The sequence below is a fragment of the Psychrobacter sp. DD43 genome, assembly GCF_904846555.1.
Taxonomy (GTDB): Bacteria; Pseudomonadota; Gammaproteobacteria; order Pseudomonadales; family Moraxellaceae; genus Psychrobacter; species Psychrobacter cryohalolentis.
In genome coordinates this window covers 1-57,671 of record NZ_CAJHBE010000010.1, presented here as the reverse complement: position 1 = coordinate 57,671, position 57,671 = coordinate 1, and the positions used below count along the sequence as shown (strand labels likewise).

Sequence of the window (57,671 nt, the reverse complement as noted above, 5' to 3'; positions counted from 1 at the left end):
TAGGTAAGACCAATATAAAACTTAAAACATAGTGATCTTAAAAGTGAATCAGAAATCGGCTTACTTAAGATATGAGAAAGAGTTCAGAATTTCTACTAAACCTAATAAGGGGTTACTGTGTATTCCACGTTCTGTAGAGGTTTGCTGATAAAAAACATAAAAACCATCATCAGAGTTTATTTCCTCACGATCTTTAAAACAGTAATTTATATAACGTTTTAAATCATCAATAGTATTTTGCAAGTCACGACTTTCAATTGTCTTAATATCATTGATTTCCGCTAATTTATCATGAGTCATTCTTCCTGAGTAGATATCTTCAATGATATTTGGTCGAATAGTCACTAAATAAGAAACGAAAGCTATTAACAGTAAGTTGATATAATATATATTATCCTGTCTGAAGCTTGATACTAAAATTTTTATATTCAGCATAACTCTTTCAGATTGTCTATAAGAAATTTTATTTTTAGATAGAAGACACGCCACAAGATGGAAGAAGCTCATATGATTATTGACGTATTGTAATGATTCTACAATTCCGTATGATTTAAACAAATTTCTTTGGTACTGGCTTATTGAGTCACTGTTTTCAATAATATTAAAACGAGGTAGTGTCGCCTTAATATCTACAAATTTCTGTAAATAAGTATTTGCATCAATTCCTACTCCATATTCAGCTTTAATAGAGTGCTCTAACTGCTCTTGATTGACAGACAGTACGAAGACAACGTTTTCTACAGAAAAGAAATGCTTTATTTTTTCTAAAATTTGAACTGCAAATTTTGGTCGGCAGCGATCTAATTCATCAATTATAATAATCAAAGGCTTTTCAGTTTTACCCACTATTGCTGCTATTTCAGATAATGTATCTCGATAGCTTTCGAATAAGCCTTTAGTATTTTGATGTGCATGAAACTTCTCTTCTGCAAATTTATTAAACTGTTCTGAAACATCCTCAGCAATATCGTCTGTTACTTTAGATAGAGAGTCAATTTCAGCTTCACCTATTGCATTTAAAGTCAAAGCTTTGAGGCCTACTTTTCCAGTCCATAACAATAAACGTTTACTAACCTCAACAGTTTTTTCAAAAAGCTCTTCACGTCTTTTATCTTCTTTGCCTAGTTTCTTCTTAATAAAATCATCTATTTCAAAGGCAATAGGGAAAAAAGCATCATCAGTGTAATCAATCTTAAATGCATCAATATAAATACATGGAAAACCTTCAGATACAAGTTTTGCTTGCCACATATTTATAAAAGTCGTTTTACCTTCTCCCCATTGTCCGTCTAACGCAATAACTAGCTCATCCTTATTAGCAACTACGATGTTAGTAAGCTTATCAGCGAAGTTCTCACGGTTAAGTAAATCATTAGCAAATGGATTAGCTTCATCTATAACAAATTTTGTTGGTTTTACTTTCATTATTTTCATTCCTTTAAAAATCGCATTTGGAAAATCAGTTTTTATTCCTGATTAAAAAAATAATTGGTAGTGCAATCACATACATTAGTACGCCATATAAGGCAGCAGGTAGGGCAATAACTGGCAATGTACTCACGCCCATAATAATAGGGGCTAAGGTAATCGCGGTCGTACTGTTTTGAATACTGGTTTCTATAGCGATGGTTTTGGTATCAAACCAGCTTAGCTGTAACGCCTTTGCTGTCAAAATACTGATGATGAATAAGGTGACAATAATCAGCACAAGCTCAAGTCCAATAGAAGCCAATTGCTCCTGTAGTAATTGCCAATTAGTAGCAATAGCAGCAAGGACGATTAAGACAAAAAAGACACTGGCTAAGCCATTTAAGATGCCGCTTCTACGCACCATAAAATCAGTGAATTTATAACGGGCGAGCATACCTATCGTCACTGGCAAGGTGGTCAATAAAAACATGACAACGCCGATTTTGACCGCACTGATAGAGCCTGCTTGGTCTTTCATAAAGTGATTGAAAGCCAAGGTGATTAAGATAGGCAGGGTCACCACTGATAATAGACTGACTACGCCCGTGAGCGCGACCGACAGTGCTACGTTACCCTTGGCGTAGTAGGTGAGCATATTACTGGTCACGCCGCCGGGACAAAAGCTAATCAGCATTATACCAAAGGCGATGGCAGGTGGTGGCGACATCAGTAAGACGACCGCTAAAGCCACGAGTGGTACAAATACAACTTGGTTAATCAACCCTATAAAGAATGCTTTGGGGTGACTTGCGATAACCTTAAAGTCACTGGGCTTAAGCCCTGTTCCTAAGGTAAACATAATATAAGCAAGGGCTAATGGCAGCAGAGCTAATGCGGTATTACTCATGGAACATTCCTTGTAAAGTTAACGGTTATACTTGCATTATATTTATAACGCCCACTCCTTGTGGCGATATATTGCTTTACAGCATCTAAAATATAGTCTTAAATATTATAAAAGCCCATATATTTATATGGGCTTCTTGGTTTATTGCTTTAAATTATTGATTATGATATCAGTCGTCTAGCAAATCCATACGCTTAGCCGCTTCATAGATGCCAGTTGAGCGATTGCCCGTACGGCAGAATATCAGCATTGGTTGCTCAGCTTGATTAAAAAAGTCAGCAAACTCTTCAACATGGTTTTGATTTAGCTCACTACCAGCAAAGGACACTTCTTTATAAGCAAGTCCTGCTTTTTCGGCGGCAGCAGCAATCTCAGCACTGGTTGGCTGGTTCGGCTCTTCACCATCCGGACGATTGTTAATAATGGTTTTAAAACCATTTTCTGCAATCATTGGAATTTGGTCAGGGGTGATTTGTCCGGTGATACTTACTTGATGGCTCATAAGAGCTCCTTTTATTTTTTATATTAAAATTAAATATATAGTACGAGAATACAAAGCCTAAGCGCAATGGATAATTTTCTAAAGATAAAGTGTGTAAGCTTTATTGCCTTTTTATATCAACGCTTATAGCAGCCCTTGCATCAATGCGCTTTGGTACAACAGCTTGGCACGTGCGCCTGTACCACAAAACATCAATATGGGTTTTGGCATCGTACGATAAAAAGCAGCAAACTGCTCCACAGTCGCCATACTCAAGCGCTCATCATCAAAGGGTAAATGCTGATAATTCAAATTGGCTTTCGCCGTTGCACTACTAAAATCACAGCTATTAGGCTGCGAATCAACCTCAGCGTCAGGACGAATATTGAGCACAGAGCGGTAGCCAAGCTCTGCAATTTTGATACATTGGCTTGGGTAAATTTGCTTATAAATAGTTAAGTCATCGGTCATAAGTAATATCAATAAAGGTTATAAAAAAAGTAGAGGATATAATGAGTTCAAAAAAAGCGCTACAGGCTAGTAGTTTTTTTAGTAATCCTAATAATTTAGCATAACACAGCTTTTATCATATCTATATGTTATAGATAGCCATTAATTATTCTTAGTCTAATAAACAGTACAAATGACATTAATGAGTGTCTTTTAAACCATTAACTGCATCCATAGTGCTTAAATAAACGTGTCCTGATAAATCAGTAATCACCGGTGTGTGCTCAATGATGTCCATGACAGGTCCTTTAATAAAGCTAAAGCTCAAATGCTTATTTTGATTTAATAGCTCTTGATTTAAGCTGATCAGCATCTCTTGTCCGGTCAAATCGATATGATTAACGGCCGACATAATAAGAATAATCTCGCTTGCCTCTGGATATTGACGCGTGGCTTGTACCACGTGACGATGCACTGATTCGCTATTACCAAAAAACAAGCTCTCATCAATACGCAGCATCAATATATTGTGAAAGGTCACTACATCATGACGATTAATATTGCGAAAATGACCTGTCCCTGCGAGCTGCCCAACGATAGCGACATGCGGTTTGCTTGACTGCCAAATTAAGCTAGCAAATGACACCATAAGTCCAATCACGAGCCCTGTATTTAACCCAAATATCAATACGCCGACAAACGCGGCGATAAAACTTGCTGCATCTAAGCGGTCGCGGTGCCATGCCGACTTTAGCGTCGCTATGTCAATAAGACCGATGATAGCTGCCATGATGGTTGCGCCCAAAATTGCATAAGGCAGCGGGGCAAGCAGATACCCGAATGCTATCAAGGCAGCTATCATAACTAACACTGTGACCAAGCTCGCTAAAGGCGTTTTGGCACCTGAATCGACATTGATAGCCGTACGCGAAAATCCGCCAGCGATAGGAAAGCTTTGAAAAAAGCTACCAGCAACATTAGCCAGTCCAAGCCCTGTCAGCTCGCGATTGGCATCAAATAGCTCACCGCGCAAACGTGCATAAGTGCTAGCAACAGAGCTGCTCGATACAAACGCAATCAGCGCCATCAGTCCTGCGGTCGGTAATAAATTGAGCGCTTCATGAAAGTCTGGCAGATATGGCGCTGTAAAGCTTGGCAGTCCTTGCGGTACATTACCAATCGTTGCCACACCGCTTGTCGTCCAATGTAAAACGATACTGAGAGCGATTGCAGCGGTCAGCAATATAAGAGGAAACAGGCGCTCTGCCCATTTTGCATAAGAGGCGGATAACCAAGACTGCCAAACCCATTTTTTACCATAGCGATTAAGAAGCATGAGTGCAAAGGCGCTGATACCAATTACTAGCGTCAACGGATGCAGCTGATTGGCATACATCTGCATGCTCGATAAATAACCGATTAAGCCATCGCCTGAAATGGGTATGCCAGTTAGATATTTAAGCTGGCTTATAAAGATAAGCACAGCGGCACCACTGATAAATCCAGCAGAGACGCCGCGGCTGATAAACTGCATAATCCAGCCCAATTTCAGCTGTCCTGCCAGCCACAAAATCGCACCCATCATGAGTGCTAGTAGGGCTGCCATCAATATATACTGCTCAGCGCCCTTATCCGCATAAGGATGCAGCGCGCTTGCAGTCATAATGGCGGTCACAGCAGCAGGTCCGACGGCTTGTACATTACTAGAGCCGAGCCACGCATATACCGCCACAGGCACGATAGCCGCGTATAAGCCATAGACTGGAGGCAAGCCTGCCAAGACCGCATAGCCCAAGCTTTGCGGAATAACGAGCACGCCAACGACGATCCCTGCAATGATATCGGTTGGCAAGGCAGACAGCTGATATTGACGTAGCCAAACAGGTATCAGTCGAGTGGCAATAGAGGGCATGGCAGTACGTCCTCACAATAAAAAATGTTCATGAACATCAGAATTTAATCAATGAGATTTAGCCAATCATCTATGCCTCAGCAGGGGCACAAAAACGCTGATATAACAGCTCTAGTATGGCTAATGCATCATCACTAGCGATACTATAGTAAATCTGCTTGCCTTCACGGCGTGTCGTCACTAGCTCATCTTTACGCAAAATACCAAGCTGCTGCGATAAGCTTGGCTGCCCAACACCGACTAAGCTTTCAAGCTCGCTGACGCAGTACTCTCCTTGAGTTAGCTGACAGAGGAGGAGCAAGCGATCAGGGTGCGAGAGTGACTTAAGCAGTTGGCTGGCTTGCATTGATGCTTGCTGCATTTTTTCAGCAAGGTCTTTTGGCGCAAAGCCTTCATTGCTGTCACCATTGGTATCAAATGTGCTCAGTACTGAAGTAGAAGTGATCAGAGCGAGCTCCTTAGATAAGAGATAAGAGATAAAAATATAAATGGGAAGATTGTATATAACTGTATAGGGTTAATTATCAATCATATCGCCATCTATAGCAAGTTATCATTATTTACATTATATAAATTGATATATCATAAAATAATTGCTATATTGAGGCTCATAGCCAATTGATAGACTTATTTTAAATACGATAGATATCGTCCTATTATACGTAACAATTCATCGAAAATTAAAACATTCATATAAAAATGGAGAGTAGCCATGCAAGTTCATTCATTCTTACATAGCGATACAGAAACCTATACCCATGTGCTCGCCGACATTGAGCAGCAAGTGTGTGCGATTATTGATCCCGTATTGGATTTTGATGCCAAGTCAGGACGTACGCGTACAACGAGCGTCGATGAAGTGGTTGAATTTGTCAAAGAGCATGGTTGGGAGCTGATCTATATTATCGAAACTCACGCCCATGCTGATCATGTATCGGCAGCTATTCATGTCAAAGAGACACTTGGCGGGCAGTTAGTAATCGGTCAGCACATTACTGAAGTTCAAAAAATATTTAAGCAGATTTTTAACTTTGATAGCAGTTTTCGCACCGATGCCGGTCAGTTTGATGTTTTGACCGATGATGGCGACACTTTAGCGCTAGGCGGCATTACTATTACTGCTATGTATGTCCCCGGTCATACACGTGCTGACATGGCTTATCTGGCCACTGACGACGAAAAAACCGTGGTGTTTGTCGGTGATACTTTATTTGCCCCTGATGTGGGTACGGCGCGCTGTGACTTCCCAGGTGGGGATGCCAAAACTCTATACCAATCGATTACAAAACTGCTCGAATTGCCCGAAGATACGATGATGTATCTTTGCCATGACTATCCCAGTAAGGGTCGTAAACATTGTCCAACTACGACGGTCGCTGCGCAAAAATTAGGCAATATTCATGTAAAAGAGGGTATCAACGAAGCTGAGTTCGTAGAGATGCGTGAGCGCCGTGATGCCAATCTTGAGATGCCAACACTCATTATTCCAGCAGTACAAGTCAATATCGATGCTGGTCATTTTCCAAAACCTGAGAATAATGGTACACGTTATCTAAAAGTACCTATCAATGTCCTTGGGGAATAAACACCGTGTTAGTACAGTGTTATCTAATTCTGCATTTTTATGATAATTCCATATTTATGATAATTTAACGGAGTCTTATTATGAGTGAAAAAAATGCTCATGTAGTATGCCCACATTGCCAAGCAACGAATCGTGTACCAGATTCCAAACTCAGTGCTGCACCAAACTGCGGTAAATGTGCGAAGCCTTTACTGACTGCAACGCCGCATGAGTTAAATGCCCAAACGGTGAGTAAAGTTATTCAAAAAAATGAAGTGCTGACCATCGTGGACTTCTGGGCCAGTTGGTGTCAACCTTGTCTTATGATGGCACCGGAGTTCAAGATAGCTGCCAGCCAGTTGCCACAAATCGTGTTTGCTAAAATACAAACCGATAAATATGAGCAAGCAGCGGCGCCTTATACTATTCGCAGTTTACCAACGATGGTAGCGTTTAAAAATGGGAAAGAGATAGCACGGCAGTCGGGAGCGTTACCAAGCCATCAAATCGTGCAATGGGTACAAAGCTTAAAGTAGTTGTTATTGCCATAAATGCTGTCTCATAACTCTGACTTTATTGAATTCAACAAAAAGCCAATACGTGTATTGCGTATTGGCTTTTTTATTATGCTGGATGAATTAGAGCAGTTTTAGCCTACTCACCATAAATCTTGATGCCATTAGCAAAGCTACAGCGTTGAATACGTGCTGACTGGATAATCGCATCACGTTCGCCGTATAGACGCGATAACTTGGCATCACGCGCTTTATTATTGTTGCTTTGACCAACCCCAAAGCTGATATTAGGGGAGATGCCCCAGCGCCCTGCAGATATCCCAACACCCACACCTGTCGATGCTAAGGTTGATTGCTCGTTACGGGCAGCATTCACATAACTATTGACACGGATATACTCTTGATTTAATGCTTGGCAATCATAGCTCTGATAGGTGCTTGGCGGGATGTATTGCGGCGTAATATTACCCGTAGAAGCACAGCCTGAGAGACCAAAAATGCCAGCGGTTGCTAGTAATGCTGTTACAGTAAGAGTTTTCATAGCGGCTCCAGTAAGCTAATATTGCGTTTTTATTTATTTAAGATAGCAAAAATATTCTCATTAAGATATTGAAAATACATAGAATATTTCGTCATTTTCATTGCAGGAGTATTTGTGCTTATCTAAGTGCTTATCAGAATAAGTTACCCGGTTTGGTAAAGGCAAGTATCACAATACCCACATATGCTGCCCCAGCAATGAGAATACCGGTTTTTCTTTGGCTCGGTGTTGCAGTATTATTAAAGGCTTTTATACTGGCGCTGATAGCAGCCACAAGCAAGATGATTTTGGCAAATACCCATTGTACAGGTGCATTGGCGCTCATCAATTGCATCAGCATACCAACGCCTGAAAGAATCATAACAGCGTAGAGGATGTGCGACGATATCTTGACCACACGCGGTGCTTGCTTATTTGCGCTTAATACCAGATAGCTTTGATATAAAAACAGCACAATCAACAGCACGGCCATGAGCATATGTAAATGTTTCATTAAATATGGTTCCCTTTAAAATTATATTTTTCATCGATAGCATTTGATTATTTATTGCAAAAAATAAATATCATTTAGCCTTTATTTTGTCCAGCACATAACGGGCTGTCAGGGTTTTGACCTTGCCACTCTGTCGGTGTATAGGCATGAATCGCTAAGGCATGGATTTGACCACCTTTTGAGGTTAACAATGCATCTGCCAAATGATAAACCATTTGGTGACGGGCAACCAAGCGCTTGCCTGTAAACGCTTCGCTGACCATAATAAGTTTAAAATGACTTTCTTTACCGTCAAAGTAACCGGCATGATTCATTGATTCGTTAACGAGTTGCATATGCAGCGGTTGTAATTCTTGCAACTGCTGACTAAGTGCGTCGGCAGTAGGGGTGCTACTGGTGGTAGAGGTAATGGTAGTCATAACAATCCTTTATTCTATTAAGCTTCATTGTCGTTAGACAATATATCGTCACCATTATAGCAGACGCTGATATCGAGTCTGCATGGTATTGATGGAATGCATTCTATGAGTAACAGGTATAAAAAAGCAGAGCGCCACATGATGATATGGGCTCTGCTTGTCATGACTTATGAGTGTCTACTTTAAAAATTCTGCTTAAAAAGTACTATTAACGACGTGCTCTTTGATAGAGCGGCATTACTTTTGGCATCAGTGACTGCAACTCAGCGATACGATTGCTACTAGTTGGGTGAGTGCTTAAGAATTGTGGTGGCTCGCCTTGGCTGGCGCGCTGCATTTTTTGCCACAAGGTAATAGCGGCTTGTGGGTTGTAGCCTGCACGTGCCATTAGCTCAAGACCGATTTGATCCGCCTCAGCTTCTTGGGTGCGACTATGCGGACGGCTCAAACCTAGGTCACCAGCGACGTTTGCAAGCTGAGCTTGACCTTGTGATAGACCAAAAATACTGGCTGCGACACCGATACCGGTCTGAGTTGCATATTGACGCGATAGGCGCTCACGTGAATGCTCACGTAAGGCATGAGACATCTCATGACCCATAATAGCAGCGATTTCATCATCACTTAAGTTCAGACGATCGATAATGCCTGTGTAGAACATGATTTTACCACCCGGCAGCACAAAAGCATTCAAGTCGTTAGATTTAATCGTATGCACTTCCCATGGCCATTTTGCCGCATCAGGGCGATAGACGCCAACTTGATTGACCAAACGATTAGAGATATTCTTCAAGCGATTTAGCTGGGCAGTGTTGGTATCAAGCAAACGTTTCGATCGTGCTTCTTGTATCGTTTTATTATAACTCTGAGCGGATAGTTGCAATACTTGCTCACTTGATACGAGTAGCAACTGCTGACGATCAACGCCAACGGCACCCGTACTGGTCGTGCTAGTACAACCTGTTAATGCCAGTGCTGACAATGAAGCTGCCATAACTGTCGTGGTAAGTAGTTTTTTCATAGTAAATGTCCTCGCTATAAATAAGAAAATTAAAGTAAATAACAGCAATGTTGATGCAGTAGAGGTAAGGGAAGCTTATTATTGACGTTCTACTACCTTCTCTCAATCTACTAAAGTTGATGCAGTAGAGGTAAGGGAAGCTTATTATTGACGTTCTACTACCTTCTCTCAATCTACTAAAACAGTAAAATTCTACCTGAACCGTCCTTGTGCATAAGTATAATTATGTTAACTATTAAAAACCAATAGAGCAAAAGTAACAATACAAGGTAGGATTGTAAGTGGCATTCATGTATAACTTGCGGATAAATCTGCTTGAATAATCAAAAAATATGTTAAAGAGAACATTTGAGCAATTATTTATAAAAATAATTGGATATCGATGGTTAGAAAAATAAACCATAAAATCAATTGTATATGAGAATTATCGTCGTAATAAACACCTAAAAGTTGTGATATCTATAAGAAAGTTAAAAAAACCTGTTGACACGCTCAGAATATTTGCTAAAATAGCCAGCCTATCGAGACGTAGCTGTTAGCAATAACGCTATAGATTGATATTAAGCGGGAATAGCTCAGTGGTAGAGCATAACCTTGCCAAGGTTGGGGTCGAGAGTTCGAATCTCTTTTCCCGCTCCAAATATGGCTTGTAAAAGCACTAAAGCCTCACTTCTTATAAGAAGTGAGGCTTTTTTTATGCCTGAAATTTGAGTTAGCCATCAGTTAGCAGCATCCACAGCCAATGGCAATGCCTATAGTGGCATGATACTCAGTCAAATATAAATCATTACAAAAACTGCATGAACTTAGCACATTAGTACAAACTATCCCACGCATAATCATTTCTAGTCAGCGCTTCGATTACAATCGCGTTGAAATAGTCGTACTGGCAACTGCTTACTCTTAAGATTGATGCAGGTATTAGCCGTACGCTTTCAATAGCTATGCATTTAATAGTGCTGTAAACGAGCTGAGCACATTTATATTTGAGCACATCTATATTGAGAAATCATTATGCAAGAATTTCAACATAAAGCCTTTAATGAACTATTCGATTTGTCAGGTAAAGTTGCCATTGTGACGGGCGGCGCAAATGGTATTGGTAAAGCCACAGCGCTACGCTTAGCAGAAGCGGGTGCTAACATTGCTATTGCTGATTTAAAACTTGAAGATGCACAGGCAGCAGTAAAAGATATTGAGGTGCTTGGGGTAAAAGCACTTGCCGTAGAATGTAATATTCTAAAAGATGATGATTTGGTCACTATGGTCGATACAGTAGTCGCTGAGTTTGGGACTGTTAATGTCTTAATCAACAATGCGGGCGGCGGTGGTGGCGGTCGTGAAAACCCAACCACAGCATCGATCGATGCCATTCGCCGTGATTTTGAGTTAAACGTCTTTAGTGGCTGGCGCTTAAGTCAACTGTGCATGCCGCTTATGAAAAAATCAGGATATGGCTCGATTGTATTTACCACCTCGATGTCAAGTGTTAATAAAAGCCCGAATATGAGCGGCTATGCAGGCTCAAAAGCGGCTGTCAATCACATGGTAGCAAACTTGGCGCATGATTTCGGTCCTGAAGTACGCGTCAATGCGGTAGGTCCAGGGGCTACGCGTACCGATGCTTTGAAGACGGTACTAACGCCAGAGATTGAGAAGAAAATGCTAGCAAATACGCCTATTAAGCGTTTGGGTGAGGCGGATGATATCGCTGGTGCTATGTTGTATTTTGCTGCGCCAATATCGACTTGGGTCAGTGGTCAAACCATATTTGTGAATGGCGGTGGTGTACAGACTTTGGATTAATAGACAGTAGCTTTTATGATATAGGTAATCTACTTTTAAAAGAGTACAAAACTACTGGGTTTAATTATTCGCAGCCTCTGTCTGCGTAGGCACAGCAAGCAAGAAAAATTAACCCTAGTAGTGCTTTATAAAATTTGTATTTCTTTTATTTAGGACTGACTATAGGAACGGCACTTAATAAGAGATTGGGTGCCGTTTCTTTATTGTATAGTCGTTTCCATTTAAAAATAATATCGACTCATTATCTGATTTAGCTATGATTTACTAGCTCGCTTACGTCCCATTAAGCTATTTGCAACCCATGCCGGACCAATCAACAAGAATTGTAAATCTTCAAAAAAGGAGGGCTTTTTGCCTTCGATCTTATGACCGATAAACTGCCCAATCCATGCTACCACAAAGATGGCGGCCCACACTTTAAAGCCCCAAGGTAACAAGGCCATCACTGAAAGGCAAATAAGAATAAACATTCCCATTGCCATAAATAGTGGCGTCGATAAGCGCATGTAAAATAACAAGACTAGGGCGCTCATGATTAAGGTAAACCAAACGGATAGCGACATCCCCATACCAAGCAGACTGACAAAAATCGTTGGCACACAAAGCCAATGTATCTTCTTATTGATAAGATTTTGATGACTGACAGAGTACTCACTGAGCCACTGCTCAAGCGTACGTTTGGACATTCGCTTTTGCTGAGTAATAGACATACCAACCTCCTTGTTAGTAAATAAACGACTGATAGCAGACAAAAAAGTAATCTACTGTTAATGACCAGTTGTAGCACTAATTTGCGCAATCCGCCATTTTATCTGTTAGACCGTAGAGTCAAATACTCTAAGCCTTTGATCTACTAATGCTGAAATGCCGCCCTGTTTTCCATATAAAACTGGCTTATCATTCGCTATTTTTTGTGTGTTACTGGTGTCTCTACCGATTCTTGCTCACTGCGATACCACTCATAGAGCCCAACAAACGAGTTTACTTGATAGACCATGGTCTGAATGGCAAAAATGTAATTACCTGACATAAGGTTTACGGTCAACCATACGAAGTTGGATAGAATCCATAACCACCAATTAAACGAGTAGCGCAGAATCATTGCTGCTTGCGCGGTGATAGACAGTATAAAAGCGATGACGTTAATCCAAAAGAAAGAAATAAGGCCTAAAAATTTACTATTATCATCTTCAACGACCGCATAACCATAGCTTGCTAGTAAATTATTTACCGTTGGGAATAAGGCAAGTCCAATCACCATAAAGCTAATGGTCAGTAGCCAAATCCATTTGCTCGCAGATTTGGGCACCATATCACCATCAGCATCAGTATGCTTTGACCAATAAAAAATACCATAGACGTGGGTAAAGAAGTTGAACAAAGGCGCAAGCATCAGACCAACAGCGCCAGAGGTCGCTTGTACGACCACTTCACCGGCTGTCGCGCCCATACCAAAGCCATTGCCTAAGATGTTTTTACGAAAGGATAATGAAACCACGCATACCAGTCCGATAAAAGACACACCTAAGTAAAACCAATCGAGCATGGTATGTTCGGTGGTCAGCCAAAACCCTGTAGATAAGGAAAGCACACCGCAAATGAACCAGATGACAATCCATTGTATGGCCCATTTCCCAGTGATATTGTCTAGTAGCTGAATACGCATGGCGTTATATTCCTAAAATAAATAATAGTGTCAGTGATGCTTTTTTAATTTGGGTTATCTTTTACGGCTTTTGACCATAAACATACTGGTCGATAAATAACAATGCTTGCTGGTAGCGCGCCTCATAATCTGGTTGATCAATCATGTGCGGCTTAATATCATGACGGGCGAAAATATCCAATAGACGCGCCTCAAAACGACCACGTGCCTCAGGCGTACCCAAAGAGCGCATACCATCATCAATCCAAGGCACATTGTTATCGAGCATAATCGTATGGTCTAAGCGAAACTCATCAATGCAAGCGGCCACAAAAGGATGGGTGCGACCCTCGTACTCTTCACAAAAAGCTTGGGTCGTGACAAAATCGGTATCAATTATCGTCACTGGCGCCGTGGCTATGCTTGTTGCATCACGAATCGCTTGTGCATGGTGCAAGGCAATCGGTCCATAATCGCTATATTGTAGTCCAATTTCGGTGCCGCCCAAATCTGTACCGACATAAACCCGTCCCATCTCAAGCGCAAAGCTAGCACCATAATAATTGGCAAGCTTATGCACCAATGTGGTCTTACCTGAGCTTTCGCCGCCGACAATAGCAACCGTCTTAGTATAGTTACTGCGTGCTTGCGGATGTAGCGCTGACCAATATGCGACTGGATTTCGTGCAATGGCATAAGAGTCAAAGTCAGGCTGTAACGGTGTTGTGACCACCTGCATGATCAGTTGCTTACAAATATCAGACTGTGCTAAAGGGTGATTCTCTGCGACAAATAATACAGTTTCAGTAGGCAAGTTTAACGCATCTATCAAATGTTGCAGCTTAGCGTTACTGGTAGTGATATCAATCGTCACATCTGCAAAGCTTTCATGTACTGGCAGCTCAATCTCATCAGTGGTATGAATATGGATAAAAGCTAAATCAGCACAAGCCATTTGTAACCAACGCGCTTTATCTTGCAACGTGATGTTAAAATCTGGATGCGGCGATGGATGCGTCATAATGACAAGATGTAAGTTTTTTGCTTGTCCTGCTGCGTCCAATATACTGCGCATTTGCCCCAAATGTAGCGGCTCAAAATGTCCAATCATCAATCCTGACTCGTACATAGCTGTCCTTATTCACACTTACTGAGTGCAATTTATTTTTAGTTGTCTAAAGTTTTTAGTATTTATAAGCATGGTATAAAGGTTCGTGAATACTTACCCGTAGATTATTGTAAATAGTCCCTATTTTATGGTGTATTTATCAATAAAATAATGATTTATCTACTTATTACGTTTTCGTTTTACTAGATTGTAATTCTAATAAATAAGCTATTATTTTTAGGATAGAATAATAAGGTCTAAGCATTTGGTTTCATTAAAGAATATAGCACATGTAACAAAAGGTGTAATATGCGAGAAACAAAGCTACCTCTGAAACAATTTGAAATAACTATTTAAAATCAGAGGTTTACGGGTGCTAATGAGAGGTTAGAGTAAGCTTAAGTAGCATAAATTCACAAAGCACGTCTACACAGCCAACAGATAGAAGAGAAATAATTGTTATACTTATTCATAAGTTTAAAGACAAACGTAAAGCGTTTTTACTGTATTCAAAATAAAATCATAAAGCAGTTCATAAGAGTAATATTAAAATAAATAATAAAAAGAGGTATTTGATTTGGCTAAGCTAGCAAAATTACATCGTTCACAGAATAATCGCATGATAGCGGGCGTGATGGGTGGCATTGCAGAATATGTCGGTTGGTCACCAACTTGGGTGAGATTGTTGTTTTTTATCGTCTCAACTTTGAGTGCCGCAGTACCTGGTATTTTGATTTATATCATATTATGGATCATCATGCCGAAGGCAAATGGCCAGTCTTATCAGTAAAGCATTGATTTATAAGAGCAGTGATAAAGTAAAATAGTTCAACAAGAAATTGCAATACCCCAAAAAACAAAAAGCCTGAACAATCAGGATGCCCAAGACATACCTTTCCTCCTGCCCAAATGCTCACGCATTTGGGTATTTTTTTATCCATACCATTGATTGCTTTTAAAATTAGAATTCACTCATAAATCTACTTATTGATGATCTATACACTGAATATTTCGGCATAGGGTGTAAATTTAGTTCAGGTAAATATAGATAAAATAGTCAATTTTTAGTAAGGTGAGCAGTCAAATAGACTCGTTGCTATATAGGCGATACGAGCGCTATCAATATTTTATTTCATAATACTAATTCCACAGTGGCTTTATTACGATGCCCCAAACTATGACAATCCAAACTATGACATCACAAGCGACAACCTCGATGACACAAGAAAAAGACTCTCAACCGATGACATTTCAAGATTTAATCATGACCTTGCAGAATTATTGGGCGGATAAGGGCTGCGTGATCTTACAGCCTTATGATATGGAAGTCGGCGCAGGTACGTTTCATACCGCAACATTTTTGCGCTCATTAGGTCCTGAGCGCTGGAACGCGGCCTATGTGCAGCCATCACGTCGTCCAACCGATGGTCGCTACGGTGACAACCCAAATCGTTTACAACATTATTATCAGTTTCAAGTGGTGCTTAAGCCCAATCCGCCTAATATACAAGAGCTGTATTTAGGCTCACTTGAGGCAATTGGTATTGATCCATTGGTGCATGATGTGCGTTTTGTGGAAGACAACTGGGAATCGCCAACGCTAGGTGCATGGGGACTTGGCTGGGAGATTTGGCTAAACGGTATGGAAGTCACACAGTTTACTTATTTCCAGCAGGTGGGCGGTATTGAGTGTTTCCCTGTGACCGGCGAGATTACCTATGGTCTTGAGCGTCTAGCAATGTACGTACAAGGCGTCGATAGCGTATATGACTTGGTGTGGGCAGATGGTGAGTTTGGTCGCGTTACTTATGGTGATGTTTTCCATCAAAACGAAGTTGAGCAATCTACCTATAACTTTGAACACGCCGATGTGCCAATGATGGGTCAGATGTTCGACTTTTATGAGCAGCAAGCGGATAAATTGGTGGCTGAAGGTTTGCCACTACCAGCCTATGAGATGGTACTAAAAGCGTCACATGCCTTTAACTTGCTCGATGCTCGTGGGGCGATTTCAGTGACCGAACGTCAGCGCTTTATCCTACGAGTACGTACGCTTGCTCGTAAGGTTGCTATTGGTTATGTCGAAGCACGCGCTAAGCTGGGCTTTCCGTTGGCGGATGAGGCGCATCGTCAAGCGGCACTGGATAAGTATTTGCCAAAAGAAGATGTGGCAACTGAAAACACAGATAACAACCAAACTACTAATAACAATAAATAGGAGCATCCCATGAGTACTATTCTATTTGAACTGGGGTGTGAAGAGCTGCCTCCAAAAAGTCTAAAACCTTTACGTGACGCATTACAAGAAAGTGTTACCGAGCAATTAGCAGACGCTAATATCAGCTTCGATAGTATCAAAGCCTTTGCGGCACCGCGTCGTTTAGCAATACAGATTCAAGGCATTAGCGATAAACAGCCGGATCGTACTGAGGAAAAACGTGGACCTGCGATTAAAGCTGCCTTTGATGCTGATGGTAATCCTACCCGTGCGGCGATGGGCTTTGCAAAAGGCTTGGGTATTGAAGCCATCGAGTTGACCACTATTAATACCGATAAAGGTGATTACGTCGGTTATGTGCAAACGATTCAGGGTCAAGCGACCACTGAGCTGCTACCTGCTATTTTTCAAACCGCACTTGATAATTTGCCGATTGCTAAACGTATGCGTTCAGGCGCGAGCCGCAATGAGTTCGTGCGTCCCGTACAGTGGGCAGTCTTGATGCAAGATCATGCTGTCATTGATGCCACTATCCAAGGTCATCAGACAGGGACGCAAACTCGTGGTCATCGCTTCCATAGCCCTGATTACCATAACATTGCGCACGCCAATGACTATGAAGAATTACTAGGTGGTTTAAAAGTAGTTGCTGATTTTGATAAGCGTCAAATGCTGATTAAAAATCAAGTCAAAGCATTGGCAGATGAAGTTAACTCTGATGCTATTGTGCCGCAAGCCTTGCTAGACGAAGTTACGGCATTGGTTGATTTTCCGATTGCCTTACGAGCAAGCTTTGAAGCGCGCTTTTTGCAAGTGCCACAAGAAGCGCTTATTTCTACTATGCAAGCGGATCAAAAGTATTTTTGCTTAACCGATAAAGCAGGCAAATTGCAGCCATACTTTATTTTTATTACCAATATTGAGTCAAAAGACCCGAACCAAATCATTGAAGGTAATGAGAAAGTCGTGCGTCCACGTTTGGCTGATGCAGAGTTTTTCTTCTTACAAGACCAAAAGCAGCCATTATTTGCGCTGACAGAAAGCCTAAAAACTCGCGTCTTCCAAGACAAGCTGGGTACGATTTGGGAAAAATCTGAGCGCATTGCTAAGCTTGCCGCCTTTATTGCCGCCTTAATGCAACAGCAAGGTCAGCAGATTGATATCGATCAAACAGTGCGTGCAGGTATTTTGTCCAAAGCAGACTTGGCAAGCTCATTGGTCGGTGAATATCCTGAATTACAAGGTATCGCTGGTACTTATTATGCACGTTTGAATGATGAGCCAGAAGCAGTCGCGGCAAGTTTAGAAGAGCAATATTTGCCTAAGTTCAGCGGTGACGTATTACCACAGACGCCAATTGGTATTTGCTTAGCATTAGCAGATCGTTTGGACACGCTCGTCGGTATTTTTGCCATTGACCAAGCACCGACAGGATCAAAAGATCCGTTCAGCCTACGTCGTTCTGCTATTGGTATTCTGCGTATTTTGATTGAGAAGCAGCTGCCAATTAATCTAGTTGCTCTCGTTGAGCAAGCCATTAAGGGCTATAGTACCGCGGAAGGTAGCAAGATTGCCAAGATGGGCGATACATTTACCCAAGTGATGGCATTTTTGAACTCGCGCTATCGGGCAATGTATACCGAGCAAGGCGTTAGCGTCGATACGATTCAGGCAGTACAGGCGATTAATCCACATATGCCGCTTGATTTTGATCAACGTATTCGTGCCGTTCAAACGTTTAGCGACTTACCTCAAGCGTCGATGCTTGCTGATTCAAACAAGCGCGTTGCCAATATATTAGCCAAGTCAGAAGTGAGCGTTGCTGACACTGTTGATGAAGCTCTACTATCTGAACCTGCTGAGCAAAATTTATATGCGAGTATGAAGCAAGCACAGACAGTGGTACAACCATTACTTGAGCAGGCTGACTATACGCAAGTATTGCAAACGCTTGCTAGCTTAGATGAGCCATTGACGCAATTCTTCGATAGTGTGATGGTCAACAGTGAAGATACGGCGCTTAAAGCCAACCGCTTAGCGTTGCTTAAGCAAGTACGCGCATTGTTTTTAACTGTGGCTGATATCAGTGAGCTACAGTTATAGTTTGGTCCCTGATAGCTTAGTCACTATGACGGCCAAATAATGTATTCTATAAAATAAAAACTGGCTCACTGTAGCCAGTTTTTTATATGATTATTCTGAAGCGTTGCGTTTATAATGTATTCAGCCATATTTGAAGGAGCGCTGCCGTGTTAGCTGTTATTATTATCATCATCATTATCTGGGTTTCGATGTGGGGATTTTATAAGTTCATGTACCCGCGTGCACCCAAAAGCATGATGCCCAAAAAAGGCGATGTTATTACACCGCGTCAGTGTGACTTTTGTGGCAATAGCTTGGCTGAATATCGTGGCGTGCTTGAAAGCAATATTAACGCTAAAACGATTGATATCAGCGTTGATGCTGATGCCAACATGGCGTCAGAGATTACGGATGAACCAACATCTGGTGAGCTTTTCTTTTGCAATTATGAGCACCAAGCAGATTTTCATGCAGGTAAGGTTCATCAGCCATAAGTCTAAAAACAGCATTATCTAATGACCATAAAAAACGCTTAGTTTCATAAACTAAGCGTTTGATATATTTATAAGTATCAAGAAATGCATTGGCTTATAAAATAGAGTGAGCATCTTGAATAACTTTGTTTAGCAAAGCCATAGACTGCTTATCCTGTTGCCCGCGATCTTCTTCACCTCTTTCATGAGTTTGGATTTTTTCATATAAATTTAGGCAGCATAATACCAGTAAGCTTTCTTGACTAAGACTTGGTGCGTCTCTTTTTAAACTTAAAGCAAAATCGTTGATATAAGATACCGCTGAACGCAATTCTTCTTGTTCATGTACTGGGCAGTAGATAGGATAAGTAATGCCAGCAATCGCAATATCGACTTTCTTGATTTGCGGCTCAGGTGCGCTATTTACTTTAGCAGTGGGGCTGCTTTGCGTATTTGCATTAGTTGATACAGTTTTCTGTGCCTGACTATTTTTTACTTGGTTGGTTTCTACTTGAGCATTCTTTACTGGGCTGTTTTTCTGTTTTTCAGTGATTTTGTTATGGTTGTCGGTCATGATAAATCCTACAATGTCTGGTCAATAGAGGGGAAGAGGGATGCTGTCATCGTGAGCGTTTGTGAGCTTCATTAACGAAAATAGTGATAGCTTTTGACTATAAGACACTACTGGCTTTCTGTTTGATCAATACGGGTTAAGCGCTGCAATACCACTTGTGTACGCTCCGCTGCCAATTCATTCTTCTTTTTTAAGTCACTGTTTTGCTGCTTGATATCGCTATACTGCTGCTTTAATTCATTATTATGCTGTTTTAGGTCATGGTTTTGTTGTGCTAGCAGCTCAATCTGCTTATGAAGTTTATCTTGCTCTTCACCGATCATATGGTGCGCTTCAGCCAAGCTTTGGTAGCGTTTATCAAGGTCATTAAATTGTTTTTTGGCACCATCGCGTTCTGTATAGCTGCTATCTAACTTAGTTTTTAGGGCGCTAAGCTCTTTCGGGTCGGTTAATGGTTGTTGCTTGAGACTGCTAAGTTCAGCACTGACAAGCTGATACTGTTTTTTGATGTCGAGTATCATTTTTTCTAATATTCTAAGTTGGTCATACATAGTCAGTTTTTATCCTTAACAAATAAGCGTAAATGAATGTTGTTGTCTGCGTTTAATAATGCCATAGGTGACCGCATAATATCTATACCAACAAAGTAATTACCAGCATTGGGCTCGATCTCTTTATTTTTTATGAATCACTGCCTCATCGATAACATTGTACTGATTTTATTTTATAAGCAATCATTAACCATCAATTATTAGGACATCTATTATGAATGACAATATCTCTGGCTGGAATACATGGTTAAAGGCTTTTGACGACTGGACTGATGTGTCTATCAGTGAGGTACATGGTCTAATGACGGGGCTGATGACTGCTTGCGACGCGCCTGATGAACAGGTATGGGCCAAGGTATTTGAAGAATTGAGTTTTGCGCCATTACCTGACGAAGCGTTGACCTTGCTGACTGAAGAAGCCGAAGACACCGTATTTCAGCTAAAAGACAAGGATGATGCTTATTCCTATACGCCGCTTGTGCCAGATGATGAACATGACCTATACGAGCGCGTAATGGCATTGAAACAGTGGGCAAATGGTTTTATGACAGGTTTTGGTATCACTGATTGCCGTCTGAGCAGTGAAGAAAACGAGATGCTTACTGATTTGGCAAAAATTGGTGGCATTCGTTTAGAAGACGATGAAGATTTCGAAGGCGGCGAAGAGTCTTATTTGTACATTTATGAATTTGCCCGTATGGTACCAGTGAGCTTTGCCACTCGTCAGCGTAAGCCTGTGAAAGACATTGCGCTAATTGCTGGTCTTGCTATCGATGCCAAAACCACTAAAGAGTTACAATCAGAAGGTAAGGCTTCTAATACTAAGCCAAAACCGATGCCACCTGTCATTGATGTGATGAATCAGAATCATCCATCGTAAGTCAGATCCGTCATAAAGGGTTTGGTAAGATATGGGGTACTATAAAACCTAATAAAGGACTGTAATTTGCTATAAGGTAATAAAAGGGAGACTGAGATGATAACTGATAATGATGATAAATCTGATGATATGATTCATTTGCGCCGCTCTATTGAGCTTGCTACCGAAGCCTTAGAGGCAGGTGATGAGCCATTTGGGAGTGTGTTGGTCGCTGGTGATGGTCAAGTGTTGCACGAAGACCGTAATCGCGCCAATAGCGTCGATGCTACTTATCACCCTGAGATTGCTGTTGCCCAATGGGCAGCAAAGCATATGACGGCTGAAGCGCGTGCGCAAGCAGTGGTTTATACTTCCGGTGAGCATTGTGCTATGTGCTCCGCCGCTCATGCGTGGTCAGGGCTTGGTCGCATTGTTTATGTTAGCTCCTCAAAACAGTTGGATGAATGGATGCAGGAGATGGGTGTAAAATCTTCATCACCAATCAATTCATTAAGTATTCAAGAGGTAGCACCAAATGTGCCAGTTGAAGGTCCGATTGCTGGATTAGATGCAGAAGTGAAAATGCTGCAACAACGTGCATTCCAAAGACGCTAAGCTCTTTTTATCTTTATCGTATTAAGGATTTTTTATGACTGTATCAACTCGTACTGATGGCTTATCTCACGCTGTAATGGATACTGATTATCCATCGAATAGCATTGACTGGCTTACAAGGCTGATTGCTTTTGATACGGTCAGTCGCCATTCAAATTTGGCATTGATTGAATACGTACAACGCTATTGTGAGCAATTAGGCTTAAGCGTAGATTTGACCTTTAATGATGCCAAAAATAAAGCGAATTTATTTGTCACCGTAGCAGCAGGTGGCAATGCTAATAACAGTGCTGATATCATCAATCATGGTTTGGTGCTATCAGGGCATACTGATGTTGTACCAGTTGATGGTCAAGCATGGACATCAGAGCCGTTTATTGCGACGATTCGTGGTGACAAGCTATATGGACGCGGTGCTTGCGATATGAAAGGCTTTATTGCGTGTGCGCTAACTTTATTACCAAAAGCGGTGGAGTTATCGAATAGTGGTCAGCTGAGTCGTCCTCTTCATTTGGCATTGTCATTTGATGAAGAGGTTGGCTGTCTAGGTGCGCCATTAATTTTGGCAGACTTAAAAGCTCGCGGTATCACTCCTGATTATTGTATCGTCGGTGAGCCCACCAATATGGCGATGGTCGTGGCGCATAAAGGTATTGCTGTTTATCGCTGCCGCGTCCACGGTAAATCTGCGCACTCATCATTGACAGCAACAGGTGTGAACGCCATCAGTTATGCCAGTCGTTTGATTGGCTATGTTGATACCTTGGCAGAAGAAATAAGCCATCGTGACGATAATGATGCACTGTTCGATGTCCCTTATTCGACATTGTCTGTGGGCACCATACAAGGTGGTACAGCGACCAATATTGTGCCCAATCTGTGTGAGTTCACCTTTGATTATCGCAACCTGCCACACATGACACAGGACGACATTCTGCTACCGATCCAAGCAAAAGTCGCAGAACTAAGTGCACAGATGCAAATGCGCGCTGCCGATACCGGCATTGAGCTGATGCAAGAAGAAAGCGTACCGGCAATGACAGATAATGACAGTGCCGAGCTACAAGCGCTGATAGCGGCACTGACAGGTGACACTCAACGCCATAAAGTTGCTTACGCTACCGAAGGCGGACAGTTTACTAATAGCGGTATCCCAACGATTATCTGTGGTCCCGGCAGTATTGAGCAGGCGCATAAAGCCGATGAATATGTTAAGTTAAATGAGATTGAGCGCTGTGATAGCTTCTTACAGCGTCTATTAGAAAGTTGTACTATGGATAAATAAACCGCAAGGTTTAGGTCGTGGTTGGTATAATAAACACCGTCTTTATGGCGGTGTTTATTTTTTCGTTTAGTCAGTTTAAAATAAAACAGTAGGGGTTGGTTGATGTCTTGGCATCTGTTTGCGGTATTTTTTGCAAGTACGTTTTTTATCTCAGCGACACCGGGCCCGAATATGCTACTGGCATTTCAGTATGGGATTAATTACGGGGTCAAGCGGACATTATGGACGCTGGCAGGTCTCAGCCTTGGGCTCTTTATCCTGTTGCTCTCGACGCTACTAGGCTTGGATGTCATTAGCCGTCAGTCGCCATGGTTATTGACGGTCATTAAGACAGTCGGTGCCATTTACCTTATTTATTTAGGTGTTGCTTCATGGCGTGATAGTGGCAGCAATAGTAGCTTAATGGATGACGCCAATGCCATGAGCGAAGAAATTAGCGCAGAGTTAACAACAAGCTCAAATCGCCCTGATAGCATTCATAAATCTGAGACACTCAAGCCGCGCTCGCTCTCTAGTGCTGCGGTCAAGATGGCACCTAGTAATGCTATGCTATTTCGCACAGGGATGTGGGTCTCACTTTCTAACCCAAAAGCAATTTTATTTTTTGCAGCTTTCTTTCCTAAATTCATTAATTTTGGTGCGCCACTATGGCCGCAATATATTATGCTTACCTTAGGACTGTTTCTCAGTGAGACGATTTGGCAGATAATATATACATTAGGCGGTAAAAAGCTGGCAGGGTGGTTAGATGTTGGTAAGCGTTTAGCTTGGCTCAATCGTGGTTGCGGCATTATATTTATATTAATTGCAGTCGCTTTATTGGCTGATGTGTTCAATAGTTTTATGATTTAAAAGTCGCTATTAATCATATTCAGTCCTAAATAAAATAAGTACAAATATTATAACGCGCTACTGGTATAAATTTTTCTTGCTTGCTGTGCCTGCGCAGACAGAGGCGGCGCAAAACTTATCCCAGTATCACTGTGTTTGATTTATAGTGGCTTGACTATAGTCATATAAAGGCTGATATTTAATCATAAAAAAGCCGCTTACTAGTGAATAGTGAACGGCTTTTTTGGCTATTTTATTTGCAACAATGATTAAGCTAAAACTGCTTCAATCTCGCCTTTTACCATGTGCGGACTGACAAAATCAGTAATGCGTACGCTCACAATTTTACCCAACATCTCATCCATTTTATCTATCGCATAAGGGAACATTACGGTACGGGTATTGTCTGCTGTACCAATTAGACAATCAGGATGACGATTGGCGACTTGCTCGACCAAGACGCGAGTCGTGGTGCCGACCATCTCATGAGTTTTAGCAAGCGTTGAGTCGATAATAACTTTTTGGAATTCTGCCAAGCGCTCTTTCTTAGTTTTGAAGCTCACATCGTCCGGTAGTTCTGCTGCTGGCGTACCTGGACGCTTAGAATAGATAAAGCTATAAGAGTGATCGAAGTTTAACTCTTTGGCTAGATTTAAAGTATCTTGGAAGTCTTGCTCTGTTTCACCTGGGAAGCCAATGATAAAGTCGCTAGATAAGTGAATATCAGGACGTATGGCTTTGAGCTTATTAATCTGATTGATATAAACATCAATAGTATGGTTACGCTTCATTGCCGCCAAGATAGCATTTGAGCCGCTTTGTACAGGCAGATGCAAGTGTGATACTAGCTCTGGCAGTTGCGCATAGGCGTCAATGATATCATCAGTGAACTCTAGTGGATGGCTGGTTGTATAGCGAATACGCTCAACACCATCGACGTGTGACACATAGTGCAGGAGCTCTGCGAAACGACAAATACTGCCATCGTCTTTTTCGCCGCGATAGCCATTAACGTTTTGACCGAGTAGATTGATTTCACGTACACCTTGTGCCGCTAAGCTGTCAATTTCAGCCAATACATCGTCCAGTGGACGTGACAATTCTTCACCACGTGTATAAGGCACGACGCAGAATGAGCAATACTTAGAGCAGCCTTCCATTATTGATACAAAGGCTTTAAATCCTTCTACTCTTGGTTCTGGTAAAAAATCAAACTTTTCGATACTTGGAAAAGATACATCCACCGTACCAATACGGTTCTTAGGCGCAATCTCACGTTGCTCGTGCGATTGGTCATACAGCTCTGGCAAACGGTGCAACGTTTGCGGACCGAATACCATATCGACATAAGGCGCGCGCTTTTGAATGTTATCGCCTTCTTGCGAAGCCACACAACCACCAACACCAATAACAAGATCAGGGCGTTTTTCTTTCAATTTGCGCCAGCGACCCAATTCTGAAAAGACTTTTTCTTGGGCTTTTTCGCGAATGGAGCAAGTATTCATCAGCAGTACATCGGCTTCGTCGATATTATGCGTCACTTCCATGCCATGTGAGTCACCAAGCACATCAAGCATTTTGCCCGAGTCATAGACATTCATCTGACAGCCTTGGGTGGTGACAAACACCTTTTTGGTAGCTGCTTTTTCGACAGGAGCTTGTGCTGAACTTAGTTCATTGAGTGCGGTGATCACAGGCGTGACAGCGGTAATGTCAGAGGCAGCAGCGTCATCGATGCGGGGATTGAATACAGTAACACTCATAAGGATAAGTCCATGATTGACCAAAAATATAGCGGGCTAGCCGATTAACAGGTGACGTATTTTATCACAACCCCGCGCTAATGTGAAAAGTTAGCGTCTGCTCATTATTATAAGTAGATTGGATTATTTATAATAGTATCAATTGCTTATCGATGATTATTTGGTTATAACTAAGATACATAATGATTGATGCCGATTTGTACGCAATACCACCTTCGTGTTACGCGGTGCTATCCAATTTATTAATGAAAAGTAAAGCTTATAGTTGAAAGTGCAACGAGTATAGTATGATGAATGTCATCCTATTAGCGTCATTGAATAAATCCTGATTTCTATCTGTCTAAAATATCAATTTAGGAATGTATTTTTTAAACCTATATTTTAGAATCATTTGATTAGAGTCACTTTTTTAAAAGCCTTTTTAAAATATTATTTAATACCAATTATATAAGACCCACTATAAAAGAGAGTCAGTATGAAAAAGCCGCAGGTTGCTCCTGATATGATTGATAAAAACACCTATCAAAATGACACACATAAGAGTTCTAAAAAAATGACGCTTAAAAAAAGCGCGCTGAGCTTGGCAGCGGCTGTCGGTGCTTTGGGCTTTTCGCAAGTAGCCTGTGCAGAATTGACATGGGGTGAGAGCGGCAGTTCTGAGCAACAAGGCAAATATCAAGTAGAGCGCTATCAGCCTGATGGCTATCAACCAAACAGTCAACAAAACACTTCTCAACAAAGTACTTTTCAACAAAGTACTTTTCAACAAAACAATGCTTATCAACCAGACAATGGCGTGGGTTCATTCACTGCAGCAGCCATTGCGGCAGAGCGCGGCGATGTCAATGCGCTTTATAATTATGAGCAAGCTATGAGCGGTGGCTTATTTGCCATGTATCCTACTTACTGGCGGATGAATGTAGATTTGAATTCGCAAAGCCCTGCGGCAGTGTCGCAGTTTGTGCGTCAATATCCAGATACGGTCATGGCAGAAAAACTGGCCGCTGATTTTGCTGAAACCAAAGCGGGTTCAAATGATTATGCTGCCGTGCGCCAAGTGGCAAATCTGATCACCAATGCTGATGACAGTGAGAAGTGTGCGGTTGCGCTTGGGTTTAATAATGGCGGCGATACCATGCGTGCTATGGCAGCGAAGTCTGATGTCTGGTTGACCACCAAAAAACAGCCAGCTCTATGTGATCAGCTAGCGCTTGAGATGAATAATAACGCCTTAATTAGCAATCCAGAGAGAGTTTCTCGCCTCAAACGTATGCTGCGTAAAGGCAAAACCGGTGATATCATGGCGTTATCTTCGCGCTTAGGTATGCCCATTCCTTATGCATCACTGAGTGACATCCAGCTTAATCCATCATCGTTCTTTAGTCGTTTCGCCCGCGAACCTGCCAGCCAAACCAATCAATATTTGTACCTTTATGCGATGGGACGTGTTGCCGAAAAGTCTTATCGTGAGGCGGCGTTGCAGTTAGAGTTTGATATAAAGCAAGACAATCAGCGTTCAGCCAAACTGTTAACCGATGATACTCGCCGCGCAGCTTATCGTACTCTTGGTGTGCAACGCATGAATCACAATACCGATGATGGTTTTAACGTTGAAGCCGTCGACTGGTTCCGTAACAGCTTAGACAATGACTTTAGTTTTGAAGAAGCAGAATATTATGCCATGGCAGCGATTCGTTTTAGTCGCTGGGATGATGTGGTCGAAGCCATCTCAAGAATGGATGCCGAAACCCAAAAAGCCAATCAATGGCAGTATTGGTTGGCACGCGCTTATGAGCAGTCAAATGATGGCAGCAAGCGCAATACTGCTAAGAAAATGTATCAAAATCTCGCTAAAAGTAACGAATATTATGGTTTGATGGCAAAGGAAAAAGTTGGTCAACGTTTTGATGCCAGCCGTTTGGGTGGTAGTAATTTACCTAATGTCAGTAGCGCGGATCGTGCGCGCGTCATGCAAAATCCACATTTTGCCCGTGCATTTGCGTTATATAACGCTGATGCCAGCCGAGCTTATGCCAATCGTGAGTGGAACTGGGCGGTCAAAAAAGCACGTGATAACCGTGATGAAAAATTAATCATTGCAGCAGCGCGTCAAGCGTATGATATGGGCTGGCTCGATCGTGCGATATATGCCATTGACAATACTGACAACGTCAATAGCCTTGCAATATCGCATCCGATGCCGCACCAAGATGCTGTAGTACGCTATAGTCAGTCGGCTGGTATCGATCCCGCTTGGGCATATGGCATCATGCGTCAAGAGAGCCGATTTGTAGCCTCTGCGCGCTCAAATGTCGGGGCAAGTGGACTTATGCAAGTCATGCCAGATACCGCAAAATATATTGCTCGTAATTTGGGCGAGACATATAGCGCAAGTCGTGCCAATAGCGGTGATACCAATATCCGTTATGGTACATGGTATATGGGTGATATCTTTGGGAAGCTAAACAGTCAGCCTGTATTGGCAACGGCGGGCTACAATGCTGGTCCAAACAATGCCAAGCGTTGGCAGCCAACCTATGGCTCACTGGCAGCGGATCAGTACGTTGAGTCTATTGCTTTTCCTGAAACACGGAATTATGTCAAACATGTGATGGAAAATGCCACCATCTATAGCAGCTTATTGAGTAATGGTCAGCCAATCACTCAGCGTATGGGTACCGTACCTGCCGCATTTTAATTTGAGTAATAGCAAAAAACCATTAACGATAAAAGGTTAATGGTTTTTTTACAGCTGCAATTTGTTAGCTTAGCAATCGTATTTTGACGACCAAATTTTTTCAATAATGACAATGGTCAACATAGATGATTCATCTATCATGCATGTTTACGTTTTTGCTATAGATTAAAAGAGGGTTTTTGCTACCATTGCTGTCATTATGAGTGATTTTTTCACAAGGTGTTTTTGAGGTACTCAATCGATGCTTTGAGCTTAATTAGCCAATTTGAGTAATACTACCCGAATCTAGAAGCTATTTTGCAAAAGCTGATTTTTATCATTACTCAATACTTTACCTTCATATAATAAAAAATACCTCAATCTGCCTATATCGTTTCACATTAGGCATCGGTGAACTCTTTAAACCAAACTGGGCTTGATGCCAAAAAACAGTGATATCAGAGTACGTAAGTGACAATATGACAAGTAAACAGTATAACTATAGCGGTTGGACAGCTTTTAGTATTGCCACTTTGCTACTGTTGCAAGGGACAATGGCTATGTCTGCCCAAGCAGCTAACGCGAGTAAAAGTGGTCATCGCGTGCTGATGATTGAGATGACACCAGCATTATGTAACTTGCAACCAACGCGTTCGCGTATGCGTCAGTGTCTAGAAGGCTATTCCTTGACTGTGTCAGGTTTAGACATGGGTTATGGAGAACGCTGCGGACGTGGTAGTGAACCGCGTATCACACCGCTACAGTTAAAAGTCGTCAACCGTATTATGCCCGATACCACAGTGCGTACCCAAGCGTGGCAACGTTATGGCGCTTGTAGTCCATTAAGCTCCAGTAATTACTTCCGCCAAATCACTAACTATGCGGGCGCTCTCAAGCTGCCAAATGAGCTAAACACGGGCAATAGTTATACGGTATTAAAATCTCGCTTTATCGGTCAAATGACCAGCTTAAATAGTGGTATGACTCCTGCTAGTGTCGATCTGATTTGTCAGTCAGGTACGCAACGTCAAATGATATTAACGGATGTACATGTCTGTTATGAAGGCAGTGAATTTGGCAACTGTCATAATGTCGTGGACAATTGTGGCAGTAAATTCGTTATTTCAGGCGGTAAATAATCCGTCTTTATCTGGTTTGATTATCTCTCCTTTTACATCGTACACCCTACGTTTAACCTATTTATATCCTGCTATATAAATTGCCAATATATCATCGTATAAAATGTAACAATATAGTTAAGGATAGGTTTCTTGCTTTATCTAGACGCTTAATAGACTGAAGTGCTACACTAGCTCTCGGTTTATGACTACTATATTAATCGAGTAAGCATTCAGCGAGTAAATCGCTATCTAAATCGATAATCACCAATTAGAATCGTGAATATCTAATCAATAATTAGGGAGTATTCAATGTCAATGAAACAGCCTGTACGCGTTGCCGTGACTGGTGCCGCTGGTAATATCAGCTATGCTATGTTATTTCGTATTGCTTCTGGCGAGATGCTAGGTAAAGATCAGCCAGTGATTCTGCAATTACTTGAAATCGCTCCAGCACTTGATGCCCTAAAGGGTGTGGTCATGGAATTAGAAGACTGTGCATTCCCATTATTGGCTGGTGTCGTCCAAACTGATGATGCGACTGTGGCTTTTAAAGATGTCGATTATGCGTTACTCGTAGGCTCACGCCCTCGTGGTCCTGGTATGGAACGTAAGGATTTGCTAGAAGCCAATGCTGCGATTTTCTCAGCGCAAGGTAAAGCATTGAATGATGTTGCAAGCCGTGATGTTAAAGTATTAGTAGTAGGTAATCCTGCTAACACCAACGCTGTCATCGCTCAGCGTAACGCACCAGATTTAGATCCACGTAACTTCACTGCCATGACTCGCCTAGATCATAACCGTGCAATGGCACAGTTAGCTGGCAAGACTGACAGCACGGTTAATGACGTGAAGAAAATGATCATCTGGGGCAACCATTCATCAACTCAGTATCCTGATTTGACGGCGAGCACTGTAAATGGCAAACCGGCGTTAGACTTGGTTGATCGCGCATGGTACGAAGGTACTTATATCCCAGAAGTACAACAACGTGGCGCTGCAATCATCAAAGCACGTGGTGCATCATCTGCCGCTTCTGCTGCCAATGCTGCTATCGCACACGTGCGTACGTGGGTCATGGGTACTGATGAGAATGATTGGGTATCTATGGGTGTCTATTCAAACGGTGAGTACGGTATTGCTAAAGGTTTGATTTACTCATTCCCAGTGACTTGTGCTAACGGCGATTGGTCTATCGTAGATGGCGTTGATGTGTCATCAGATTTCTCAAAAGAGAAAATGGCAGCCACTGAGCAAGAGCTGAGCGAAGAGCGTGATGCAGTAGCACACTTATTACCGTAAGCTTTTAGGCTATTGTCATATTAGGGCTGTTTATATTCAGCACTAAGTAAAAGGTCCTCATTTATCATGAGGGCTTTTTTTGTTTGAATTTTAGCGTGCCGTCAGCATTAATTATGTTGTATCGATAAATAGCCTATTTATGATGCCTATTTCCGCATAATGCTTAAAGGTTAATACAATTGATAACGTTAGATAAACGTTGATTAACAGCTATTACTATAAAGCTTGCTACAATAATCAGGTTCATTTAAATAATAAGCATAAGTAAATTTTGCCATTTAAGGAGAAAATGTATGTTAGGCGAACCTGAATATAGTATGAGTGAGTTATTCGCTCAGTTGGGTCTTGATAGCTCTGATGAGGCGATTGATCATTTTATTGAAAACAATCAATTAGCAAAAGAAGAAAAATTGACAGAAGCCAGTATCTGGAATGACAATCAACGTATGTTCCTACAAGAAGAATGGGAAAAAGATGCAGCGTGGGTAGAAGTGATTGATGAATTGAATGTCCGTTTGCACCCACAGGCGTAAGTTATCAGCTAGGCAATAAAAAATAGCCTGATAATAAACCAGTCATTAAAAAACCCACAACTTTAAAGGTTGTGGGTTTTTATTTATCAATGATTTGCTTAAAAGGGTCACTACTTAACCACCCGTTTGCTTGTCTCGCCATTCAATCAATTCTTGTACATCATGATGAATACCTTGTTTTAGCGCATCTAAACTTTCGTAATGACGTTCTCCATGCAAATAATGCAAAAAACGCACCTGCAAGGTTAAACCATATAAGTCGGCTTGTAGTTGTGGAAAGTGTACTTCCAAACGCCAATCATGGGTTTTGTCGACGGAAGGTCTAGTGCCGATATTAGCAGTACCAAACAAACTGTGTGCCTGCAAACCTGCTATGCCTTTATGACCCTCATCTGCACGTTTGACTAAATCGCTTGGTATAACATTGCCATCATTATCTAGGCTAACCACATCGACCGCAAAAATACCATGTAAGGCAGGCTTGATACGTTTTAGGTCAATATTAGCGGTCGGGAAGTCCATGGTGCGACCAATTTTATCACCACCAACGACCGTGCCAGTAATAGCGTAATCTCGACCAAGTAATGCATTAGCCGCATTGATATCACCTGCCAATAAGAGATCCCGAATACGAGTGGAGCTGATGCGTGCTGCTTTATGATTATCGTCAGTAATCGTATCTAGATTGGTCACATGCAAACCATAATCGCGTAAAAACTGACTGTCACCAGTACGATCATGCCCAAATTTAAAATCATCACCCAATACCAAGGCTTGTACATTTAAACGCTGTGCTAAAATATCTGCAAATGCCTGCGCTGATAATGAGCGAAATTCGTTGTCGAAGCCTGCCACAATCAAGGTTTCAACGCCATATTCTGCTAGCAACGCTTGCTTTTCAGCAAGATTGGTTAAACGGGCTGGGGCAGCAGCAGGGGCAAAGAACTCTCTTGGCTGTGGCTCAAATATCATCACGGCAGAGCCAAGATTACGCGCCTTTGCAAGTTCGCGCACTTGAGTAAGCATCGCTTGATGTCCCAAATGCACGCCATCAAAATTGCCAATAGTGAGCACACAGGGCGCTAAAGCTACTGGGTTGGTATTGGTAGGCGAAGCGTCTGAAGACGCCAGCAGTTGCTCAAGAAAATAGGTATTCATAAATGTTCAGCTATGATAGATGAAACCAGATAAAAAATGAAAAACACATTTGGATATAAAGTCGATGTGTTTAAAATCAGCCATTATAAAGTAAAATAGCCAGACTAACATCCTATAGTCTGCTGATAATGGCAGAACGATATTGTCCGTTTTATATCATAGTTATTTTACTGACTGAAGCTTGTTTGATTACCTAGAGATCGCTTTATAGGGTGATCAAACTATTAACGATGAATAACCCATTACGGAGGTGCTATGTCTGCAATAACAGCTAACCCACATTCTAAACCTATTTTTGATCGGACTAATTTGCCTATATTGACGAATAAGTTTGGCGATACATTTATGGTGCAGTATGCGACTGCAAATGATTTATCTGAAGTTTTAGCCATTTATAATCAAAGTATTGCTGGTAAGCAGGCAACAGCCAATCTAGAACCAGTGACTTATGAAGAGCGGGCAGCTTGGTTTGTAGAACATATCGAGAGTGCAACACGACCTATCTATGTCGTTAGAATGATAGATATAGCTATGGAAGACGATATGCATAAAAAACGCCCGTCAATTGTCGCATGGGGCAGCTTTAGTGATTTGTATGCGCGTCCGGCTTATCATATTAGTAGCGAGATCAGCATTTATATTCACAACAACTATCATAGTCGAGGTCTAGGCAGTTTATTGCTTCGCTGGATGTTGCAGCAAGCGCCAAGCCTCGGTATTCGTAATGTTGCAGCGCTTATTTTTGCCCATAACCAGCCAAGCTTGGGGTTATTTCGTAAGCTTGGCTTTGAGCAATGGGGGTTGATGCCACAAGTCTGTGATATGGATGGATTTATCGCTGATGTGGTGATGCTGGGTAAACGGGTGATAGATAATGACAATAATATCTAAGATAACTATGGTGACATTCCTGCTTTAAACAAGCATTTTTTACCCCAATATTTTCCATTCACCATTGATTTTTTGCAGCTCATAAGCCAAAGGCGCAGGCTCACTTTGACCTTTTAATCTTAGCTCACCTGTGACCGTGGCTTTTGTTTTATCGCTATTGTACTTGGTATCAATAATAGTGACCGCTTCAACCGTCTGCTTAAAGGCAAACTGGGTGTTTTTTAACTCTTCAGCGAAATTCTCCATATCGACTTTATAGTATGACGCTGCTTTCTTAACGTCGCCATAATATAAGGTATCAAGCGCTAGTTTCACCGTATTTTCTGGTGTACCTGCTTCGGTTCGATTGGTTAGTATACTTGGCTCTTTTACAGCCGCTGCGATAGGGCTGATATCTTGACTGACGATGTCGTTATCTGTCTTAGCCGTATCACTGTTAGCTATGCTATCAGTCTTATTAACATCAGCAGTACTATCGACATCATCCGTGCTGTTAACAGTATTTATGGCAGATGAGCCGTCTGTTGTCTCGTCTGCTGGCTGGGTCTCTACCTTGTTATTATCGCTACAACCGCTTATTAATAGTCCAGCACTGAGTAGACCGGTCGCAAAAATCATAGGTAAGCGTTGAGCTGCAAGCTGCTGAGTAGTCATATAAAACCTTAATATTGAGTAATTTAACAATAAGCCATTATGGCAACTATCAGCAGTATGCACTGTCAATTCTCATATTGAGCTTGTTTTGGTTTGGTAAACCAATAATTTATCACACCCTTTTAACCATGTTTGAGTTGGCGAGGACGGAAGCCTGTTGCTAATAATACTCCGCCGTAAACCAGCGCACCGACCACACACATAATCAGCAGCGCAACCAAACGTTGCCACTGTGCCTTGTCGGTTGGAAAGTACGGTAGCATGACATAAAGCACAGCGATCATAGCACTGGTAGAGATTGCAAACTGCGCAAACAGTTTTTTCCAGTGACTGCCAAAACGGAAAATATCACGCTTATGCAAGAAGTAATACAGTAAGCCTGCATTCACAAATGATGCGCCAGTCGTCGCAAGTGCCAGACCGCCATGCAATGGAATCTCAAGGAAGTAAAATATCCCAATGAAGATAACACTAAAGATCATATTAGCAAAAACGGAAATAATACCGATTCTGACGGGCGTACGGATATCTTGACGAGCAAAAAACGCAGGGGCAAAGACTTTTATTAACATAAAGCCTAGGATGCCACCCGCCATGCTTTTTAGCGCAAGCGAACTCATTTGCGCATCACGTAAAGTAAATTCGCCACGTAAAAATAGCGCTTGCATGAGCACGTCAGACAGAATAAACAGTGCTGCCGATGCAGGTACACCGACTAAGATAATTAAGCGAGCTGCCCAATCGATGGTCTTTTTAAAACTGACATCATCTTTTTGGGCTTCACTTTTTGATAGGCTTGGCAAAATGACTGTACCAATTGCCACACCAATTAAACCAAGGGGTAACTCGCTCATACGCTCAGCGGCATATAGCCACGAGACTGAGCCGCCAATCATCAAAGAGGCAAAGATAGTATTTAATAGCAGATTAATTTGAGTAACCGACACCCCAAAGATAGCAGGTAGCATCAGCTTTAATATGCGTCTGACGCCTTCATGCTGGAAGTCGATTTTGGGCATCACCAGTAGTTTTTGTTGGGATAACTGTGGCAATTGCAGTAGGAGCTGTAATAAACCAGCGATAGCGACCGCATAACCTAGCGCCATAATGGGCGTCTCAAACATAGGTGCAAAAACCAGCGCGCCACCAATCATACACAGATTGAGCAATACAGGTGCAAAGGCTGGTGCCGCAAAACGTCCGTAACTTTGTAAAATGCCACTGGCAAAAGCGGTCATGGAAATAAATAATAAGTAAGGGAAGGTGAGGCGCAACAGCTCAGCGGTAATCGCAAACTTATCAGGTTGATCAGAAAAACCGGGCGCAAATAAAGTCACGACCCACGGTGCCATTAAAATAACCACTACGGTAAGCATCGATAAAATTAACATCAGCGCGCCTGACGTGCGACTGACTAATATCTGTACTTCTCGTAGACTATATTTTTCTTTATATTCAGATAAAACAGGTACAAAGGCCTGACTAAATGCGCCTTCAGCAAACAGGCGTCGCAGAAAGTTCGGTATCTTAAAGGCGACCAAGAAAGCGTCCATCAGACCGCCAGCGCCAAAGACGCCTAATAACACAATATCGCGTACCAGACCTAAAATACGCGACAGCATAGTCATACTACTGACTACCATGGTTGAACGAAATAACCGACTTTTTGCCATGAGAACCTATTATGCCAATTTGTTTAGTGATGGTTGCTTGCTGATTTACGAGAGTCAAAAAAACTGTCAGATTATAGCACTTTCATAACCTAGGTAAATGCATTGAATATGGAATATGTATTCTTCTATTTCTTGAGATTTTATCCTCATTGAAGTAAGGTTTAGCCCTCAAGAAGGCGGGCTACCATTTCACGCAATCTTGTCCATTCAAAACAATCACCGGGGTCAGTCTTGCGACCAGGTGCAATGTCACTATGACCAGTCAGATGCCGACGGGTTTTGGGATACGCGTCATAGATTGCGACGATTGCGTTTGCCAATGCTTCATACTGCGCCGCGCTAAAGGGCACAAAATCTGACCCTTCAAGCTCAATGCCAATGCTATAATCATTACACTCAGCTCGACCAAGATAGCTCGACCTGCCAGCATGCCATGCACGCTCGTTAAAATTCACAAACTGCGTCATCGTACCGTCACGCTCGATAAATAAATGTGCGGAAACTTCAGCACCTTTTATCGTCTGAAAATAAGGATGGGCGTCCCAGTCTAACTGATTGGTGAACAAGGCTTTGACGTAGTGGTTGCCATCAGAACCGCACGCGCCAAACTCGTTAGGCGGTAGGCTAATATTGTGAATAACAATTGTATCAATGCGGATATGTTCAGGTCTTTTATTAGTGTTTGGCGATGCAAGCCACGTGGCGGCAGATAATTGACCCTCGTTGATAGTCATTGATGATGCTATAGACATAATGCTCTCTTTTATTGTGGTTATTAATCAGCAGAAGAATGCGTTTTATCGTAAATTTGGTATAAATAAATAGCAAATATATCGTCATTTCAGTATAAACAAGAGAGACGTCAATAATATTTTGCTAAAAGTCTATTGTTACTCATAAATTTTTAATGAGCGTCCATCACGCGATAAGCGTATCACCTTTACAGTGCGAGATTTTACTTATGTCCATACACTCAGTTTCAAATCGTATTGCGCTAGATGGAACGCCAATACAGCTTAGCCGCCGTGCACGTTTGTCATTGGCGATAGCTGGACTGCTGCTAACTGCGCAAGCACAAGCATTTTTACCAACGCCTGCATCACTGGTCACGACTGGTGAGCTTGCGCTTAATACCGATGCCAATACCAATACCAATACCAATAATAACAAGGCTAAAGCCGAAACAGATGCAAATCAGCTGCTAAATCTATGGCGTGAGCAGGCAACGACAAAAAATCTTGCCCAAGATACGACGTGGCGCCGCTTATTATATTTCTCTGATGATAAAAAAGGCTTGTTTGGCAAAAATAAAAACATCAGCACGGTCGATAACGCTCGTTTCTTTTTGAGCTCAAATGGGCGTGAAGATTCAGCTGCTGAGCTTGATGCGATGCTTGTTGCCTTCGCTGATGAGATGGCTAAGACAACCAATAGTGCCAAAGCTAATATTGCCAAAGCTAATAATGCTGCCCAAGCTAGTAATAGTAACTCTGCGCTATGCCGTTTTCCAGCGCGTACGCAGTGGTTGAGCGAGACATTGGGCATTGATAATTCAGCGATGCAGGTAACTTGTCCAGAGCTGACGGCATGGATGCAAAAACTGGCACCTGAGCAGCTGTCTATTATGTTTGCGCAAGAGTACTTAGACAATCCTCAGTCTGCTTTTGCTCATACTTTATTGCGTATCGACTCAAAAGCAAGCGTGGCTGACCCAAGCCAAATTCATCATGCTTATGCGCTAAATGATACGGTCGATGGTGATACCAAGGACAACTTTGTACTGTACACCATCAAATCTATGACGGGTGGCTATAACAATCTGATTGAGATTGACTCTTATCCAAAAAAACTGGCCAATTATCTGCAAGACGATGAGCGTGATGCATGGACGTATCGATTGGACTTGAGCCCAGAGGAAGTACAGCAAATCATACTGCATGTTTGGGAGACCAAAGATGTAAAACTGCCCTATTATTTTACCACCGACAACTGCGCTTCTGAGATTTTGCGCTTGATAGATGTGGTACGCCCAGAGCAGCATTTATTAAGTCAGTTGCCTTATGCCGTTATTCCATCAGACGTGGTACAGCTACTGAATAAAGAAGGTTTGCTTGCCAGCACCAACTATACGCCGGCTGATAGTACCTTACGCCAAGCACAATTGAATAAAGTCAAACAGCAGCGTGATCAGCTCGGCTATTATAACAACCCAAAACAGTCGCTTAATGAGATTAAGTCGGCGCAGCTAAATACGGTTTCGAGTATGTCAGCTGATGGTCAGACGTTACTCAATCATCAGATTACGGTCTCAGATACCAATCCTCTTAATAGACATTCGCTGCAAATGGGACATATTGGCATCGGTCAGCGCGGGGACAACAATTATATCGATCTTGGCATGCGCGCAGGCTATCATGATACCCTTGATAGTCCATCTGGTTTTCCGCAGTTTTTTGATTTAGAAGGTGCAGTGGCGACTTTGCGTTTGTATGACACAGACAATGATAAAGCCAATCAGCCAAAAAGTGTGGTGTTACAGAATTTGACTTTGATTAAAGGGCGTTCTTTTAACCCTGTCAATTCGGCTAAGAAGGGCAAAACTTGGGGCGCGAGTATAGAGGCCACGCGTGTAAACGATGGCTCGCAGCAAGACGGTACCGACCATTTAGTTGGTAGCTTGGGCTATGAGTCTGGTTGGTCATGGGCATTTGGTACGCCTAGTGCAGGTACAGGCGAGATGCCGCCGCAGCTTTGTTATACCTTTTTGGCAGGTACCGCGCAAACGGGGCGTGGTATTAATAAAGGCTTTCGTGTCGGCGCAGGCGTAAACGCTGGCTGTCGTTATCAGATTAACAATCGGTTACGTGCGCAGGCTGAATTGCAATTGCCATATTGGTATCATGGCAGCAGCGACGACTCTAATGTGCGCGGTCATTATTGGCAGCCGATATCAAGCTTAGGGCTACAATACGATATCGATAAAAAACAAGCATTACGTATCAATGCCAATTATGAATGGCAAGATCGCATTGATGCTAATGACGATGTACAGCTGTCATATCGACGTTATTTTTAGCAGCATCTTCAAAGGCAGGCAGGAATTATGATGAATACGCATAATATATTAATTATCGGTCAAGGTGACATTGGATTACCAGTGACCAATAAGCTTGCGCAAGATAGCTTAAATGTCACAGGGCTGGCACGTAATGAGCGACAGCATTACGCACTGGATGATAAAGCTAAATTTATGCAAGCAGATGCGTTGACGCTTAGCGCTGAGCAACTGCAAGACTTTACTCATATTGCTATCATCGTCACCCCTGATGAGTACTCAACCAATGGTTATCACAATAGCTACTTGGCGATTAACCAGCATCTAGCGTTGCTTGCGGATAAACTATCCAATCTTCAGCGCATTGTTTTTATTTCTTCAACTGGCATCTATGGGCAAGATAACGGTGAATGGATCGATAAAGATACCGTGCCGATGCTGCCTAAACGCGAAGCATCACAGGTGATATTGCAAGCAGAGCAAATGCTGAAACAAGGTTTTGATAATAAAACAATTATCATCCGCCCAAGTGGTATTTATGGGCGCGAGCGCTTAATGCGTGTGCGTAAAGCTAAAGAGTCAGAGAAAAAGCCGATAGCAGCTGGCGTGTGGACCAATCGCATTATGGACTCTGATTTGGTCAATATTATCGCCAAAGTACTGACGATAGAGGTACCAAAGCCTGTTTATATTGCAACCGATTATTTGCCAGTGACTTCCTTTACGCTGACCATTTGGCTATGTGAGCAACTGGGTGAAGCGCTGCCAGTACTTGATGATAAGAATAGCGCCATGACCGGAAAGCGCTTGCATAGCAATATTCCGTTAGCGTGGCTGACGTATCCTGATTGGCAAATGGGATATGAAGATATTTTGCGTCATCAGAATTAATAAATTAGCTATAGTGCTCAAATACGTTTTCAAATATATTGTTCATGGATGCTGTTTTATAATAGCACTCACTTAGGGAGATTTCATGACCCAGCCTTTTACTTCTGATGAGGGTTTATTCAGTGTTGATCTTGTGGCAGAGGGTCAGTTTGCAAATAATAATGCGGCGCAATCAGCCGTTTTATTCAGTAGTGACCAGCCTGCGATTGTCCATCCTAATTTTGATCCGACGCAAGTGCCATTAGATCCTGCAAGACCGCTAACGGATATTCCAGAACCAGCGCGACGCTTAAATGGGCAATTACGCCGATTATATGGCAATGCTGCCCGTTTTTATCAGCCTGATAAGGACAGCTTGTCAAAATGGTCGCTTATTGCGTCAGAGGCATTAGCAGAACATTTATCATTACTAAACGCTGCTAAATTGATAGCGCTGCCTGATAGTTTTTATCACAATCAGAGCGAGCAGCCATTAATGTCGTCGTTAAATGAGATGGTTTTACTAGATATGTCAGATATTCAACAAGCAATTCGGGCGTATCCAAGATTGAATCGTTATGGATTTTCAGAGACAGAGAGCGAAGAGAGTGATAAAGATATTAATGCTAAAACCAAAGTATCTGCTGCACTATCTCTGCGCACCCTGACCAAACGCTATAACCCTGATGAGCTTTTAAATAGTATGTATGCTGATGACTGGCACGTAATACTGCAGCCGCAGCAGTTCGAGTTAGGTGAGGGCAGCTTAGCGACTGATATTATGGCGTGTAGCGTTGCTGTTCATGCTTTAAAGCAGTGCAGCCGTCGCAAAAGTATCAACCATAGTTATAGTGCCGCGCAAATTTGCCAGCATATACGCAGCTACTTACTCAGTCAGAGTATCTGTGAGCCTGCTCAGCGGCATGCCTATCGCCAAATTCGAATTTTTGCAGGGCATGTGATCATAGCCGCTCATCATTTGTGCTGGAACATTCAAGTGAGTCGTGATGGTCACTGTTATTTTGACCTCTCTTCACGTTGCGGTCTTCTGACCCGATATCCCAATATGCAAGATTATGATATCAATGGTTGGTCAAGTTAAGCGCCAACGCCTATAATGCGCGTCATGATAATCATTTTTAAACCTTTCTTTTTGTTCATAGGAATTCTCTAATGCCCCATGCCCAATACGCTAACAATGTCCCATTTTCATCTCATGCCTTTATTCAACTGGCGTTAGACAACCAAGTCTTAAAGTTTGGTGAGTTTGTCTTAAAGTCTGGTCGCATTAGCCCGTATTTTTTTAATGCAGGTTTGCTTGCATCAGGTGAGATGTTGTCGCTATTAGCACGTGGTTATGCAGATGCCTTAGCTGAACAGATGGCTGCTACAAATAAGGGTAAAGGCGCACAAGAACTGGTTATCTTTGGTGCGGCTTATAAGGGTATTCCCTTTGTGGCAGCAACCGCACAGGCTTTATGGTTACATCATGGTATCAATGCCAACTGGGGCTACAACCGTAAAGAAGCCAAGACACACGGTGAAGGTGGTAATTTGGTCGGCGCTGACGTCAGTGGCAAGGCGGTTTGGGTATTGGATGATGTGATTACCGCTGGCACAGCGATGCGTGAAGTGGTTGAGATTTTAGAACAAGCTGGGGCGCAGGTTGCCGGTATTATTGTGGCGCTTGACCGTAAGGAAAAAGGCTTAGCTGAGCACTCTGCGATTCAGGAACTGGCGGCAACGTTAAACGTTCCAGTGCGCGCCCTTATTGATATTGATGACTTGATTAGCTATTTAGCAGAGAGCAATGATCCGAACAAAGATGCAACCCAACTTGCAAAAATGCAGCATTACCGTGCTCAGTACGGCGTATAGTTAAGCGCCGTCGTTGCTATAGTTGATCGATTTTAAAGGAGTACAGCATAACTTGAGTTAATAATTCGCAGCCTTTGTCGGCTAGCTACAGCAAGCAAGAAAAATTAATACCAGTAGTGATTGATAATATTTGTATTTCTGTTATTTAGGACTGACTATAGCTATATTGTTGGCATGCTGACATGGGGTTTATGTCCGTTTTATCTATTAATAACACCACGTAAATGAGTCTTCTTATGAGCCTAGAACAGCCAAAAAAATCTTTGAATATACTTGTGATTATGGATCCTATTGAGCAAGTTAATTACAAAAAAGACACCAGTCTGGCGATGATGTGGTCCGCGCAAGATCGCGGGCACACACTGGGCTATTGTCAAATCCATGATTTATGGCTCGATCGTGGACAGCTAATGGTCGATACGCAGTCGGTCACTGTCAAGCGTGATCCTCAAGATTTTTATACATTGGGCGACAAAAAGACGAGCACAGTTAGCGATTTTGATGTGATTTTGATGCGCAAAGATCCACCGTTTGATATGCGCTTTATCTATGCAACTTACCTGCTTGATCATGCCAAAGCCGCAGGTGTACTGGTCGTCAATGACCCACAAGCCATTCGTGATTGTAATGAGAAATTGTTTGCGACGTGGTTTAATGATTATATGAGCCCTACGATTGTGACCAGTAAACAGGCTCACATTCGCAAATTTATCGCTGAGCAGCAAGACGTTATTGTCAAGCCATTAGATGGTATGGGCGGTACGGGTATATTTCGTTTGACTGCTGATAGCCCAAATATTGGCGTGACGCTTGAGATGTTGACTGAGCTTGAAACGCTGCCAATTATGGCGCAGCGTTATCTACCAGAGATTAAAGAAGGTGATAAGCGCGTACTTATTGTCGATGGCACTGTGGTTGACTATACCTTGGCTCGTATTCCAACAAAGGGTGAAACGCGTGGGAATCTTGCCGCTGGTGGTAGCGGTGTAGCCATGCCGCTGACCGATATCGAACGCCAAGTTGCAGAAGTGGTCGCGCCTATTGTCAAAGCAAAAGGGCTGATGTTCGTCGGTTTAGACTTAATTGGCGGACGCATTACGGAAATTAATGTCACCAGTCCAACCTGTGTACGTGAGATTGATGATCAATGTGGTACAGACATTGCGACCGATTTTATCATCGCAATAGAGCGAAAACTTTTAATCTAATAGGCTGCTAAAGTTTGTTAGTTAAATAAGCTGTAAGGATAGAGTAATGTAATGCTCATCTACTGGCACAATGAGTAAAAATAGTTGTGCTAACATAGATCGTTAAAACGTCAGGGAACTAGCGTTTTGATAACGATTTCGCGGTATTTACCAAAGCCAAGTCGCGATTATTCACGGCTTGGATTTTTGTTATTGGTCGGGCAGAAATGACTATATATCAGACCACGATTTACACTATACTATGCGGGCTTTTAAACAGCTCTAATGACCCGATGAGTAAGATGGCTATAGGACAATAAGTCCTTCATATCAATACAAAAAAGATAGGCAGGCGTTTCATGAAGACACCGCACATATTAATGATGGCTGCTGGTACTGGCGGGCATGTATTTCCAGCACTTGCGGTTAGTGAAGAACTGACTAAGCGCGGTGCGGTGATTCATTGGTTAGGCACACCAAACGGTATGGAGAATGGTTTGGTGGCGCCAACCGGTTATCCTTTTCATGCGATTGAGATGCAAGGCTTACGCGGTAAAGGGATTGGGCGTTTGCTTAAAATGCCAGTTACATTGCTTTCTGCGACTATGGCAGTGATCAAAATCATTCGTGGTAATAATATTGATATAGTGGTTGGCTTTGGCGGATATGTCAGCGCACCCGGCGGTATAGCAGCCCGTTTGACCAAGACACCGCTTATTATCCATGAGCAAAATGCCATTGCTGGCATGAGTAACCGCTACTTAGCGAAGATGGCGACCAAAGTCTTGCAAGCGTTTGAAAATACCTTTGGTAATAGTCAGCTTGATGCAAAACTTGAAACAGTTGGTAATCCAGTACGTAATGCGATTACTGGTGTTGCTGAACCTATAGCGCGTTATGATATAAATGACTGCTCAGCATTAAAACTGCTAGTGGTTGGCGGCTCACTGGGTGCACAAGTGCTAAATGAGACCGTGCCAAAAGCACTGGCGTTAATAGAAAGTCCGTTTGAGGTACGTCACCAATGCGGGCGTAATAATGAGGCTGCCACACAAGCAGCTTACGATGAGCAAGATTTGAGTATGCACAAGTTTACCGTACAGCCATTTATCGATGATATGGCAGCGGCTTATAACTGGGCAGATATTATTGTTTGCCGTGCTGGTGCGTTGACCGTTACTGAAATCCAAAATGTGGGTATTGCCGCGATTTTTGTACCATTGCCAAGTGCAGTTGATGACCATCAAACGGCAAATGCGCGGACGTTGACATTACATAAAGCGGCGATTCTATTACCGCAAAATGAATTGACGCCCAAACGCTTGAGTGAAGAGCTTGCAGCCCTTGATCGACCTGCTTGCTTAGAGATGGCAAAAAAAGGTCATACGCTTGCCAATCGCCAAGCCTGCCAACACGTTGCCAATACTATCTGGCAAGCTTTATAGATAAACAAATAAATACCCGATATTTTTGCCTTATTATATTTTATCCGTCTTATAAAAAGAGAAACCCTTATGCCAACCTCTGCTAAAGCCTTAACCAAACGTTTGATTGAAATACCAGAAATGCGCCGTATTCAGCATCTACATTTTATTGGTATTGGTGGTTCAGGGATGTGCGGTATCGCTGAGGTTATGAATAATCAAGGCTATCAAGTCAGTGGTTCTGATATTACTGAGAGCTTAGTGACCAAACGTTTGGCGCAGATTGGTATTGATATTGCTATCGGTCATGATTCCAAAAACATTGCCAATGCTGATGTCATCGTTGTATCGTCTGCCATCGATCGTAGCAATCCCGAAGTAAAAGCAGCACTCGAAGCACGTCTTCCGGTAGTGCGCCGTGCCGATATGCTTGGTGAATTGATGCGTTATCGTCACGGTATTGCTATTGCTGGGGCGCATGGTAAAACCACCACGACCAGTTTGCTGACCACTATGATGGCAGAAGGAAATTTAGATCCTACTTATGTGATTGGCGGTAAGCTTAATGCTTCGGGTAAAAATGCCGCGCTTGGTAGCAGTCGTTTTCTAATTGCCGAGGCTGATGAGTCTGACGCTTCATTCTTGTCATTGCATCCGATGGCGGCGATTGTCACCAATATTGATCAAGATCATATGGAAACTTATGGTAATAGTTTTGATAAATTAAAGGCAGCTTATATTCAGTTTTTACAAAACATGCCGTTTTATGGTTTGGCAGTGGTCTGCGGTGATGATCCTGAGCTGTACGCGATGATTGATGATATTGGGCGTCCAGTATTGACCTTTGGTCTTGAGCCATTTAATGATGTACAAGCCGTTGATTTGGTCACCGAAGGTACAAAAACCCATTTTACAGTACTACGTCGTGATCATGAGCCATTGCGTCTGACACTGAATATTCCGGGCGTGCATAATGTCTACAATGCGCTTGCAGCCATTACTATGGCGACTGACGAAGGCGTGGATGATGCGGCAATTACCCGTGCGCTACAGAAGTTTGAAGGGGTTGGTCGTCGTTTTGAGCAACATGCCTCTGTGGAGATAGATGATGGTAATGTGCTGCTGATTGATGATTATGGTCATCATCCAAAAGAAGTTGATGCCACCATCAAAGCGGCGCGTCAAAGCTTCCCTGAGCGTCGCTTAGTGATGATGTTCCAGCCTCATCGTTACAGCCGTACCCGTGACTGCTTCGATGATTTTGTCGAAGTACTCTCAAGTGTTGATGAGTTATTATTGTTGGATGTCTACTCTGCTGGTGAAAGCCCTATTGCCGGTGCGGACACTAAAGCCTTAGCACGTAGTATACGTTTGCGCGGTGCCGTCGAGCCAACGATAGTGGATAAAGATAATATTGCCCCTGTCATGCAGCGATTATTGAAAGCAGGTGATATGCTGATCACCCAAGGCGCGGGTAATGTCGGGCAAATAGCTATCGATCTCGCCGCGAATAATCTTTATATCAAATAAGCCTTAGAAGCCTTAGAAGCCTTAGAAGCATTGCTTTAAAAATATTAGGAGCACTAACGATGACCATGAATAATACTAAAGAAAATAATAATATTGATGAAGATGGCGTTAATGTTGAGCAAAACCCTACAGATAACAGTAACAACAACATTAAAGGCAATGTTCAAAATAACGCTGCCCCTATTATCAATCCAGAAACAGCTTTAGCAGCTGCTGCACAAGCAGAGCAGGATAAAGTAAATAACAATAGCCAAAGCGCTAATACGTTACCCGCTATTAAAGAAAGTAAAGTAAAAGAGGCGAATGAGTTTGGTAGAGTTGCTGTCATTTACGGTGGGAATAGTAATGAGCGTAGCGTGTCTTTAGACAGCGGTGCAGCTGTATTGCAAGCACTACAAAACCAAGGGGTTGATGCCACGCATTTTGATCCTAAGCATCAAGACATTACTGAACTACGTCAGTATGATCGTGTATTTAATGTCTTACATGGTCGGGGTGGCGAAGATGGTCTGCTGCAAGGCGTGCTACAGTGGTTTGATATTCCTCAAACCGGCTCAGGTATTTTAGCGTCAGCACTTGGTATGGATAAAGTACGTACCAAACAGCTGTGGCAAGGCTGCGGATTATCGACTGCACCGTTTTCATTGCTAACCGCTGATACCGACTGGCAGCAGGTGGTTAATATGTTAGGACTACCACTGATTATCAAGCCTGTTCATGAAGGCTCAAGCATTGGTATGACTAAGGTTAATAACCTTGATGAGCTTCCTGCTGCCTATGCAACCGCCGTACAATGTGGCGATGTAGTGATGGCGGAGCGCTGGATAACTGGTCGCGAGTTTACTATCGTTATCATTGATGATGAAGCTTATCCTGTCATTCGCTTAGAGCCTGCGGATATCACCAATTTTTATGATTTCGAAGCCAAGTATAATCGTAACGATACCAGCTACTATATCCCTTGTGGTTTAAGTGCTGCGGATGAAAAGCATTTGCAAGATCTAAGTTTATCGGCGTTTCGTGCCGTTGATGCAAAAGGCTGGGGACGTATCGATGCGATGCAAGACGAAGCGGGCAACTTTTGGCTACTTGAGATTAATACCGTACCGGGCATGACCAGTCATAGTTTGGTACCAATGGCAGCCAAAGCTCGTGGCATGGATTTCGAGAGCTTGTGCTGGCATATTTTGGCGCAAACGGTGTAACACTTTATTAAATAAGTCACTGCCTATATAAAACAAGCTGTTCTTAGTAATTATACAAGAGTGATTATTTCAATAAATGAGGTATTTAAACTATTTATCATTGTTGAATAGTAGCTTCTCATTATTCGTAATGTATCGCTATAGCTGCTATACCACAGCTTCGTGTAAACTTGTGTAAATTCGTTAGTAGTAGTAGGGGTTAGGCTATTGTTTGAAGGTAAAATGCGTTAATATTGTAACTATCTAGTGGTTTTGGTGATAGTTATGCAACGCTTTGGTAAGTACTTCATTAAATAAGAGAAATGTTACATTTAAAGGCCGATAAGCACACTTTATATTGCCATTTAAAGTTACGAATTGATAGCATATCTATTAAGTAGATTTTACGTCTATTAAAGTGATAAGCGCTTTTGCATAAATAAAAAAGATCATCGATTTACGTAAATATGAATCGAATGTATGAAATATACAGATTATTTTGATTAAATATAGGGACGAAGTTTAATATGGCTCAAACTGTCAATGACGTCGCTGACTTGATGAGTGATAAAACCCGTCACCCAAAATCAAACTTTCAAGTACCCACTGCGGTTAGATACTTTTTTACCGTATTGGTGCTTGGGTTATTAGTGCTGATATTGATAATGGGCGGTAAGGCTTTACGTGACGCACCTCCAGCAGCTATTCATGTCGATCATCAAGGATTGACGGTTGCCGAATATCGGGCGCTACAGCATGTTATGAATCAGCAAAGTGTGAGTAGCTTTTTCACCTCTGATTTGCAAGTGCTGAGAGATATTACCACTGGTTTGGCTTGGGTTGATCAGGTCAGTATTAGTCGTGACTGGCAAAAAGGTATTGTGGTTACCGTATTGCCTAAGCAAGCAGTGGCAAATTTTGGTACTGAGCGTCTAGTGGATGCAACAGGCAATGTGTTTGTCCCTGCTGATAGTAGAGATTTAACGCAAGAGAACTTTGCAACTTTGCAAGGCAATATGACTCAAGCGCCGGTTATTATGCAACAGATGCAGCAAGTCAATGACTGGTATGCTCCGCTTGGCTTACAAGTTGAAGATATTATTTTGTCGCCAAGAATGACGTGGCTGATTCGTTTTGATAATGGGTTACGTATTATCGTTGATAATGAGAATACGGCGCAAAAGTTACTGAATTTAAGCCAGCTGCTGGGTAATCAGTTAAAAAACCGCCGTGATGAGATACAATCAGTAGATCTTCGTTACAAAAATGGATTTACGATTGCATGGAATATAGCAGTGCCAAAAGATAATGACACACCCGTAAACGAAAAACCATCAACTGAAGCACCTCTATAAGTAATATATAAAGTAGCCAACACGCTAAACTTGTCTGCTTTATTTTTTATACAGAGTATACATACGCTATTATCAGCTGATAATAGACTTATTTTAATGATTTAATGGAGACATCATTTGTTCTCCTGTTTAGCGATAATTTGTCTGGTACCATGAAAAATACTGAAAATTTGGTTGTTGTCCATTTAAGTGCCACGGCAGTTTATGTCGTCATTGGTAGTGTTGTGTCTGCAAAAGACATCCGTATTATGGGTGTGGGACAAGTTAAGAATAGCGACTTTTATCAAGGTCAAATCAAGCATCGCGAACGCTTACAAGGTGCTATCAAACAGGCTATTCAAGAAGCGGAAGATACCGCTAATTGCCGTGTGCATAGTGTCTGGCTTACGCTGGCAACTCCTGAGCTATTGAGCAAAAATAGTGCGGGCGATGTTAGAGTAGAAGATGAATTCGTTCGTGCTAAAGATATGGTGCAAGCACTCTCAAATGCCAAATCGCAAGATTTGTCATCTGACTATTATTTGATGCATTGTTGTCAGCAAGGTATTTATATCGATAATCAAGAGTTTATGGTTGATGATGCCATTGATATGGTGGCGCACAATATAGCTGTGATGTATCACATGATGATGATGCCAGTTGCTGGTCGTCAAAATATCCAAAAACTATTGCAAAGCTGTGATGTGGGTATTGATCATATTGTCTTCGATGCGGTAACCAGTGCCGAATATAGCTTGATGAGCGAAGAGCGCCAACAAGGCGTTTGCTTAGTAGATATAGGTGCCAGCACCACAAGTATTTGCGTTTATAAAGAAAACAAGCTGATTTTTACCCATTGTATCGCAACGGGTAGCCATGAAGTGACGATGGATATTTCGGCAGACGTTGGTATTTCGATGATAGAGGCTGAAAAGCTGAAAAAATCGCATGGTACAGTGGATGTGAACAGCGTAGATCCAAGCTCATTTTTCCTGTTTAAACCCCAAGGGTCAGGTGATGAAATCAACATTGGTATCTATAACCTTGCGCGTATTATCGAAGCCCGTTACGTGCAGATTTTCACTGAGGTAGTACGCCAGTTACATGAAGCGGACTTATTAGGCTATATTGATAAGGGCATTGTGCTCACAGGTGGCGGTAGTGCGATTAAAGGCATGATACCGTTTGCGAAAAAACTATTAAAAATGCCAGTGGTATTAACCAATACGCATCCTGCGATTAGTGCTTATAATCATTTTGATAATGATGAATCCTTTAAGCAGCTGAATCTTCAGGTTAATGATCGGGCTTATCAAACGGCATTTGGTACACTATTATATAGCCAAAGCGAGCAGTTTCGGCGCAGTGAAAAAAGCGAGCCTGAAGCGATTCAAAAAAATCGTGTGACGGGTGTTTTTCAAAGTGCTGGTCAACGTTTTGCCAGTGTACTGAAAAAGATATTATAATTGTCCTGTAATCTTGCTGAAAATCTATTTACCCAATTAGATAAGCGGTTTGTCAACTAGACCAAGCAAGCATATTAAAAGCAATACCCTGTATAATAACGGCATATCTTGGTTAAGCATTACTATTTAAGCCATGGCCCTGTTTTAATCAAATACATTTATATATAGTAAGTCGATAGCGCGCCATATGCGTGTGTTACCACGTATCGACCATCACGCTATCTGCAACTGGAGAAACTTTTTTATGTCAAAATACACCATGCCAGATGATAATCAGCTTCAAAATAATGGCCAAGCAAGCTTCACTGTATTCGGTGTAGGCGGCGGCGGCGGTAATGCAGTTGAACATATGGTACAGCAAGGGATTAGAGGTGTAACATTCGTCTGTGCCAATACGGACAAACAGGCGCTTGATCGTTTGACCGCACCGCATAAGCTACAACTTGGCGCAAAAACCAACCGTGGTCTTGGTGCAGGAGCGAATCCAGAAGTGGGTCGTGAAGCAGCAGAAAGTGACGAAGAAGCAATTCGTGCACTGCTTGAGCATTCAGATATGGTCTTTATCACCGCTGGAATGGGTGGTGGTACGGGTACGGGTGCTGCACCAGTCGTAGCGCGTATTGCCAAAGAAATGGAAGTATTGACCGTTGCTGTAGTCACCACGCCGTTCAAATTTGAAGGCGGCAAACGTATCAAGGCTGCCAAAGCGGGTATCGAGCAGCTGACTAACTTTGTAGATTCTATCATTACGATTCCAAATGATAAGTTGATGAGTGTCTACGGCAACATCTCTATGCAAGATGCGTTTAAAAAAGCAGATGATGTGCTATTGCATGCAGTCCAAGGTATTGCAGAGACCATCGCTAGCGAAGGTATGATCAACATTGACTTTAACGATATCCGTACCGCAATGACCGCTAAGGGCCATGCGATGATGGGTATCGGTCGTGCCAGCGGTGATGATCGTGCGCGTCAAGCGACTGAAAAAGCCATCAGATCGCCACTACTTGATGATTTGCGCTTAGAGAATGCCAAAGGCTTACTCGTCAACGTGATTTCATCTGAATCCTTATCTCTAGATGAGATGAGCAAGATCAGTGTGATCGTCGAAGAAATTACTGATATCGATGAAGCGCATATCTTCTATGGCTCAGTGATTGATGAAAAAATGGGCGACGACTTGCATGTGACGGTTATTGCAACTGGTTTAACCTTAGATGAAAACGCTGGTGAAGAGCCTGAAGTGGTGGAGCAATCTGTGCCTTCTGTAAATAGTACGCAACCTGTTGATCCAAACTTTCATACTAGTGCCTTGAACAGTCAAAAACAGTCTCAAGCTCAGTATCAAGAAAACCCAATTCGCTCTAATACTGTGCCTGAACAGACTAAAACTAAGACCAATAGCATTCAAGATTATCTAAAGCGTCAGCAGAACAAATAGATATCATTCATATAAATATTGCTCTCTAAAAAAGCCAGTGTTCAAACGCTGGCTTTTTTGTGCCTATTCATAATCTCTGCTATTCACCAACTACTTATATATTGATTATTCCTATTTGTCAGAAAATGTTACCTACTCATACCAATTTAGGCGGTATTTTCAAGAGATGAAGCCTTTCAAAGCCCGATGTTTCATAATCGTCTGTTGGTGATTGCGACTAAACAGTCACCGATAATAATGCTTCGATAAGTGTTATCAATCAAAGAGATAGGTAAATTAACGCTTTTTATCGCTAGCGAACAGGGTTCGGGTAATGATACACTATGGCAATTGTAACAAAATATGTGAGAAGACAGCCATGAATCAACGAACCATAAAAACAGCAATTGCTGTTACAGGTACTGGTCTTCATAGTGGTCAACCTGTTGATTTAGAATTTTATCCGCAACCAATCGATACTGGAATCGTCTTTGAGCGTTCTGATATTACTGGCAGCACGCCAATTCCTGCCAGTGCCTTTTTGGTGCAAGATACCATGATGTCATCTAATCTGGTGTTTGGTGGTACACGTGTCGGCACGGTTGAGCACTTGCTCAGCGCGATAGCGGGACTTGGCGTTGATAATCTATTAATTCGTGTATCAGCATCAGAAATACCTATTATGGATGGCAGTGCTGCGCCTTTTGTAGGACTGTTATTGCAAGCAGGTTTTTGCGAACAGGATGCTTCAAAGAAATTTATCAGGATTGTACGTACTGTACGTGTCAAAATTGACGATAAATGGGCAGAGCTACGTCCTTATAATGGATTTGAGCTTAATTTCGAGATTGATTTTGATCATCCTGCGATTGATAAAAACTTTCAGCATGCCCAATTGCAGTTTTCAACCCAAAACTTCATTGAGCAGCTGAGTTCAGCACGCACTTTTGGTTTTTTACGTGATATTGAAGCCATGCGTCAGAACAATCTGGCATTAGGCGGTAGCATGGACAATGCGATTGTTATCGATGAAAGTAATATTTTGAACGAAGAAGGTCTGCGTTTTAATGACGAATTTGTTCGTCATAAAATTCTAGATGCACTTGGTGATTTATATCTGATTGGATATCCGATTTTGGGTCGTTTTAATGCTTATAAATCCGGTCATGCTTTAAATAACTTATTGGTACGTGAGATTTTATCTGACCATAATAACTTTGAAATTGTAACTTTTGATGACAATGTAACATGTCCTATCGAATATTTACCTTTGAACGGTATAACTGTCGAAGGATGAATACAGGAATATACACGAAGTATCGAAACATTTACGCAATATTACATAAAATGGTTATAAGTAGAGTGAAATAATATTCATTTAAGTGGATATATATTTCTTTATTTTATGATAACTTGCCTGTATAGTAGATGAGATAAAAGCTGTAGCGAATAGCAAAATCATTTGTCAGTGAGGTTCACAATGTGAATGCCACTGACAGATGATTTTTTTTGTTTTTGAAATTACAAAAACCCAGCCTGAATCGTATCATTTACCAGATTAGTTTACATAACTTTACATTATCTGCAGGGGTTTTTTACGGATTTATAAGGCGTAATAGTGCTTTTTTGAGGTTTTCATCAGTGGTGACATGCTCTGCTGCCTGTGATATAGTCCGCTTTGTGTTTTGGCTAAGAGCCTGATTTTCATGGGCTTTAACGGACATTGAGCGTGATGCTGACAAGCCTGATGATGATTTAGAATAATTATTATTGGTAGATTTATTGGCTATGACGACGCGAATTTGCTTGAGTTGTTTAAATGTAATTGACTGCTCTTTTAACACTTGCAAATATGCGCTCTGCAAATAGCGAATATGATTGGCAGCAGTGACTGATTCGACACTGAGTGTCAATTGCTCAGACGTTAAGCCTACGACCCAGCAGTTATTGAGGATTTCCTCAGGTAGACAATCTACCAAAAGCGCTTTTATTTCAGTGGTCGCTTGCACATATAAACGCATACTATCAGATAGGCTTTGAGGTAGCGCACTACCAGCAAAAGCTTGATGATCGATAAGAGTGGCAAGGCGGTTAGGGTTTTTTTTGGACATCGTAATGACTCATCTAATAGGTGAAAAATCGATACTCATAATAAACATGCTCTAAACGCTCATTTTTAAAGCAAGGTATGACGTAGCAAACGATTTATGTAGTAGATGATTAAGCTGCTAATGATATCAGCATCAGCTACTTAAGAAGTAAAAGAGCGATTGTACTAAATATTTTATCATGTTTATTTCATGATTATATTCTCTAAACTAATTCATGCTTTGTCACGGATGACGAGCAATTCTGTTTTCACAATAGGTAGTAAATTTATGAAACAAGCTTTATTAATTTTATCAGTATTGGGAATGGGCGTAGCACAGACAAGTGGTGCTGCCGAAACAACCTTTCAATCAAATAATACCTTGAGTCATACCATCACCAATATCACTACTTCTGCGAACTACGGTTCTAGTCGTAACATCTACAGCACCAACAGCGGTGCATATGTTTCTAGCAACGATGAAATCAGCCAAGCAATTGATAATTTAAGCGCGCATGCAAAACAAAAAGAATATCAGCTTGCTTCGCTAACCAATCGTTTGTCTTATGAGCAACGTCAGCAGAAAGTAAGTTCAGTGCCAGATCGTTATTCGGCGCCTGCTATTGCAGCAGCGAATGCTTCACGAGTCGCTTTATCTAGTAGCACAGGCTATTGCGCTCGTTATGTCCGTAAAGCGTTACAATCAGCGGGCTACGAATTCACGCCTAATCCTTCAGCGTATCAATATGCGTCTCGCGGCACACTGTCACAAGCGGGTTTTACTAAAATCAGTAATAACATGGAACCACAGGTTGGTGATGTGGTTGTTTATGACCGTACCTCAAGTCGTCCTCATGGCCATATTCAAATATTTGATGGTAATGACTGGGTGTCTGACTTCCGTCAAAACAGCATCAGCCCATATAGCGGTCATTACAACTATACGACGTGGCGCGATGCTAGATACGTCGATGATGCTTCAGATCGTGGTATCTACCTAGCTATGGCTGACAAATAAGTATCAGTTAAGCGCTCTCTCCGGACTCAGTAATGCTCTTTATGACATTACTGAGTTTTTTTATGTCTCAAATAAGGCTTGCTATTAAGTTGATATTTTTACTTGGCAAGGGCGAATAGCCTATCAAATGGTGTCCAATACTGACGATTATGAAAGTCGGGTGGCGAGGCATGTTTGGGTGCAAAGTATAGAATCGTAGCGCCAAAGGATAAAATAACACAAGGATGTATGTATTTGATAAGGGCATCATTACTGTAATCTGACTTACGATTCAATGACGTCGATGAATCTAGTGGCATTCTAAAGCTGCGTTGGTAGTGATAAGGTTCATGCGTTGATATTGGGTAGTCTATTAGCAGTTTCGGGTTGTTACCGTCTATCCAATCGATAGCAGCACGTGTCTGTCCGTCAGCGTATATAAGAGGTCTTGGCGGTAGTGTTGTAGGAGAACGATAGCTGTCAAACTGATAAAGCGCATACGGACCTTCAGGACTGGCATTGATTTCAATATAGGACATTGTCATATTGGTTTTGGAGGACTTATCACTATCTTCTGAACGGCTACTTATTAAAGAACCTGCTAAAAAGCACTCAAGGCAGGTTTGTTCCCACAGATAATCCTTAAAGCCTACTTTATCTGCTTGCCACTTTGGCCAAGCTAATAGAGCAGCTAAAGATTCAGTGGGCAACGTCATACGATATTCTAGCTGCAAATAAGCTTCTGGCTGCGCTACAAGCGTTGCGCTTACCTGTACGCTAATTTGCTGTAAAGCTTCTGGCGTCACGCCAAGTTGCTGCGCATCTTCTGCTAAGGTTTCAGTTGCTAGATATAAATCAAAACTATGGCTCATTATCTTATTATCTCAAAAAGTATTAGCATCATAAAACATGATATAGCTGCTAACGAATATCGCATGTTAAATAGTGAACTATAAATGACATAAAAGCCGCGAGCAAAGTTGCATCGCGGCTTTTATTATTCACCGTCATCATCTGTCTAAAAATAAATCAGCAGGCTATTTTAAACCACTTTATATACAACAGACGATATAAACTTAGCAAGTAATGAGGCATTACACATTACGAGCAAGATTTGAAAGCTTAGGATTGGCATTTGGGTTTTTGCGTAGCAATAGCGCCATACGACCAATTGAGTGAATCAAAGTTGCCTTTGCAGTAGCAGCAAGCTCAGCGCCGATGACATCACGCTCTTCCTTGGTACCAGCAGGCAATTTTACTTTAATCAGTTCATGATCTGATAAGGCGCGATCAATCTCTTCAGTAATGCTTGGCGTAACACCTTTATTGCCAATCATGACAATCGGTTTCAAATCATGACCAATGCCTTTTAAGCGTTTGATGGTTGCGTTATCAAGTTGCATAGAATTCCTAGGGGTTGGTAAAAACAAAATATAATAAAATTTAGAGCAATTCATGACCATTATAATTAATCTATGATCATCTTGCATGAGATCAGCAGGATTTTGCACGATTTTACGTGATGAAAATGTTAAACTGCCATTATGGGTACATTATAAACGCTACGCTCTTATAAAGCAGTGTTTTCACTAAGAAAAATTAACGGTTTAGCCTTTTGAAGCTAATAAATAGCTTGATAGTATTGAAAATCATAGTTAATAGTGTTTTTGATTGCATGGTTGTAGAAAGTAATATAAAGCAAAAAGTATATTAAGACATTAGTTAATAAATACATATGCGCATATAGAAAAGCACGTTATAGGAGCAGGAATTTTGGCCACACGTATTGAAAACAAAAAATTGTCAAAGAGCAGTAGTGCTTGGATGAAAGAGCACATTGATGATCACTATGTGCAAAAGGCCCAAAAAGATGGCTACCGTGCTCGTGCTGCTTATAAATTATTAGAAATAAATGAAAAAACCAATCTGATCAAAAAAGGTATGACCGTTGTTGATTTGGGTAGTGCCCCTGGCAGCTGGTCTCAAGTGGCTGGTCACTTGGTTGGGGAAAAAGGTATCTTGATTGCCTCTGATATTTTGCCGATGGATACCTTGCCGGAGGTTACCTTTATCCAAGGTGACTTTCGCGAGCCAGAAGTGTTTGACCGTATCATGGCTGAGGTTGGTGATAAACAAGTTGATGTGGTGCTGTCTGATATGGCGCCCAATACAGCAGGTAATAGTGCCATTGACCAGCCGCGTATGATGTACTTATGTGAGCTGGCGGTCGATTTCGCGCTGGCAACCTTACCAGAAGGTGGCGCGCTTATTATGAAAGTGTTTCAAGGCGAGGGTACACAAGAATTACGCAAGCAGATGCAGGCGGATTTTAGTAAAATCCGTAGTATTAAGCCTGGTGCTTCTAGACCGCGCTCAAAAGAGATATTTTGGATCGCAATTAAGTAATATGAAATGAAACTCTCACCTCAAAATTAGCCAGTTAAAATCATTGAATGAAAACGGCTACAATCGTTAACTGAATAAATGGGAATGCTGCTTGAATTATTCAGGTTAATACCACATATCATGATATATTAACTTTGTTTGAAATCAACTCTTAAGCATTTTTCTAAGTGCTTATATGATATTTTTAGCAAAGTCGTCTGACAGTAAGCGCCTTATAAACTCAGTTATTTATCGTTATTGCGCGGCTTATTTCTCTAATAAAAAAATAAGGTTGTTTTATACCTTAGATTTGCAATGAGAAATGATAATTCGCCAATAGACCTTGAATAGCGAGACATACGTTTATATATAGACGTCACGTGTTTAGTAAACACACCAATAAGTATGGGATGGGAATAACTAGTGAGCGACATGGTAAAAAATACCTTATTGTGGCTGGTGGTAATCGGCGTTTTAGTGCTGGTGTTTAGTGGCTTTGATAAATCATCTGAGCCCGATAACCTTAACTACTCTGAATTTGTGACCGCTGTGTCAGAAAATCAAGTAGCCAGTGTTGAGATCGATGGCGAGCAAATCACCGGCGAGAAGAAAAATGGTTCTGAATTTGAAACCATTCGTCCAGCTGTGATGGATGACGAGCTGATGCCATTGCTGCGTGAAAATAAAGTTGAAGTCCAAGGCACTGCACCGAAGCGCCAAAGCGTATTGATGCAATTGCTGATAGCCAGTTTCCCAATTTTGCTGATTATTGGTCTGTTTTTATTCTTTATGCGTAATATGCAAGGCGGCGCTGGCGGTAAAGGCGGTGGACCGATGAGCTTTGGTAAATCAAAAGCCAAAATGCTAACCGAAGACCAAATCAAAGTGAATTTTGAAGACGTTGCTGGTTGTGAAGAAGCCAAAGAAGAAGTCGTGGAAGTCGTCGAGTTCCTACGAGACCCTGATAAATTTACCAAGCTTGGGGCGACGATTCCACGCGGTATCTTGATGGTAGGTCCTCCAGGTACGGGTAAAACGCTATTAGCAAGAGCTATTGCTGGTGAAGCTAAAGTACCTTTCTTCTCGATTTCAGGTTCTGACTTCGTTGAGATGTTCGTCGGTGTTGGTGCGTCACGTGTCCGTGATATGTTTGAGCAGGCGAAGAAAAGCGCGCCATGTATTATCTTTATTGATGAGATTGATGCTGTCGGTCGTCATCGTGGTTCCGGTATGGGCGGCGGTAATGATGAGCGTGAGCAGACATTGAACCAATTATTGGTTGAGATGGATGGATTTGAAGGCAACGAAGGTGTTATCGTCATT

At 41.9% G+C, this 57,671-nt stretch carries 54 protein-coding genes and 1 tRNA gene; 32 read left to right on the top strand and 23 right to left on the bottom strand.

Annotation, left to right across the window (positions count from 1 at the left end; all coding sequences use genetic code 11):
- Nucleotides 1–60: 60 nt before the first annotated feature.
- The 6 genes from JMX89_RS07180 to JMX89_RS07155 all read right to left on the bottom strand — a co-directional run bounded on the left by JMX89_RS07180 (nucleotide 61) and on the right by JMX89_RS07155 (nucleotide 5,521).
- Nucleotides 61–1,425: a P-loop NTPase fold protein gene (locus tag JMX89_RS07180; RefSeq protein ID WP_201551257.1), complete on the bottom strand. Its 1,365-nt coding sequence runs from the start codon at nucleotides 1,423–1,425 to the stop codon at nucleotides 61–63.
- A gap of 34 nt (nucleotides 1,426–1,459) precedes the next feature.
- Nucleotides 1,460–2,317, bottom strand: a complete 858-nt coding sequence (locus JMX89_RS07175) for a bile acid:sodium symporter family protein (RefSeq protein WP_011514389.1) — start codon at nucleotides 2,315–2,317, stop codon at nucleotides 1,460–1,462.
- 169 nt (nucleotides 2,318–2,486) lie between these two features.
- On the bottom strand, nucleotides 2,487–2,819 hold the full coding sequence (locus JMX89_RS07170) for a TIGR01244 family sulfur transferase (protein WP_181209676.1): 333 nt from the start codon (nucleotides 2,817–2,819) through the stop codon (nucleotides 2,487–2,489).
- A 123-nt stretch (nucleotides 2,820–2,942) separates the two neighbouring features.
- Nucleotides 2,943–3,269, bottom strand: coding sequence for a beta-lactamase hydrolase domain-containing protein (locus tag JMX89_RS07165; RefSeq protein WP_020444227.1), 327 nt, complete (start codon nucleotides 3,267–3,269; stop codon nucleotides 2,943–2,945).
- A 178-nt stretch (nucleotides 3,270–3,447) separates the two neighbouring features.
- Nucleotides 3,448–5,160: a SulP family inorganic anion transporter gene (locus JMX89_RS07160; RefSeq protein ID WP_201551255.1), complete on the bottom strand. Its 1,713-nt coding sequence runs from the start codon at nucleotides 5,158–5,160 to the stop codon at nucleotides 3,448–3,450.
- A gap of 70 nt (nucleotides 5,161–5,230) precedes the next feature.
- Nucleotides 5,231–5,521: an ArsR/SmtB family transcription factor gene (locus tag JMX89_RS07155; RefSeq protein WP_011514385.1), complete on the bottom strand. Its 291-nt coding sequence runs from the start codon at nucleotides 5,519–5,521 to the stop codon at nucleotides 5,231–5,233.
- A 351-nt stretch (nucleotides 5,522–5,872) separates the two neighbouring features.
- On the opposite strand from JMX89_RS07155, the gene JMX89_RS07150 reads away from it, so the two are divergent.
- Nucleotides 5,873–6,745, top strand: coding sequence for an MBL fold metallo-hydrolase (locus JMX89_RS07150; RefSeq protein WP_201531137.1), 873 nt, complete (start codon nucleotides 5,873–5,875; stop codon nucleotides 6,743–6,745).
- A gap of 80 nt (nucleotides 6,746–6,825) precedes the next feature.
- Nucleotides 6,826–7,260, top strand: a complete 435-nt coding sequence (gene trxA, locus JMX89_RS07145) for a thioredoxin (RefSeq protein ID WP_201531136.1) — start codon at nucleotides 6,826–6,828, stop codon at nucleotides 7,258–7,260.
- Between the two features lie 118 nt (nucleotides 7,261–7,378).
- Here the strand turns inward: trxA and JMX89_RS07140 are convergent, their stop codons facing one another.
- The 4 genes from JMX89_RS07140 to JMX89_RS07125 form a co-directional block, all read right to left on the bottom strand.
- Complete coding sequence (locus JMX89_RS07140) at nucleotides 7,379–7,780, bottom strand: hypothetical protein (protein ID WP_011514382.1); 402 nt, start codon at nucleotides 7,778–7,780, stop codon at nucleotides 7,379–7,381.
- Between the two features lie 133 nt (nucleotides 7,781–7,913).
- Nucleotides 7,914–8,273: a SirB2 family protein gene (locus JMX89_RS07135; protein ID WP_011514381.1), complete on the bottom strand. Its 360-nt coding sequence runs from the start codon at nucleotides 8,271–8,273 to the stop codon at nucleotides 7,914–7,916.
- A gap of 74 nt (nucleotides 8,274–8,347) precedes the next feature.
- Nucleotides 8,348–8,692: a BolA family protein gene (locus tag JMX89_RS07130; protein WP_011514380.1), complete on the bottom strand. Its 345-nt coding sequence runs from the start codon at nucleotides 8,690–8,692 to the stop codon at nucleotides 8,348–8,350.
- A gap of 208 nt (nucleotides 8,693–8,900) precedes the next feature.
- Nucleotides 8,901–9,713, bottom strand: coding sequence for a M48 family metallopeptidase (locus tag JMX89_RS07125; protein WP_011514379.1), 813 nt, complete (start codon nucleotides 9,711–9,713; stop codon nucleotides 8,901–8,903).
- 564 nt (nucleotides 9,714–10,277) lie between these two features.
- Here JMX89_RS07125 and JMX89_RS07120 point away from each other — a divergent pair.
- Together JMX89_RS07120 and JMX89_RS07115 are read left to right on the top strand one after the other, a co-directional pair.
- Nucleotides 10,278–10,352: transfer RNA gene (locus JMX89_RS07120), tRNA-Gly, on the top strand.
- A gap of 375 nt (nucleotides 10,353–10,727) precedes the next feature.
- A complete protein-coding gene (locus JMX89_RS07115) occupies nucleotides 10,728–11,519 on the top strand; it encodes an SDR family oxidoreductase (protein ID WP_201531135.1) in 792 nt (263 codons plus the stop codon).
- A 254-nt stretch (nucleotides 11,520–11,773) separates the two neighbouring features.
- On the opposite strand, the gene JMX89_RS07110 is transcribed toward JMX89_RS07115, so the two are convergent.
- From JMX89_RS07110 to nadR, 3 genes are all read right to left on the bottom strand, one after another.
- Nucleotides 11,774–12,229, bottom strand: a complete 456-nt coding sequence (locus tag JMX89_RS07110; protein WP_201531133.1) for a DUF962 domain-containing protein — start codon at nucleotides 12,227–12,229, stop codon at nucleotides 11,774–11,776.
- 194 nt (nucleotides 12,230–12,423) lie between these two features.
- The gene (gene pnuC, locus JMX89_RS07105; RefSeq protein ID WP_201531131.1) at nucleotides 12,424–13,185 is read right to left on the bottom strand and encodes a nicotinamide riboside transporter PnuC; all 762 of its coding nucleotides are present in this window, start codon (nucleotides 13,183–13,185) and stop codon (nucleotides 12,424–12,426) included.
- A 61-nt stretch (nucleotides 13,186–13,246) separates the two neighbouring features.
- Entirely contained in the window at nucleotides 13,247–14,293 is a 1,047-nt protein-coding gene (nadR, locus tag JMX89_RS07100) for a multifunctional transcriptional regulator/nicotinamide-nucleotide adenylyltransferase/ribosylnicotinamide kinase NadR (protein ID WP_201531129.1), read from the bottom strand.
- A gap of 556 nt (nucleotides 14,294–14,849) precedes the next feature.
- Here nadR and JMX89_RS07095 point away from each other — a divergent pair.
- From JMX89_RS07095 to JMX89_RS07080, 4 genes are all read left to right on the top strand, one after another.
- Nucleotides 14,850–15,062, top strand: coding sequence for a PspC domain-containing protein (locus JMX89_RS07095; RefSeq protein WP_133104735.1), 213 nt, complete (start codon nucleotides 14,850–14,852; stop codon nucleotides 15,060–15,062).
- Nucleotides 15,063–15,515: 453 nt separating this feature from the next.
- Nucleotides 15,516–16,490, top strand: coding sequence for a glycine--tRNA ligase subunit alpha (gene glyQ, locus JMX89_RS07090; RefSeq protein ID WP_201531186.1), 975 nt, complete (start codon nucleotides 15,516–15,518; stop codon nucleotides 16,488–16,490).
- A gap of 9 nt (nucleotides 16,491–16,499) precedes the next feature.
- Complete coding sequence (gene glyS / locus JMX89_RS07085; RefSeq protein ID WP_201531127.1) at nucleotides 16,500–18,593, top strand: glycine--tRNA ligase subunit beta; 2,094 nt, start codon at nucleotides 16,500–16,502, stop codon at nucleotides 18,591–18,593.
- 146 nt (nucleotides 18,594–18,739) lie between these two features.
- The gene (locus JMX89_RS07080; protein ID WP_413786622.1) at nucleotides 18,740–19,066 is read left to right on the top strand and encodes a hypothetical protein; all 327 of its coding nucleotides are present in this window, start codon (nucleotides 18,740–18,742) and stop codon (nucleotides 19,064–19,066) included.
- 94 nt (nucleotides 19,067–19,160) lie between these two features.
- Here the strand turns inward: JMX89_RS07080 and JMX89_RS07075 are convergent, their stop codons facing one another.
- Nucleotides 19,161–19,619, bottom strand: coding sequence for a cell division protein ZapA (locus tag JMX89_RS07075; protein WP_201531126.1), 459 nt, complete (start codon nucleotides 19,617–19,619; stop codon nucleotides 19,161–19,163).
- 107 nt (nucleotides 19,620–19,726) lie between these two features.
- The gene (locus JMX89_RS07070; RefSeq protein ID WP_011514369.1) at nucleotides 19,727–20,170 is read right to left on the bottom strand and encodes a hypothetical protein; all 444 of its coding nucleotides are present in this window, start codon (nucleotides 20,168–20,170) and stop codon (nucleotides 19,727–19,729) included.
- A 214-nt stretch (nucleotides 20,171–20,384) separates the two neighbouring features.
- On the opposite strand from JMX89_RS07070, the gene JMX89_RS07065 reads away from it, so the two are divergent.
- The 4 genes from JMX89_RS07065 (at nucleotide 20,385) to JMX89_RS07050 (ending at nucleotide 23,781) form a co-directional block, all read left to right on the top strand.
- Entirely contained in the window at nucleotides 20,385–21,050 is a 666-nt protein-coding gene (locus JMX89_RS07065; protein ID WP_133104731.1) for a UPF0149 family protein, read from the top strand.
- Nucleotides 21,051–21,146: 96 nt separating this feature from the next.
- Nucleotides 21,147–21,644 (top strand): nucleoside deaminase, encoded by a 498-nt coding sequence (locus JMX89_RS07060; protein WP_201531125.1) that lies wholly within the window; start codon nucleotides 21,147–21,149, stop codon nucleotides 21,642–21,644.
- A gap of 34 nt (nucleotides 21,645–21,678) precedes the next feature.
- Complete coding sequence (gene argE, locus JMX89_RS07055) at nucleotides 21,679–22,929, top strand: acetylornithine deacetylase (protein ID WP_201531124.1); 1,251 nt, start codon at nucleotides 21,679–21,681, stop codon at nucleotides 22,927–22,929.
- 102 nt (nucleotides 22,930–23,031) lie between these two features.
- A complete protein-coding gene (locus JMX89_RS07050) occupies nucleotides 23,032–23,781 on the top strand; it encodes a LysE family translocator (RefSeq protein ID WP_201531123.1) in 750 nt (249 codons plus the stop codon).
- Nucleotides 23,782–24,029: 248 nt separating this feature from the next.
- Here JMX89_RS07050 and miaB read toward each other — a convergent pair whose 3' ends face one another.
- The gene (gene miaB / locus JMX89_RS07045) at nucleotides 24,030–25,523 is read right to left on the bottom strand and encodes a tRNA (N6-isopentenyl adenosine(37)-C2)-methylthiotransferase MiaB (protein ID WP_201531122.1); all 1,494 of its coding nucleotides are present in this window, start codon (nucleotides 25,521–25,523) and stop codon (nucleotides 24,030–24,032) included.
- A 475-nt stretch (nucleotides 25,524–25,998) separates the two neighbouring features.
- Here miaB and JMX89_RS07040 point away from each other — a divergent pair, with 475 nt between their 5' ends.
- From JMX89_RS07040 to JMX89_RS07025, 4 genes are all read left to right on the top strand, one after another.
- The gene (locus JMX89_RS07040) at nucleotides 25,999–28,221 is read left to right on the top strand and encodes a lytic transglycosylase domain-containing protein (protein WP_201531121.1); all 2,223 of its coding nucleotides are present in this window, start codon (nucleotides 25,999–26,001) and stop codon (nucleotides 28,219–28,221) included.
- 458 nt (nucleotides 28,222–28,679) lie between these two features.
- The gene (locus tag JMX89_RS07035; protein ID WP_133104726.1) at nucleotides 28,680–29,339 is read left to right on the top strand and encodes a ribonuclease T2; all 660 of its coding nucleotides are present in this window, start codon (nucleotides 28,680–28,682) and stop codon (nucleotides 29,337–29,339) included.
- A 297-nt stretch (nucleotides 29,340–29,636) separates the two neighbouring features.
- Entirely contained in the window at nucleotides 29,637–30,620 is a 984-nt protein-coding gene (locus JMX89_RS07030) for a malate dehydrogenase (protein ID WP_041753599.1), read from the top strand.
- A gap of 293 nt (nucleotides 30,621–30,913) precedes the next feature.
- Nucleotides 30,914–31,153: a DUF2789 domain-containing protein gene (locus tag JMX89_RS07025; RefSeq protein ID WP_201531119.1), complete on the top strand. Its 240-nt coding sequence runs from the start codon at nucleotides 30,914–30,916 to the stop codon at nucleotides 31,151–31,153.
- Nucleotides 31,154–31,267: 114 nt separating this feature from the next.
- Here JMX89_RS07025 and ribF read toward each other — a convergent pair whose 3' ends face one another.
- Nucleotides 31,268–32,311, bottom strand: coding sequence for a bifunctional riboflavin kinase/FAD synthetase (gene ribF / locus JMX89_RS07020; protein WP_227673040.1), 1,044 nt, complete (start codon nucleotides 32,309–32,311; stop codon nucleotides 31,268–31,270).
- A 255-nt stretch (nucleotides 32,312–32,566) separates the two neighbouring features.
- Between ribF and JMX89_RS07015 the strand changes: the two genes are divergently transcribed.
- On the top strand, nucleotides 32,567–33,202 hold the full coding sequence (locus tag JMX89_RS07015) for a GNAT family N-acetyltransferase (protein WP_133104723.1): 636 nt from the start codon (nucleotides 32,567–32,569) through the stop codon (nucleotides 33,200–33,202).
- A gap of 39 nt (nucleotides 33,203–33,241) precedes the next feature.
- Here JMX89_RS07015 and JMX89_RS07010 read toward each other — a convergent pair whose 3' ends face one another.
- From JMX89_RS07010 to ampD, 3 genes are all read right to left on the bottom strand, one after another.
- Entirely contained in the window at nucleotides 33,242–33,856 is a 615-nt protein-coding gene (locus JMX89_RS07010; RefSeq protein ID WP_133104722.1) for a hypothetical protein, read from the bottom strand.
- Nucleotides 33,857–33,978: 122 nt separating this feature from the next.
- A complete protein-coding gene (murJ, locus tag JMX89_RS07005; RefSeq protein ID WP_201531118.1) occupies nucleotides 33,979–35,529 on the bottom strand; it encodes a murein biosynthesis integral membrane protein MurJ in 1,551 nt (516 codons plus the stop codon).
- 161 nt (nucleotides 35,530–35,690) lie between these two features.
- On the bottom strand, nucleotides 35,691–36,281 hold the full coding sequence (ampD, locus tag JMX89_RS07000; protein ID WP_201531116.1) for a 1,6-anhydro-N-acetylmuramyl-L-alanine amidase AmpD: 591 nt from the start codon (nucleotides 36,279–36,281) through the stop codon (nucleotides 35,691–35,693).
- 209 nt (nucleotides 36,282–36,490) lie between these two features.
- On the opposite strand from ampD, the gene JMX89_RS06995 reads away from it, so the two are divergent.
- The 12 genes from JMX89_RS06995 (at nucleotide 36,491) to lpxC (ending at nucleotide 52,174) form a co-directional block, all read left to right on the top strand.
- A complete protein-coding gene (locus tag JMX89_RS06995; RefSeq protein WP_227673039.1) occupies nucleotides 36,491–38,605 on the top strand; it encodes a DUF4105 domain-containing protein in 2,115 nt (704 codons plus the stop codon).
- Nucleotides 38,606–38,635: 30 nt separating this feature from the next.
- Nucleotides 38,636–39,475 carry an SDR family oxidoreductase gene (locus JMX89_RS06990; RefSeq protein WP_133104719.1) on the top strand — a complete coding sequence of 280 codons (840 nt, stop codon included), beginning with the start codon at nucleotides 38,636–38,638 and terminating at the stop codon, nucleotides 39,473–39,475.
- A gap of 85 nt (nucleotides 39,476–39,560) precedes the next feature.
- Entirely contained in the window at nucleotides 39,561–40,556 is a 996-nt protein-coding gene (locus JMX89_RS06985; RefSeq protein ID WP_201551251.1) for a hypothetical protein, read from the top strand.
- Between the two features lie 71 nt (nucleotides 40,557–40,627).
- Nucleotides 40,628–41,332 (top strand): orotate phosphoribosyltransferase, encoded by a 705-nt coding sequence (gene pyrE / locus JMX89_RS06980; protein WP_201551249.1) that lies wholly within the window; start codon nucleotides 40,628–40,630, stop codon nucleotides 41,330–41,332.
- Between the two features lie 236 nt (nucleotides 41,333–41,568).
- Nucleotides 41,569–42,540, top strand: coding sequence for a glutathione synthase (gene gshB, locus JMX89_RS06975; protein ID WP_201551247.1), 972 nt, complete (start codon nucleotides 41,569–41,571; stop codon nucleotides 42,538–42,540).
- Nucleotides 42,541–42,878: 338 nt separating this feature from the next.
- Complete coding sequence (murG, locus tag JMX89_RS06970; protein WP_201551245.1) at nucleotides 42,879–43,964, top strand: undecaprenyldiphospho-muramoylpentapeptide beta-N-acetylglucosaminyltransferase; 1,086 nt, start codon at nucleotides 42,879–42,881, stop codon at nucleotides 43,962–43,964.
- 69 nt (nucleotides 43,965–44,033) lie between these two features.
- Entirely contained in the window at nucleotides 44,034–45,473 is a 1,440-nt protein-coding gene (gene murC, locus JMX89_RS06965) for a UDP-N-acetylmuramate--L-alanine ligase (protein ID WP_011514348.1), read from the top strand.
- Nucleotides 45,474–45,532: 59 nt separating this feature from the next.
- Nucleotides 45,533–46,678 carry a D-alanine--D-alanine ligase gene (locus tag JMX89_RS06960; RefSeq protein ID WP_227673038.1) on the top strand — a complete coding sequence of 382 codons (1,146 nt, stop codon included), beginning with the start codon at nucleotides 45,533–45,535 and terminating at the stop codon, nucleotides 46,676–46,678.
- Nucleotides 46,679–47,184: 506 nt separating this feature from the next.
- Nucleotides 47,185–48,012 carry a cell division protein FtsQ/DivIB gene (locus JMX89_RS06955; protein WP_201551243.1) on the top strand — a complete coding sequence of 276 codons (828 nt, stop codon included), beginning with the start codon at nucleotides 47,185–47,187 and terminating at the stop codon, nucleotides 48,010–48,012.
- 152 nt (nucleotides 48,013–48,164) lie between these two features.
- Nucleotides 48,165–49,457, top strand: coding sequence for a cell division protein FtsA (gene ftsA, locus JMX89_RS06950; protein WP_201551241.1), 1,293 nt, complete (start codon nucleotides 48,165–48,167; stop codon nucleotides 49,455–49,457).
- A gap of 244 nt (nucleotides 49,458–49,701) precedes the next feature.
- On the top strand, nucleotides 49,702–50,898 hold the full coding sequence (gene ftsZ, locus JMX89_RS06945) for a cell division protein FtsZ (protein WP_201551239.1): 1,197 nt from the start codon (nucleotides 49,702–49,704) through the stop codon (nucleotides 50,896–50,898).
- 358 nt (nucleotides 50,899–51,256) lie between these two features.
- Complete coding sequence (gene lpxC, locus JMX89_RS06940; RefSeq protein ID WP_201551237.1) at nucleotides 51,257–52,174, top strand: UDP-3-O-acyl-N-acetylglucosamine deacetylase; 918 nt, start codon at nucleotides 51,257–51,259, stop codon at nucleotides 52,172–52,174.
- Between the two features lie 298 nt (nucleotides 52,175–52,472).
- Here lpxC and JMX89_RS06935 read toward each other — a convergent pair whose 3' ends face one another.
- Entirely contained in the window at nucleotides 52,473–52,988 is a 516-nt protein-coding gene (locus JMX89_RS06935; protein WP_201531100.1) for a DciA family protein, read from the bottom strand.
- Between the two features lie 267 nt (nucleotides 52,989–53,255).
- Here JMX89_RS06935 and JMX89_RS06930 point away from each other — a divergent pair, with 267 nt between their 5' ends.
- Nucleotides 53,256–53,984 carry a CHAP domain-containing protein gene (locus JMX89_RS06930; RefSeq protein WP_011514341.1) on the top strand — a complete coding sequence of 243 codons (729 nt, stop codon included), beginning with the start codon at nucleotides 53,256–53,258 and terminating at the stop codon, nucleotides 53,982–53,984.
- A 98-nt stretch (nucleotides 53,985–54,082) separates the two neighbouring features.
- On the opposite strand, the gene JMX89_RS06925 is transcribed toward JMX89_RS06930, so the two are convergent.
- Together JMX89_RS06925 and JMX89_RS06920 are read right to left on the bottom strand one after the other, a co-directional pair.
- A complete protein-coding gene (locus JMX89_RS06925) occupies nucleotides 54,083–54,835 on the bottom strand; it encodes a DOMON-like domain-containing protein (protein WP_201531099.1) in 753 nt (250 codons plus the stop codon).
- A gap of 222 nt (nucleotides 54,836–55,057) precedes the next feature.
- Nucleotides 55,058–55,366, bottom strand: coding sequence for a YhbY family RNA-binding protein (locus JMX89_RS06920; RefSeq protein ID WP_011514339.1), 309 nt, complete (start codon nucleotides 55,364–55,366; stop codon nucleotides 55,058–55,060).
- A 370-nt stretch (nucleotides 55,367–55,736) separates the two neighbouring features.
- Here JMX89_RS06920 and JMX89_RS06915 point away from each other — a divergent pair, with 370 nt between their 5' ends.
- Nucleotides 55,737–56,369 (top strand): RlmE family RNA methyltransferase, encoded by a 633-nt coding sequence (locus tag JMX89_RS06915; protein WP_201531098.1) that lies wholly within the window; start codon nucleotides 55,737–55,739, stop codon nucleotides 56,367–56,369.
- Between the two features lie 402 nt (nucleotides 56,370–56,771).
- Nucleotides 56,772–57,671 (top strand): ATP-dependent metallopeptidase FtsH/Yme1/Tma family protein (locus JMX89_RS06910; RefSeq protein WP_201551235.1); only part of this gene is annotated, 900 nt, incomplete at its 3' end.

Bases quoted from the DNA above. Each gene is read 5' to 3' on its own strand.
- JMX89_RS07180 (WP_201551257.1), bottom strand. From the start codon at position 1,425: ATGAAAGTAAAACCAACAAAATTTGTTATAGATGAAGCTAATCCATTT.
- JMX89_RS07175 (WP_011514389.1), bottom strand. From the start codon at position 2,317: ATGAGTAATACCGCATTAGCTCTGCTGCCATTAGCCCTTGCTTATATT.
- JMX89_RS07170 (WP_181209676.1), bottom strand. From the start codon at position 2,819: ATGAGCCATCAAGTAAGTATCACCGGACAAATCACCCCTGACCAAATT.
- JMX89_RS07165 (WP_020444227.1), bottom strand. From the start codon at position 3,269: ATGACCGATGACTTAACTATTTATAAGCAAATTTACCCAAGCCAATGT.
- JMX89_RS07160 (WP_201551255.1), bottom strand. From the start codon at position 5,160: ATGCCCTCTATTGCCACTCGACTGATACCTGTTTGGCTACGTCAATAT.
- JMX89_RS07155 (WP_011514385.1), bottom strand. From the start codon at position 5,521: ATGCAGCAAGCATCAATGCAAGCCAGCCAACTGCTTAAGTCACTCTCG.
- JMX89_RS07150 (WP_201531137.1), top strand. From the start codon at position 5,873: ATGCAAGTTCATTCATTCTTACATAGCGATACAGAAACCTATACCCAT.
- trxA (WP_201531136.1), top strand. From the start codon at position 6,826: ATGAGTGAAAAAAATGCTCATGTAGTATGCCCACATTGCCAAGCAACG.
- JMX89_RS07140 (WP_011514382.1), bottom strand. From the start codon at position 7,780: ATGAAAACTCTTACTGTAACAGCATTACTAGCAACCGCTGGCATTTTT.
- JMX89_RS07135 (WP_011514381.1), bottom strand. From the start codon at position 8,273: ATGAAACATTTACATATGCTCATGGCCGTGCTGTTGATTGTGCTGTTT.
- JMX89_RS07130 (WP_011514380.1), bottom strand. From the start codon at position 8,692: ATGACTACCATTACCTCTACCACCAGTAGCACCCCTACTGCCGACGCA.
- JMX89_RS07125 (WP_011514379.1), bottom strand. From the start codon at position 9,713: ATGAAAAAACTACTTACCACGACAGTTATGGCAGCTTCATTGTCAGCA.
- JMX89_RS07115 (WP_201531135.1), top strand. From the start codon at position 10,728: ATGCAAGAATTTCAACATAAAGCCTTTAATGAACTATTCGATTTGTCA.
- JMX89_RS07110 (WP_201531133.1), bottom strand. From the start codon at position 12,229: ATGTCTATTACTCAGCAAAAGCGAATGTCCAAACGTACGCTTGAGCAG.
- pnuC (WP_201531131.1), bottom strand. From the start codon at position 13,185: ATGCGTATTCAGCTACTAGACAATATCACTGGGAAATGGGCCATACAA.
- nadR (WP_201531129.1), bottom strand. From the start codon at position 14,293: ATGTACGAGTCAGGATTGATGATTGGACATTTTGAGCCGCTACATTTG.
- glyQ (WP_201531186.1), top strand. From the start codon at position 15,516: ATGACATTTCAAGATTTAATCATGACCTTGCAGAATTATTGGGCGGAT.
- glyS (WP_201531127.1), top strand. From the start codon at position 16,500: ATGAGTACTATTCTATTTGAACTGGGGTGTGAAGAGCTGCCTCCAAAA.
- JMX89_RS07075 (WP_201531126.1), bottom strand. From the start codon at position 19,619: ATGACCGACAACCATAACAAAATCACTGAAAAACAGAAAAACAGCCCA.
- JMX89_RS07070 (WP_011514369.1), bottom strand. From the start codon at position 20,170: ATGTATGACCAACTTAGAATATTAGAAAAAATGATACTCGACATCAAA.
- JMX89_RS07065 (WP_133104731.1), top strand. From the start codon at position 20,385: ATGAATGACAATATCTCTGGCTGGAATACATGGTTAAAGGCTTTTGAC.
- JMX89_RS07060 (WP_201531125.1), top strand. From the start codon at position 21,147: ATGATAACTGATAATGATGATAAATCTGATGATATGATTCATTTGCGC.
- argE (WP_201531124.1), top strand. From the start codon at position 21,679: ATGACTGTATCAACTCGTACTGATGGCTTATCTCACGCTGTAATGGAT.
- JMX89_RS07050 (WP_201531123.1), top strand. From the start codon at position 23,032: ATGTCTTGGCATCTGTTTGCGGTATTTTTTGCAAGTACGTTTTTTATC.
- miaB (WP_201531122.1), bottom strand. From the start codon at position 25,523: ATGAGTGTTACTGTATTCAATCCCCGCATCGATGACGCTGCTGCCTCT.
- JMX89_RS07040 (WP_201531121.1), top strand. From the start codon at position 25,999: ATGAAAAAGCCGCAGGTTGCTCCTGATATGATTGATAAAAACACCTAT.
- JMX89_RS07035 (WP_133104726.1), top strand. From the start codon at position 28,680: ATGACAAGTAAACAGTATAACTATAGCGGTTGGACAGCTTTTAGTATT.
- JMX89_RS07030 (WP_041753599.1), top strand. From the start codon at position 29,637: ATGAAACAGCCTGTACGCGTTGCCGTGACTGGTGCCGCTGGTAATATC.
- JMX89_RS07025 (WP_201531119.1), top strand. From the start codon at position 30,914: ATGTTAGGCGAACCTGAATATAGTATGAGTGAGTTATTCGCTCAGTTG.
- ribF (WP_227673040.1), bottom strand. From the start codon at position 32,311: ATGAATACCTATTTTCTTGAGCAACTGCTGGCGTCTTCAGACGCTTCG.
- JMX89_RS07015 (WP_133104723.1), top strand. From the start codon at position 32,567: ATGTCTGCAATAACAGCTAACCCACATTCTAAACCTATTTTTGATCGG.
- JMX89_RS07010 (WP_133104722.1), bottom strand. From the start codon at position 33,856: ATGACTACTCAGCAGCTTGCAGCTCAACGCTTACCTATGATTTTTGCG.
- murJ (WP_201531118.1), bottom strand. From the start codon at position 35,529: ATGGCAAAAAGTCGGTTATTTCGTTCAACCATGGTAGTCAGTAGTATG.
- ampD (WP_201531116.1), bottom strand. From the start codon at position 36,281: ATGTCTATAGCATCATCAATGACTATCAACGAGGGTCAATTATCTGCC.
- JMX89_RS06995 (WP_227673039.1), top strand. From the start codon at position 36,491: ATGTCCATACACTCAGTTTCAAATCGTATTGCGCTAGATGGAACGCCA.
- JMX89_RS06990 (WP_133104719.1), top strand. From the start codon at position 38,636: ATGAATACGCATAATATATTAATTATCGGTCAAGGTGACATTGGATTA.
- JMX89_RS06985 (WP_201551251.1), top strand. From the start codon at position 39,561: ATGACCCAGCCTTTTACTTCTGATGAGGGTTTATTCAGTGTTGATCTT.
- pyrE (WP_201551249.1), top strand. From the start codon at position 40,628: ATGCCCCATGCCCAATACGCTAACAATGTCCCATTTTCATCTCATGCC.
- gshB (WP_201551247.1), top strand. From the start codon at position 41,569: ATGAGCCTAGAACAGCCAAAAAAATCTTTGAATATACTTGTGATTATG.
- murG (WP_201551245.1), top strand. From the start codon at position 42,879: ATGAAGACACCGCACATATTAATGATGGCTGCTGGTACTGGCGGGCAT.
- murC (WP_011514348.1), top strand. From the start codon at position 44,034: ATGCCAACCTCTGCTAAAGCCTTAACCAAACGTTTGATTGAAATACCA.
- JMX89_RS06960 (WP_227673038.1), top strand. From the start codon at position 45,533: ATGACCATGAATAATACTAAAGAAAATAATAATATTGATGAAGATGGC.
- JMX89_RS06955 (WP_201551243.1), top strand. From the start codon at position 47,185: ATGGCTCAAACTGTCAATGACGTCGCTGACTTGATGAGTGATAAAACC.
- ftsA (WP_201551241.1), top strand. From the start codon at position 48,165: ATGAAAAATACTGAAAATTTGGTTGTTGTCCATTTAAGTGCCACGGCA.
- ftsZ (WP_201551239.1), top strand. From the start codon at position 49,702: ATGTCAAAATACACCATGCCAGATGATAATCAGCTTCAAAATAATGGC.
- lpxC (WP_201551237.1), top strand. From the start codon at position 51,257: ATGAATCAACGAACCATAAAAACAGCAATTGCTGTTACAGGTACTGGT.
- JMX89_RS06935 (WP_201531100.1), bottom strand. From the start codon at position 52,988: ATGTCCAAAAAAAACCCTAACCGCCTTGCCACTCTTATCGATCATCAA.
- JMX89_RS06930 (WP_011514341.1), top strand. From the start codon at position 53,256: ATGAAACAAGCTTTATTAATTTTATCAGTATTGGGAATGGGCGTAGCA.
- JMX89_RS06925 (WP_201531099.1), bottom strand. From the start codon at position 54,835: ATGAGCCATAGTTTTGATTTATATCTAGCAACTGAAACCTTAGCAGAA.
- JMX89_RS06920 (WP_011514339.1), bottom strand. From the start codon at position 55,366: ATGCAACTTGATAACGCAACCATCAAACGCTTAAAAGGCATTGGTCAT.